Raw genomic sequence first — 57,671 nt, 5'->3', positions numbered from 1 at the left:
TTTTTAATAGACCAAAGTGGCTGATATAAACAAAAAAGATTACTCTGCAGATAATATTCAGGTATTAGAAGGTTTGGAGGCTGTTAGAAAGCGTCCTGCTATGTACATTGGAGACATTGGCGTCAAAGGCCTTCATCATTTGGTATGGGAAGTTGTAGATAACTCCATTGATGAAGCGTTAGCAGGTTATTGCTCTGAAATAACTGTAGAGATCAACAAAGACAACTCTATTACAGTAAGTGACAACGGTAGGGGTATTCCTACAGGTATTCATACCAAAGAAAACCGCTCAGCATTAGAAGTAGTTATGACTGTACTTCATGCCGGTGGTAAATTTGATAAAGATACCTATAAAGTTTCTGGTGGACTTCATGGTGTGGGGGTGTCTTGTGTAAACGCACTTTCTACCCACTTGAAAGTTAATGTATACCGGGAAGGGAAAATATTTCAACAGGAATACGCTAAAGGTGTGCCTCAATATCCGGTAAAAGTAATAGGAGAAGCCAGTACCACTGGTACAGTTGTTACTTTTTATCCTGATACCTCCATATTTGTTGTTTCTGAATATAAGTATGAAACAATTGCAACACGTCTTAGGGAATTAGCCTTTTTGAACAAAGGGATCAGGATCAAACTTAAAGACCACAGGGACTTGAATGAGGCGGGAGAGCCTAAGTCTGAAAGTTTTTATTCTGAAGGTGGCCTTAAGGAATTTGTTACTTACCTAGACTCTACACGTGAACAGCTTATCCCTGAGCCTTTACATATGGAAGGTGAGAAAGCAGGCGTTCCTGTAGAAGTATCTATGATATACAATACTTCTTATACAGAGAATGTATTCAGCTATGTAAATAATATCAACACCATTGAAGGTGGTACGCATGTCGCAGGTTTTAGGCGTTCCCTTACCCGTACTTTGAAAGCCTATGCTGAAAAGTCTGGCATGCTGGACAAACTGAAGATTGAAATCAGTGGAGATGACTTTAGGGAGGGGCTTACTGCTATCATTTCGGTTAAAGTTGCCGAGCCTCAGTTTGAAGGGCAAACTAAAACAAAGCTTGGAAACTCTGAAGTGTCCGGGGCTGTAGATGCTTGTGTGGGCGAAATGCTAAACCAGTATCTTGAAGAAAACCCTAAAGAAGCCAAAGCTATAGTTCAAAAAGTGGTTTTGGCAGCTCAAGCAAGGTATGCGGCAAGAAAAGCCCGTGAAATGGTACAGCGTAAGAACGTGCTTACGGGAACCGGTCTTCCGGGAAAACTGGCCGACTGCTCTGACTCCGATCCATCTGTTTGTGAATTGTACCTTGTAGAGGGTGATTCGGCAGGTGGTTCTGCCAAACAAGGGAGGAACAGAAGGTTTCAAGCGATACTGCCATTGAGGGGTAAAATACTTAATGTGGAGAAAGCCCAGGAACATAGGATATATGACAATGAAGAGATCAGGAACATGATCACAGCCTTGGGTGTCCAGTTTGGAACTCAAGATGATGAAAAGGGGCTGAACCTTGAAAAACTGCGTTACCACAAAATCATTATCATGACCGATGCCGATGTTGATGGTAGCCATATTAGAACATTAATCCTTACTTTGTTCTTTAGATATATGAGACCTTTGGTCGACCTTGGATATCTTTACATTGCATTGCCGCCACTTTACCTCGTCAAAAAAGGTAAGGAAGAGAGGTATTGTTGGGATGAAGAGCAAAGAGTTGCCGCAATTAAGGAGCTAGCTAAAGATGGCAAAGAAGAGAATGTAAATGTGCAGAGGTACAAAGGTCTAGGGGAAATGAACCCTGAGCAGCTTTGGACTACGACAATGAACCCTGAAACGCGTGGCTTGAAACAGGTAAGTGTTGAATCTGCCGCAGAAGCTGACCACCTATTTTCAATGTTAATGGGAGATGAAGTAGGGCCAAGAAGAGACTTTATTGAGAAAAATGCTAAATATGCAAAGGTGGATGTATAAGGGTGGATAACTTACCCTTATATCTTATTATCTGGTGATGATACTTTTACCATTTTACAAAAGGAGTTTCTTTTGGCAAACTTTTACATAAATAATTTAGGGTTCAGGATATTTGAGCCCTTTTTTAATTTTACCAGACGTATAAAAAATAAACTGTCTATGCTATTTCAGCCAAAGACAACCATAAATACCAGTAACTATATAAGCCGAGACCTGAGTTGGATTAAGTTTAACGAGCGGGTACTTGATCAGGTGCGGCTGCCTAATAGAACTGTTTTTGAGCGGTTAAAATTTCTTGCCATTACGGCTTCTAACCTAGATGAGTTTTTTGAAATTCGTGTAGGCAGTTTGTATAATTATATCGATTATGGAAAAGAAAGGTTTGACTATTCTGGTCTGAAAGAAGGACCTTTTAGAAAAAAACTACTTTCTGAAGTTCAAAACTTCTATAAAAGTCAACGGGAAATTTTTCTAAACAAACTGCTCCCTCAGTTTGAGGACAATGGTTTTGTTATTTCAAATATAGATTCTCTTTTTCCTGAGGAAAAGGACAAGGTCTTGGGGTATTTTAAAAATATTATTTTCCCCATGTTAACACCTATGGTTTATGATAGCTATCATTCATTTCCTATTTTGATGAATAAGCTATTGATCTTTGGGGTGGTAACCAAAAGCCCTGATGCAACCAAGGACTTTAAAAGGCTTTCGTTTGTACAGATACCTCAAAACCTGCCACGATTTTATGAGATTGAAAGGGATGGGGTTATAATTTTCGTTCCGATTGAAGATGTCATTCGTTGGAAAATCGATAGCCTGTATAAGAATGTAGAGATCATTTCTGTCAACCTTTTCCGTATTACAAGAAACGGGGATTTTTCTTTGGATGAAAGTGATGATATGGAAGCCCGTTTTATTGATGAAATAAAGCGGAAGCTCAAGTCAAGAAGGACTGGAAGGGTTGTGAAAATTGAAATTGAAGAGGGATATTCCCCTTGGATGATGAAAGTCCTTCGGGAGCGTTGGGATATAGACGACTACAATATCATCAATAGCTCTGGTATTATAGATTATACGGGACTATGGCAAATAGTGAAACATCCTGAATTTAGGGGAGAAATACCGTCGCCACCATCTCCTGTACCGCCTTTAAGTTATAAAAGCCCGGATTCTTCTGATATTTTTGAATACTTGAAACATCAGGATGTGTTGATGCACCATCCTTATAACAACATGCAGCCTTTGATAGAGCTGTTAGAGAAATCAGCAGAGGATCCGCATGTGTTGGCTATTAAAATTACCATTTATAGGCTTGCTAAAGATTCTCGGGTTTCTAATGCACTGCTCAAAGCTGCTGAAAACGGTAAGCACGTTTCTGTTTTATTTGAAGTAAAAGCACGTTTTGACGAAGAAAATAATATCAAAGAAGCCCAAAGGCTTCAAAAGGCAGGTTGTTTTGTTATTTACGGTATAGGTAATTTAAAAACTCATACCAAGCTTCTTTTGGTGGTACGTAAAGAAGACGATAAAGTGCGCAGGTATGTGCATATGTCCAGTGGTAATTACAATGAGGAAACTGCTAAACTTTACACAGACTTGGGGCTGCTCTCTACTAACGAGGTGTACGCCCATGATGTCAATGATTTCTTTAATGTAATTACCGGCCACTCATTGCCAAGCGTTTACCAAAACTTGATTACTGCACCAGGAGATATGCGTCAACAGTTGATAGAACTGATGGACAAAGAAGCTTCTAATGCTGCTAAAGGGCTCCCTTCTGGTATCGTAATTAAAATTAATTCTTTACAGGATACAGAAGTTATAGATGCTTTATATCGTGCTTCTAATGCAGGTGTTCCTATTAAGCTCATTGTAAGAGGTATGTGTTGCCTTAGGCCTGGAAGAGAAGGTGTGAGTGAGAATATCTTGGTTAAGTCTATTGTAGGGAACTATTTGGAGCATACAAGGCTGTTTTATTTTCACAATAATGGTGACCCGAAGGTGTACGGAGGTAGCGCAGATATGATGGTCAGAAGTTTCGAAAGAAGGATTGAAAGTTTGTTCTTAATAGTGGATACTTTGCTCAAAAAACAGGCTATTAATATTTTGGTGTATAACTTGAAAGATAATGTAAACTCATATTACCTTCAGGAGGATGGAAGTTACACCAAACCTGAACTAAAAGAAGGGGAAACGCCATTTAACATTCACGAAGAGTTTTACAATGTTACTATAGACATAGTGCAAAATGCCAAACTCTTCTGATTTGGGAGCAATATAGGGGTGGCTTTGGATATGACATCAGCAAACGATCCTAACTTATAGGTAAGACCTCGCCAATTTTCGGTATTTTCAAATCACCATTTATTTTGTTTTTGTTTTCATAAATAGTCCGTACAGGTTCTCCCATTGGTTCATCTGAAAGGTCATACGTTCCATAGTGCATAGGTATAAAAGTGTTTCCGCGTAAGTCATTGAAAGCGCTAATAGCTTCTGTCGGGGATAAATGGGATGGTTGCATTAATGAACTGGGCTTGTAGGCACCTATAGGCATGAGGCAGTAATCTATTGGACCAAATATTTCCGCAATGGTTTTGAAGTGCTTGCTTGTAGAGGTGTCTCCTGCAAAATAGATAGTTTTGTCGCCAGATTTTAACAAAAAGCTTCCCCACAGCATGTTGTTAAGGTCTAATAAGCCTCTTTTGCTCCAATGGTTTGCAGGCAGAAATATCACTTCTACTTCTTTGCATATGCTAAATTTTTGATACCACCCTGCTTCTTGATAATGAATCCTATCTTTTAACAAACTAGCAGCTTTTAAAGGTATAAGTGCTTTTAGGTTGGGGTTTGACTTAACTATTTCTTCATAAGATTTTCGGTCAAAATGGTCTCTGTGGGCGTGGGATAGCAGCAAATAGTCTACATTGTCAATGTCTTTGGCAGGGCATGGCAAGTGTTGGTTTCTCTTAATAAGCGGAAGGTCATAGAAACAAGGGTCTGTTATAAAAACTTTGCCGTTAAACCTGATGTAAAAAGAGGCATGGCCAAGCCATGCGATGTGGTCTCTTGTTTCACTAACAAAATCAGTTCCAGTAATGATGTCTGGTTTAAAAGTATCCCGTTCCTTTTCTGCTTGCTGGGGATTTTTGCTCAACTTCCATTTTAGAACTTGAAAAAGGGAAGGAGGAAAAGTCCCCGAGTCGTTAACAAATCTACCTTTCTTATAAGTGTTTCCTTTATAGCCTTTCAAAACAAAAGGAAGTTCTGGGTTAGATAGGTACATAGTAATTACTTTTCTGGAAGGGTAATTGTAAATGTTGTTCCTTGGCCATCTTCTGACTGTAGGTCAATGGCCCCTCCTTTACTTTCAATGATTTTTTTTACAATTGCCAAACCTATTCCGGTACTGTCTGCAGCCTGTCTTCCGGGTACTGTTTGAAATATATCGAAAATTCTTTTCTGGAATTTTTGGGGAATACCTGGACCATTGTCGCTAATTTGAAAGATGTGTTTTTTATCAGGCTTCTCTGATTTAATTTTTATGAATCCATCTGTTTCTTTGTCGTGATACTTTACTGCATTGCTTATTAAGTTCTGAAGCACTTGTTGCAGTAGTATTTTTTCAATAGATATGGTTTCTGTATAAATTTCTTTTACAATTTCTATGTGTTGAGGTGGTTTTATCGCTTCTAAAATTTCTTCTACCAGTTGGTTGATATTTAGTCGCTCAATGGGCAAGTCTTTTGATGATTGGGCATAGGTAAGTATGCCGCTGATCATTTCATTCATTCTGCTAATTGACTTTTTTATCATTTCGGTCTGCAACAGAATATTGCTTCCACCTTTGCTTTTTAGATCATCTTCAATAAGGGAGAATACACCTTCCATGGTTCTCAATGGCGCTTTTAGATCGTGAGAAACAATAGATGCAAATCTATCTAAGTCATCATTTTTCTCTTCTAGTTTTTTTGCGTACTCCTTGACCGGGGTAATGTCCAAACCGATACCAATTACTTTTTCCAGTTGCTTTTTTAAATTTACTACTGGGGTAAAGTGGAAGTTGTAATACACTTCCTTAGATGTTTTATAGAGTACAACTTCTTTAGAAAATGATTTCGTACCAGTCTTTTTTGTTTCGATTAACTTGGAAAGTTCTTGGAACTCAGGAATAGAAGGGAATAGCTCATATAGTTTTTTGCCAATAACTTTGGTGAATGGGAATTTGGTGAAATGTGCAAACGCTGGATTGGCGTAGTCAACTGTGCAATTGCTGTTGACAGTGAACACCGGACTTGCTGTTTTTCGCGCAATGATGGATAACTGATAGTTTTCTTTTTCAGAAATGATCGATTCTTGCAGCTTTTCTTTATTAAATAAAAATGCAGCAGCCATTCCTGTGAAGAGCCTTAGTATTTCTCGGTGTTTTCTGGGAATAGCTCTTTGATCAGAACTGCTACAAGAAACTAAACCCCATAGTTTATTTTCAGAAAGAAGAGGGATGCAAAAGAATGAAGCGGTCTGTGTCGCTTTTAACTGACTAATGTTTTCCTCTGAAAAGCCTCTAAATGAAATGAGAGATTTGTCTGCATCTTTTGGCAGACGAATGGGCGTAGGCTTATAGTTTATATCAGGAATATAGTACCAAAGGTTTTTTTTTAGGAATTCAATAGCAGGTGCTGGAGTTGGTGTGTTAAATTCGGCACCTAAATAGGAGGGACTTTCTTTTTCGATATCTTCTGCTACTATGGCACTATGCTTTTCTGAATAAAACTTTAAAATTCTCACAGATCCATAACCGGACAATTCTTTGACTGTTTCCGCTATATATGTCAGCAGGTCTCCGACGGCTGTAATTTTTGTAAGACCGGACAATGCTTCGTTGGAGTGCAAAAAGCTGCTTTCGTAAGGGGCTGTTTCTGTTTCAAGTTCTAGATATATGTATTTTCCTTGTAACAGGAACTTTCCCAAATAAGGCTCTTTTGCACCCTCAATGAAAATGACAGTCTCTTTGGGAATACCTTCTTTTAAAGACTTAAAAAAAAGATTTGTGTCTGTAATACCTAGCAGTGAAATAGCTTCGGGCAAAATCACTGTATGTTGAGGTATTAGAGGTGATGAAGACTTTACAATGGTGAGCGAATCAGCATCTGCTAAAATAAAAATACCGTAAGGTTGTAAGTGATCAGCCGGTGTGGGGTTTATTCTGACACAGTTCTCCGACGCCGACTCTTTGTTTCCATTCATAAAGTTATCCAGTCTCTGAATTTGTTAAATGTTTCGTTTGCACTATTAACTATTTCATCTTCATTACCTCCATTATCGCAATAAGAAGTTAATGCTTCTCTAAAGGCTTTCCACTTGCTTCCTGTTTGTGAACCGTAACCGTGGAAAAAAGAACATCCACGTTCATTGGTCAACCCTAGGGTTTTGTTGATGTTTTTAGAAATTACCGTTCCCCCCAACGTAGAGCCTTCCATAACATATAAACAACCGAATGCTTGATTTAGATTTTCTACAGGAGGAAGTTTTTCGCAAAGTATTGGGTTTTCAGGTGTAGATAAGGTTTCTAGATCTTTTAAAATGAGGTCGGTTTTTCTTCTTTGAGAAAGGTCTGGTAGGTATTTGTCCAGAATGGCGTGGTGGCTTTCAACCTGTTTTTCGAGTGGGTTAAAGTAACCGTAAAACTTTTTTAGAATATGAACATATTGTTCCTGTGTAAAATCATCACTTGTTACTGGCGACATTAAACCGCTTTCTTCTACCAATCGGTGGTTTTCGGCTGTTTCTTTTTTTAGTCTTTCTAAGATCATTTCTGGTATTTATTTACAGTAACGAAATTGGTGTCCTCTACTTTATCTTTGTGCTTTTCATAAAGCATAAGCATAAGTCCATCTTTTAAACCTACTTCAGGAACAAACATTTTCGTTGCTTTTGCCCACTTCATCACTTTCATGTAAATATCAGAGGCTGGCAATATGACATCTGCCCTGTCAGGGTTTAACATGAGAACATGTATACGCTCTTCGTAGTCGTAGGAAGAGATGAAATCTTTGACTTTCCCAATTCTTTCGAGAGATATAAAGTGCTTTTTGTCTTTGGGCTGGTTCAATTTGGCCACGTCATAGATCTTACCGATATTTCCGCCGGTACCTATGGCCACCACAGGTCTCGGCAGGTTTTTGATATTTTGTTCTACCCAGTTTTTCATGTGGTCCCATTCTTCAGGATTTACAGTGCCGTTTAGAAGCCGAACAGAACCTATTTTAAATGAGCGGGAAGCCATTTTCTTTTTGTTTTCATAGATGTTGAGCTCAGTACTCCCCCCGCCCACATCTATGTGTATATAGCTTTTGTTTTCATCAAGCTCATTGTAAAGTACTTTGTTGATCAGCTCCGCTTCCAGGTCGCCTTCTATAATTTCAATGGAGACACCTAAAAGTTCTCTAACCTTATAAGCTATATCGGATCCATTTTTGGCTTCGCGCATAGCCGAGGTAGCACATATCACAAAATCATCTACTTCGTACAGCTCCAGGAAATTTTTAAATGTCTGGATCAGCTTTATAAACTTCGCCTCTTTCTCTGCACTTATCTCTCCATACTTGAACACGTCATGGCCTAAACGGAGGGGGAAACGAACATACTCAAGTTTTTTAAATGAGAGCACTTCGTTATACCTTAATACTTTGGTTATTTGGATTCTTATCGCATTTGAACCAATATCTACTGCGCCTAATTTCAAAGTTCCTAATTTTTAAAAGGGAAAATTTCTTATGTACCAAGGCATAAAAATAAAGTATTTTCTGGAATTTTTAAGCATAAATTATTTATCTAAAATAAATTTAGGAGTCCTAATACACGTTTCTTTTTAATAAAGATCTTGGTTAAGAAGTTAAATTAACCTTATTTTGCAACATCTTATCAGGAAAGATGGAGGGACTGGGCCCTGTGAAATCTTAGCAACCTCATATAAGGTGCTAATTCCCACTTCGGATAATGCCGAAGAAAGATAACGAATGTCTAACCTTTCTGACCTTCCCCTGTTTTCTTTACCTGAACACATCAATATTTTTTGATGATTAATAACTTGTACTTGATTTAACCTAAAATTCAGTTAATGAAATTTGATATAGAAGAAATTCTTAAGAAAAGAATATTGGTATTGGATGGAGCTATGGGTACCATGATCCAAGACTATAAGTTGGGGGAAGAAGATTTTCGAAGCAATAGGTTTAAGGATCATCCAGGCGACCTAAAGGGAAATAACGACCTTTTGTCAATAACCAGACCTGATATTATTAGCACAATACATGCTAAGTATTTTGCTGCAGGTGCGGATATTGTTGAAACTAATACTTTTAGTTCTACTTCTATTGCCATGGCTGATTACCACATGGAGTCATTGGTATATGAACTGAATTATGAATCAGCAAGAATTGCTAGGGAAGTAGCTGATGAGTTTACTGAAAAAGAACCTCATAAGCCTAGGTTTGTGGCTGGTTCTATAGGGCCAACCAACCGAACGGCTTCGCTTTCGCCAGATGTTAACAACCCTGGATATAGGGCTGTAACTTTTGACCAACTAGTAGAGGCCTATTATGAGCAGGTTAAAGGATTAGCAGAAGGGGGCGTTCACCTATTGCTGGTAGAGACAGTTTTTGATACGCTAAACTGTAAAGCCGCGCTATATGCTATAGAAGATTATTTTGAGGATAGTGGCAAGCGTCTCCCTGTGATGGTTTCAGGAACTATAACAGATGCCAGTGGAAGAACACTGTCTGGACAAACTGTGGAAGCTTTTTTATATTCTATTTCCCACCTTCCCCTGTTAAGTATCGGGTTTAACTGTGCGCTTGGTGCAAAACAGTTGAGACCCCACTTAAAAAGCCTTTCTGCAGAATGTAATTTCAATGTAAGTGCACACCCTAATGCAGGGCTTCCCAATGAGTTTGGGGAATACGACGAAAGTCCGGAGGAGATGGCTTCTGTGGTAGAGGAGTTTTTGCAGGAGGGGCTTATAAATATAATCGGTGGTTGTTGTGGTACCAAGCCTGAACACATTAAAGCCATTGCAGATTTGGCTGAAAAGTATGAACCGAGGGTATTGCCTGAAAAGCAAGCTGCACTAAGGTTAAGTGGACTGGAGCCTTTGAAAGTTTTTCCAGGATCTAATTTTGTCAATATTGGCGAACGTACCAATGTTACTGGTTCCCGGATGTTTGCCAGGCTTATCAAAGCTGGAGATTATGAAGAAGCGTTGGCCGTTGCCAGACATCAGGTAGAGGGTGGTGCCCAGGTGATCGATGTTAATATGGATGAGGGAATGCTTGAGTCAGAAGCTGTAATGACAGAGTTTCTTAACCTTATTGCTTCTGAGCCTGATATCTCCAAACTGCCTATTATGGTGGACTCTTCTAAATGGTCGGTCATAGAAGCGGGTTTGAAATGTATACAGGGTAAAGGTATTGTTAACTCCATAAGCCTTAAAGAAGGGGAGGAGAAGTTTAGGGAGTATGCCAAAAAGGTGAGGAAATATGGTGCCGCTGTGGTGGTAATGGCTTTTGATGAGACTGGGCAGGCTGATAATTACCAAAGAAGAATTGAGATTTGTAAAAGAGCATACGATATCTTGACCCAGGAAATTGGCTTTCCTGCTGAAGACATTATTTTTGACCCTAATATTTTGACGGTTGCCACCGGTATTGATGAGCATAATAATTATGCTGTAGACTTTATCAATGCTGTTAAATGGATCAAAGAAAACTTACCTGGCGCAAAGGTGAGTGGAGGGGTAAGTAATATATCTTTTTCTTTCCGTGGTAACGATGTGGTCAGAGAAGCCATGCACTCTGCTTTTCTATACCATGCCATAAAAGCTGGCCTGGATATGGGTATCGTAAATGCCGGAATGATTGAGATCTATGAGAACATTCCTAAAGACCTATTGGAACATGTAGAGGATGTTTTGCTGAACAGACGCCCTGATGCTACTGAGCGGATGCTGGAAATGGCTGAAAAGGTAAAGAATAAAGGTAAAACCGCTGTTAAAGATGAAACCTGGCGTAAACAGCCGGTAGAAGACCGTCTGTCTCATGCCCTTATTAAGGGGGTTATAGATTATATAGATGAAGATATTGAAGAAGCTCGCCAGAACTATGATAAACCGCTTGAGGTAATTGAAGGGCCTTTGATGGCTGGGATGAACATCGTCGGTGATTTGTTTGGTGAAGGTAAAATGTTTCTCCCTCAGGTAGTAAAAAGTGCAAGGGTAATGAAAAAAGCCGTTGCTTACTTGCTCCCTTTTATCGAAGCGGAAAAACTCAAGTCGGGTGATACAGGAGAAAATGCCGGTAAAATATTACTAGCAACTGTAAAAGGTGATGTGCACGATATTGGGAAAAATATTGTAGGTGTGGTGCTTGGGTGCAATAATTATGAGATTATTGATTTGGGTGTAATGGTTCCTACTGAGAAAATCCTTGAAGCGGCCAAAGAACATCAGGTGGACATTATAGGCCTGAGCGGACTTATTACTCCATCTTTGGATGAAATGGTGAATGTGGCGAAAGAAATGGAGCGTGAAGGTTTTAAGATGCCTCTGCTCATTGGGGGAGCTACTACCTCCAGGATTCATACGGCAGTTAAAATTGACCCGCATTATTCGGGTGCTGTTGTTCACGTATTGGATGCTTCCAGAAGTGTGCCAGTGGCCGGTAATCTATTACAAAAAGAAACAGGCCAAGATTACTTGAAGCAGGTTAAAGAGGAATATGCAAAAGCGCGTGAGGATCATGCAGGTAGAAAAAAGGATAAAAACTACCTCAGTATCGCTGATGCACGTGCTAATAAGGCAAAACTGCATTGGGATGAGAAAACAGTTACCAAACCTACTTTTTTAGGAAATAAATATTTTGAAGACTACCCTCTGGAGGAGTTGAAAAAATATATAGACTGGACTCCTTTCTTCCAGACCTGGGAGCTAAGGGGGAAGTTCCCAAAAATATTTGATGACCCTTATGTAGGAACAGAGGCGCAGAAGCTTTATGAAGATGCCGTTAAAATGCTAGACGAAATCATTGATAAAAAACTGCTTAGTGCCAATGGTGTTATCGGTTTTTATCCTGCCTCTCGTTTAGGAGATGATGATATAGCACTGCATGGCTTTAGCACCGAAACCATAAGCCAAGAAGGAAAAACTGTGGAGGTTTATAAAGAAGATAGGAGTACGACCATCGAGGTATTGCACACCCTTAGACAGCAAGGGCAAAAGGGCAAAGGTATTCCCAATATAGCCTTGTCAGACTTTATAGCACCGGCAGAAGCCAATGTCGATGACTATATCGGTTTTTTTGCGGTAACTGCGGGCTTAGGCATTGAGCCTTTGGTAGAAAAATATGAAAAAGATCATGACGATTATAATTCGATTATGGTAAAAGCTTTGGCTGATCGTTTGGCGGAAGCTTTTGCTGAATGTATGCATGAGAAAGTTCGTAGAATGTACTGGGGTTATGCTCCAGATGAGCAGTTGGACAACGAGTCATTAATTAAAGAAGCTTATAAAGGTATAAGGCCAGCACCAGGTTATCCAGCTTGCCCTGACCATACAGAGAAGACTATGCTGTTTAGGCTGTTGGATTGTGAAGGACGTACAGGGATTAAGCTTACGGAAAGTCTGGCTATGTATCCTGCATCTTCGGTAAGCGGAATGTATTTTGCACACCCTAGTTCAAAATACTTTGGCTTGGGCAAAATAGAAAAAGATCAAGTAGAAGATTATGCCGTAAGAAAAAATATGACGGTAGAGGAAGTTGAAAAGTGGCTAGCGCCGAATTTAAGTTATGATATATAAAACAAATGTCCGGTTTGTATCAATCAAACCGGACATTTTTCTTTTTAGCACAAAGGTTCCGCAAATAACCAATAATTCTCTAATGCACAATCCAGGTTTAAGTTTAGGCCTTATTGGTTAGGTTGGGACTCTGATACCATCTGGGAGGACTTTGCCTCTTTATATTCCTGCATAAAAGCATTGACTTTATCTAATAAGGTGTTTACCTGTTTAGAGAAATGCTGGATTTCAGGTCCTATGTCTTGCGCAGATTGGTTAAACTTGTCTTTTAAAACTTTTCTGGTATTCTCTCCTTTATCTGGAGCTAATAACAATCCAGCTACGGCACCAGCCGCCATTCCTATTAATAAGTATTTTCCAGAACTAGCCATTGGTTCTAATAATTAAAAGTTACACAAAAATTCTATATAGTCTTTAAGCTTAAAAATGCCTAAATGTTTAGCAAAGCTATATTAATTTGCTTGCCCTTTTACTTCATTGCCATATTTATTGACCAAGGTAAAAGCAGACTCTCTAACAGCAGATATTTTGTCTAGGCTTTTTTGTACAGTGTTATTGACATCATCTTTAAACTGATTGGTCTTACTGGAAATATTTGTTCTGGTGCTTTTTCCATTGTCAGGAGCTAAAAGAATTCCAGCTATTGTTCCCGCAGCTACACCTATAAGAAATCCTGTGAAAAATTTTCCTGATTTTGTCATAACTAATTCTTTTAAAATTTTGATCCTTTTAATAATGTTCCAAAAGATACTAAAGTTTCTTGTATCTTTTTAGTAGTATTTCTTTCAAAATGATTTTGTTAAGCTTGTTTTTTACTGTTTGGATGTTTTGTCGTATATGCGTTTGCTTAACTATCAATCAGGTTTGGATGCTCATTATTCATAACATTAGCATAACCAGATGGTTTTACTAAGTTAACTCCGTTAGAAAAAAGATTGTTTAAAAAAAAGAACCACCTTGCGGGTGGCTCTTTTGATGAACTTAAACTAGCAGTTCAGATTAGTTATTGTTGTTATTGTTGTTATCGTCTTCTTCCTCAAGACCAGCATCTTCTTGGCTGTATTTGATTTTAAGGTCACCATCTTCATTTTCCATTACAGTGACATTCTCATCTTCGCTCTCAAATACAGTGTCAAACTCTTCCTCTTCAGCTCTGGCTTCGTCTTCTTCAGCATCTCTGGCTTCGCCTCTAGCTTCACCTTCTTCAAGGCCATAACCTTCAGTTCTGCCTTCAGCTTCTTGCTTATCAAAACCTTCCTGCTTGTACTGGATTACAACCTCGCCATCTTCAGTTTCGTTGATCTTTAGGTTTTCATCCTCACTCATATATATAGTGGAAGGATCTTCGAATTCAGCGCCATATGCTCTATGTTCACCTCTGAGTTCATCTTCTTGCTGACCTCTTTGCTGATCCATGTCGCGCTCATCTTCCATGCCGAAGTCTTCCTGCTGACCTCTTTGCTCGTATGTGCCGTTTCCGTTTCTTTGATCTTGATCTTGATCCTGAGGAGTTGTTTGTGCTCCTGCTGCTGTTACGGAAAATGCGAAAATTAATGCAATTAGGTATCTCATATCTATCTCTCTCGTTTAATTTAACAACCTCTATTTTTACATCCTTCTACATTCACAACTGTTGGTATTTCTATTTGGTTCATTGGTGTTTTTTATTACATGGAAAATTCTATGTTTTTAATTGGTTTGTGTTTTTAATTAATTGAAATTGAGTTTGTTGTTGTTTTGTTTTTGTTGATAAATACAATTTTTATGTAACGTTGTTTGTGGTGGTCTGTAATTGTTTTGAAAAAGTAGCAACGGCATGGTCATGATAGGGGAGAAACAAGTAGGAATTTTAGCCTCCCGACCTATGGGTAAAGCATCTGGTTTGAAGTTAATTTACTAGTTGACAAAAGCGCCAATGTATATTCCGGGTTTACTTTAATATTACTATAAAATCAACTATTTTTGCACACTTGCTTATTGACCTAACTGAGAGGAATGAAAATAACCGAACATTTAAAAAATGCACAAAAGACATTGTTTTCTTTTGAGATTTTGCCTCCTCTAAAAGGAGAAGATATTAAATCCCTTTTTGATGCAATAGATCCTTTAATGGAGTTTAAGCCTCCTTTTATAGATGTTACTTATCACAGAGAGGAGTTCGTTTACAAAACTAGAGAAAACGGTCTACTGGAGAAGCGGACTATTAGGAAAAGGCCTGGTACTGTTGGTATATGCGCCGCTATTATGAATAAATATCACGTAGATGCTGTTCCTCATATTATTTGTGGCGGATTTTCTAGGGAAGAAACAGAAAATGCATTGATAGACCTCAACTTTTTAGGGATAGACAATGTGCTTGCATTAAGGGGCGATAATATAAAAACCGAGTCGACTTTTATTCCAGATCCTAATGGTCACCGTTATGCCACAGAACTTATTCAGCAGGTTACTAACATGAATAATGGCAAGTATCTTGATGAAGATCTTTTGGCTCCTAAGCCTTCTGATTTCTGCATTGGTGTGGCGGGTTATCCGGAAAAGCATTATGAAGCCCCTAATCTTACTATGGACTTGAACTACCTGAAAATGAAGCAGGACTTGGGTGCAGACTATGTGGTTACACAAATGTTTTTTGATAATAGTAAGTTTTTTGACTTTGTAAAGAAGTGTAGAGAAAACGGCATAACCATGCCTATAATTCCAGGGCTTAAACCGCTTACCACTGCACGTCAACTTACTGTTTTACCTGCTATTTTTCATATAGACATCCCAGAGGAGCTTTCAGAAGCTGTGCTGAAGTGCAAGTCTCCTGACCAGGTGAAACAGATCGGTGTGGAGTGGTCTATTCAACAATCCAAAGAGCTAATAGAGTTTGGTGTGCCTTGCTTGCATTATTACTCTATGGGTAAGTCGCAATCGGTTAAGAAAATAGCTGCAGAATTATTTTAAAAGTAAAGGAAAAACGTAAATGGCATTACCAGAAAAAAAATATAACCCTAAAGAAGCTGAGAAGAAATGGTATGGATACTGGAATGAAAAAGGCTTTTTCCGCTCCAAACCTAACCCTGATAAAGAACCTTATACCATAGTTATCCCTCCGCCCAATGTAACTGGTGTGTTGCATATGGGACACATGCTTAACAACACCATTCAAGATGTTTTGATCAGAAAAGCAAGAATGGAAGGCAAAGAAGCCTGTTGGGTGCCTGGAACAGATCATGCCTCTATTGCTACAGAAGCAAAAGTTGTTGCTATGCTCCGTGAGAAGGGTATCAAGAAAAGTGACCTTTCCAGGGATGACTTCCTTAAACACGCTTGGGAATGGAAAGAGAAGTATGGAGGAATTATCCTTGATCAATTAAAAAAGCTTGGAGCTTCTTGTGATTGGGAAAGAACACGCTTTACCATGGAACCCGCTATGTCGGACTCTGTCATTAAAGTCTTTATAGATCTTTATAAAAAAGGATTTATTTATAAGGGGGTGAGAATGGTTAACTGGGACCCTCAGGGAAAGACAGCCCTTTCTGACGAAGAGGTGATCCATAAAGAAGTGAACTCTAAGCTCTATTACCTAAAATATAAGGTAGAAGGGGAGGATGATTTTATTACAATTGCCACTACGAGGCCAGAAACTATACTTGGAGATACCGCTGTTTGTGTTAACCCTAATGATGACAGATATAAGAAGCTGCAGGGCAAAAAGGTCATAGTGCCTTTGATTAACCGTTCTATCCCTGTCATTTTTGATGAATATGTAGATGTGGAGTTTGGCACCGGGTGTTTAAAGGTTACTCCATGCCATGATGTAAATGACTATAATCTTGGCCAGAAGCATAACCTTGAATTTGTCGATATCCTTAATGAAGATGGTACGCTTAGTGAAAAAGCACGGCTTTATGTAGGAATGGATAGGTTTGTTGTCAGGAAGCAAATTAGCAAGGACTTACAAGAGGCTGGTATTCTTGATAAGGTTGAAGATATACGCAATAATGTAGGGTATTCAGAAAGAACGGACGCTGTAATAGAACCACGTCTGTCTGCTCAGTGGTTTGTGAACATGAAAAAATTCATGGAGGCTAACCCTGAAGTGCTTGATGCAGTAATGAGCGATGAAATTACCCTTTATCCTTCAAAGTTTAAAAATACTTATAGGCATTGGATTGAAAATATCAAAGATTGGTGTATTTCTCGTCAGTTATGGTGGGGGCACCGAATTCCTGCATGGTATATGTCTGACGGTAGCTATGTGGTGGCTGAAACCGTAGAAGAAGCAGTTGCTTTGTTTAAAAGTGAGGGTAAAGCGGTAAAACCAGAGGAGTTGAGGCAGGATGAAGATGTGTTAGATACCTGGTTTAGTTCTTGGTTGTGGCCTATTACAGTGTTTGATGGCTTAAATAAGCCTGATAATGAAGATATAAAATATTACTACCCAACAGATACCTTGGTTACTGCTCCTGAAATATTGTTTTTCTGGGTGGCAAGAATGATTATGGCTGGGTATGAGTACAAAAAAGCAAAGCCTTTCAAAAACGTCTATTTAACTGGCATAGTCCGTGATGCTCAGGGAAGAAAAATGTCAAAATCTCTGGGTAACTCTCCAGATCCGCTTGACTTAATTGACCAATATGGAGCAGACGGTGTCAGGGTAGGTATGTTGTTGAGTTCGCCAGCGGGAAATGATTTGCTTTTTGATATCAAACTATGTGAGCAGGGATGGAATTTTAGCAATAAAATCTGGAATGCCTACCGGTTGATCAGTGGTTGGGAGGTAGATGAAAGTCTTGACGGTGCTAACCAGCACGCCATTGAATGGATCAATGCAAGGGTAGACCAAGTTATCCTTGAAATAGAAGAGCATTACGGCAAGTTCCGCCTGTCTGATGCCTTAATGAGTACTTATAAGCTCGTATGGGACGATTTCTGCTCTTGGTATCTGGAGATGGTCAAACCTGATTTTGAAAAGCCTATCGATGGACATACTTATAGGGCGACCTTGCAAACTTTCGAAAAGCTGTTGAAGCTTCTTCATCCGTTTATGCCATTCATTACCGAAGAGTTGTGGCATGAAATTAAAGAAAGAGAGGCAAATGAGTGTATTGTAGTGGCAGAGTGGCCTAAAGCGCAAGAGATTAACACTGTATTTCTTCAGGAAATGGACAAGGTTCTGGAAGTGGTAGCCAATATCCGTAATATCAGAAACTCCAGACAGATTGCACGTAACTTTGAACTTGAATTGCATTACAAGTCTCCTAATGGAAATTGGCTAGATAAGTATGGGAAGATAATTTCAAAATTAGCGGTTGTTTCAGAAGTCAATGCTGTTGATGCAGGTCCAGAGGGTGCCGCAGGTTTTGTAATTAAATCTGATGAGTTCTTTGTGCCAATAGCGGGAGGGGTAGATCCTGAAAAAGAGCGGGAGCGAATAACCAAAGACCTGGAATATACCAAAGGTTTTTTAGCTAGTGTGTCCAAGAAACTTAGCAATGAAAAGTTTGTAAATGGCGCTCCTAAACAAGTTGTGGAGAACGAAATGAAGAAAAAAGCAGATGCTGAGGCAAAAATAAAAGCCTTGGAAGAAAGCCTTTCTCAGCTAGCAGGTTAACTTATCAAAGAAACTTTAATAATGAGCATCATTAACGGCCAGAGGGAACCCCTCTGGCCGTTTTGCGTATAAGAAATCATTGTTTGCCCCACTTAAATGTAAGGGTATAAGATTTCTTCAATTACCAAATTTATTGCTGATGCTGCACTACTACAGATGTATTTCTTTTTTATTTATTTTTCTTTTAGTTGTATCTGCCAACGATGTTTTGGGCCAGAACCGAAAGCAAACTAAAAAACTTGCGAAAAAACAACGAAAGTATAAAAAGGCTAAAAAGGAAGCATATACCATCAGATGGACAGACAAGGACAGCGATGGCGACGGTGTTCCCGACAAAAGGGATAAATGCCCCAATTCACCCAAAGGGGTTCCTGTTACGCCTTTTGGATGTCCTGTAGATACGGACTTTGACGGTGTCTATGACTATGAAGATGATTGTATAGATGAGCCAGGACCAAAAGAAAATAAAGGATGTCCATGGGGAGACCGTGATGGTGATGGCATTCCTGATAATAAAGACCGTTGCCCGGATGTAGCGGGTTTGAAGAAGTTCCATGGGTGTCCAGATACAGATGGCGATGGTATTCCTGACTCTGAAGATGAGTGTCCAGATGAACCTGGGATAGCGCGCTATAATGGTTGCCCGCCACCTTTTATTGATAGCGATGGAGATGGGGTAAGTGATTATGATGACCTGTGTCCAAATACTCCTGGAACAGCAGAAAACCGTGGATGCCCAGAGATTAAACCTGAAGAAAAAGAAGCATTGAAGAAAGCCTTCGAAAACCTTCTTTTTGAATCCGGGAAAGATATTATCGTAGCATCTTCTTTCAGCTCCCTAGATGAGCTAGCCAAGGTGTTGGTCAACAATCCTCACTATAAATTGCACTTAGAAGGGCATACTGACAATGTGGGTGATGATGAGGCAAACTTAATCCTTTCTCAAAATAGGGCTAAGTCGGTAAAGAGATACCTTGCTCAAAAAGGTGTGAAAGAACACCGTATATCTACCGATGGTTTTGGAGAATCTAAACCCAAAGCTACCAATGATACAGCAGAGGGGCGTAAGTTAAATAGAAGGGTAGAAATGAATATTATTTACGAATAAAATCTAAAGTAGAAGTTTTTTTAGGAAGAGAACTGCTTTATATAGCAGTTCTCTTTTTTTTAACCCAAATTAATTTTTAGGAGAATCTTTATACTTGAAGGTATTTATTCAAAATACCTGATATTTTATCTTCAGTTAGCGGTTTATTGATAAAATCAGAGGCAATAGAGTGTTTAACTCGGTCCATATCTCCTGGGTTGGTAGAGGTCGTGAGCATTATTATTACCACTTTTTCCTTCTTTTCAAGATCCAATTTTTTAAATGCTTCCATAAACTCAAAACCATCCATAACAGGCATGTTTATGTCCAGAAGGATTAAGTCAGGGGTATAGGAGTTATCTTGGGCAATCTCTTGTTCTATATGTTTTATAGCCTCTTCTCCATTCAATAGTACTTTAATGTTTTCGCATATGTTCATTTTTTTCAATAAGCGTTCATTGATATAGTTATTGATACTATCATCATCAACCAACAGAACATTCTTGAGAATTTTATTCGACATCCTATCTTTAAAATTTTTTATTTCTATACCAATATTATATAATTTTTATCAGAAAATTAATATTTAATCAAGAAAATACATAACTTTCATTGTTACTAAAAGTTCAGTAGATATGAACAATACACGAGCCATTGGTTTTTTTGATAGCGGTATAGGTGGGCTTACTGTGGCACATGCCGTTCGCAAAATATTGCCTGGCGAAAGTTTCGTATATTTTGGCGATACAGCCCACCATCCGTATGGCGATAAATCAACAGCCGCAATTCAGGCTTATGCAGTTAAAATTTGTGATATTTTACTAAGGCATAATTGTAAAGTTATTTTAATAGCGTGTAACTCCGCCTCTTCTGCTGCCTACCGTTTGGTCAAAGAGTATGTCGGAAGCAAGGCTGAGGTAATTAATGTCATAGACCCTGTAATAGACTATTGTAGTAAGCATTATGCAGGTAAAGCAGTAGGACTGATAGGTACTAAAAAAACAGTAGGAAGTAACGCATATCAGAAAAAAATTGATAAACTTGGCAATGACATTAACTTCAAAGCACTTGCTACCCCTCTGTTGGCCCCAATGATAGAAGAGGGCTTTTGCAATAACCGCATCAGTGAAGAAATTATCCAAACCTATCTTCAAGACCGGCGTTTAGAAGGCATAGAAGCTTTGATTCTGGGATGTACCCATTACCCCTTAATTAAAACGCAGATCGAGCGTTATTATCAAAAGAAAGTAGAAGTACTGGATTCGTCTGATATTGTGGCAGAGACGCTTCTTTCGTTCCTCAAGGATAACGATTTGCTTAACAATTCAGGATTGCCTCCAGAAAGTAAATTTTATGTGTCAGACTATACGCACTCATTTGCAGAGTCTGCACGTATGTTCTTTATGGAGGACCTGAATCTGGAACATTACCCCTTATGGGAGTAACAACCGCCTTTTACATGGAAAAAAACTTCTCCGGTTTAATTTTTGGCGGTACCTCAGGATCATGAGTCATCTGCCTAATATTTATTTCAATATTCCTTGCAATGGTTGTCATATTCGTGTCTGTAGGTAAGTTCTCGAAAGGGTCTTGAAGTACAATGGCTGTCTTCTCAATAAGGAAAAATGAAGCAGCTATTAGCACTACAATAGGAACTGTCCAAAGACCATAATGATCAACAAGCCCTATTGGTAGGAGCATAATAAATAAATAGATAAAGAAGTGTATAAACATGCTATAGGTTTCTGGGAAAATGGTATTTTTAATCCTTTCGCACATACCCATGCTATCGCAAAGCCTAGAAATTGTAGCTTCAATTTGTACTTGCTGAAAAGGGTTAATGTGTCCTTTGTTCAATAGTTCTTTCAGGTCATAAGCGTGAAACTGCAACAGGGCATTTGGGGTATTGTCTTGAAGGTTGGCTGATTGAGCTTCGTGATCCGAAAGGTACTTTTGCAAAACGTCTTTCTGGTCAGTGCCCCTAAGTGCATTGCCCAATGAGTAACACCAAGCGATTTGCCTTATGGCTATACTTCTTAATAGCGCCCTGCTTTCAGGATCATTTTCATTAGTAAAAGTTATCAGTTGACGGATTAGGTTCCTAGAGTCGTTTACAATAGCCCCCCATATTTTTCTAGCTTCCCACCAACGGTCATAAGCGTGGTCTGTTCTAAAACCCAGCAGAAGGGAGATTGCAGTACCTAAAATGACCGGAATAGTCAAGGGTAAGTCTATGTCAAAATATATGGTAATGTATGGTTTTACTGTATAGATTAATAGTCCGTAGGTTAAGAAAAAAATTACTTCTTTTCGTATTTTACGAAAGATGTATTTAAAAGGAATTCCTCTTTTTAAAAGCATTATAAAAAACTAGTAAAAACTTCGTGAAAAATATTGTTCAAATCACCCTCTCTAAAAGCTAATATTAAAAAGGGCTTTAAGTAAAATTAACCCCCAAAAGTAAAATTTTTTTTGTCAATTAAGTATTTGAAGTTAAAATATTAACAATATTAAATCTTTTGATAGTTTCTTCAGTGCTTGTAATCTCTGCATAACGGTTGCGCAAAGTGGTTAAGGAAGCATTGTGCAGTTCAGGTGTAACAGTAGTGCAAGCATCATCAACTAGACTAACTAAATAACCAAGGTCGCAGGCATCACGAACGGTAGTTTCCACACATTCATTGGTATAAACGCCACAAACTACAAGCTCTGTAATACCCATATTGGTTAACACATAATGTAAGTTAGTGGAAGAAAAAACACCGCTTGCCGTTTTGTTAATTACTATCTCATCTTCAATAGGGGCTATTTCAGGCAAGAACTCAGCTTCTTTAGACCCTGGCGCCGCAAGCAAGCCCAGCCTTTTGTGGCCATTGCTTCTATCTCTTCCGTCTTTGGTTAGGCTTTGGATACGGGTATGTATAACCTCACATTCATTATCCCTGAAAAGCTTTTGGAGCTTCTGGATATTAGGAATTACATAGTCGTTTAGTGTATTGAAATAGTATTCTTGTTGTTCCCAAGGAATACCAGAAGAAGTAATGTCTTTAAAGACACCATAGCCTTTTGCTGCGTCTAAATATTGCATGTCAATCACTAAAAGGGCTACATTTTTTCCGATCAGGTTTTGCTTTCGCTCTTTGCTGTCTGCTACCATGTCATGGTAGTACTCTCTCAGTGGATCAAGGTGTTTCCCTTTTTCGTATTTGTCAATATCTTTCATGTTCTAAAAAATTATTCTGTAAGTTTTAACAATGTTTGCAGCATTAAGTTTGCTCCAGCTTCAATATCCCGCCAGTCGGTCCATTCGTGCATGGAGTGGCTGATACCTGCTTTACTAGGTACAAAAATCATGGCTGCCGGTGCTATTTTGGCAACCATTTGAGCATCGTGAGCTGCTCCACTAGGCATTATGTGATAGTTCAGTCCAAGGTTTTCGGCTTGTTCTTTAATGCACGCTTTCAATACAGGCTCGCAACTGACCGGAGAAATCCAGTTGATTTCTTCAAAGTCGAACATTAGCTTTTTTCGGCGTGCTATGGCTGATAGTACTTTTCTGGAAGCATTTTTTAGCTCATGCATTACCTCTTCAGATACATCTCTTACATCCATGGAAAACCTTACCTTTTCAGGTATGGTATTGGCAGATCCTGGATAAAGTTGCACCATACCAATAGTCATTCTTGAATGTTCGCTCCCGTTTTCTTCTATTATCCTAGGAATTTCATGAGCAAAGTCTGCCAAGCCCATAAAAGCATCATTACGCATGTCCATAGGTGTGGTGCCCGCATGGTTTGCTGATCCTGAAAGCGTTACTTGCCACTTAAACAATCCTGTTATGTCTGATACTACGCCAACTTCTTTATTAGTCGAATCGAGAACTGGTCCTTGCTCAATATGGAGTTCAAGGTAGTATTTAATAGTTTTAGGGTCTCTGGCAGCCTCTAATGCCTTGTTTGGGTCATAGCCTAAATTAGTCAGTACATCAATTAGTTTGTTGTTTTTTAGGTCTGTACTTTCTAAAAGATTTCCAGGAGTCATGTCGCCAATAAAGCTTTTAGAGCCGAACATGGGGCCAAAGCGGCCTTCCTCATCACTAAAAGCGACCAGTTCGAGTGGGTATTTATGGGCAACATTATTTTCCTTGATGACCTGCAAGCATTCCAAAGCGACAATAACGCCAAGAGCCCCATCAAGAGCTCCTGCGTTTGGTACTGTGTCTATATGTGACCCTGTAATAACAGAAGGGATGGAACTGTCTTGGACAGGGAGTTTGCCATAAACATTTAACGCCCCATCCTGAAAGTTCTCCAAGCCTGCTTTTTTTATTTTCTGACATAGCCAATCTCTTGCTTCCATATCAGCAGGTGAAAAAGCCATGCGGTAAATACCCCCATCTTTTTGTTTCCCAATTTCTGAAAGCTCATAGAGATTGTCCCATAATCTTTTAGAATTTATCCTCAATTTTTCCCGCATAGTTTATCTATTTTTATGCTAATGAAGCCAAAGATTCTTTTCTTCCTGCTATAAAGTGGCTGTGCAAGACATGCACACCGATCAAATGGTTTAGAAGCGCATCTTTACGAATCAAAGATACAGGATCTTTGTCTTCATTATAGTCTTTTAAGAACTTTGTTACTCTTTGTGCATCCAACAAACCAGCTTCCCTTACAATGTCCTCATTCAAGAATTGGTCAACTAGGTTTTGCAGTGCATTTTGCTTTTTCTTTTCGGTATGTCCCGGAGGGGCCATAAAAGCAAATTTCTCTCTTTTATACAATACCTCAGGAAGAATGTTTTTCATTGCTTCTCTCAGAACGTATTTTTCAATGTTGCCTTTCACCCTGTAATGTGGAGGGATGTTTCGTGCAGCTTCTGCTACGTGGTGGTCAAGGAAAGCAGGGCGAGATTCCATGGAGTTTGCCATATCTACTCTATCGCCACCCCAGTTCAGGATTTGACCTTCCAGCATGGTTTTTATCCAAGTGTATTGTACTTTGTCCAGCACATGGCGTCCTTTCAATTGCTTGCTATCAAAAGTTTCGGCAATAGCTGCAATAGGATCGTACCCTTCAGTTTCGTGCAGTACATCATCCGAAAGGAGTGGAGAGGCTAGTTCTAAAGTATGCATCCACGGCTGAATCCATGAAGGGGTAAAACCTACAATGTCTTCCATTGCTTGGTGGCGTCTTGGGTTTTCTGCCAAAATAGCACCTTTGAACAAGCTGTTGCTGGCTTCCATTTGTTTGCGCAGCGCCTCTACTTCGTGTTCAGGGTAAACATGCAGGAACATGTCCTTTTTGAAGAAAGGATATCCTCCAAAAAGCTCATCCGAACCTTCTCCCGTTACAACAACCCTATATCCACACTCATTTACACGCTTACTCATACAGTATTTCGCCACACCTAAGGTGTTGTAGAAAGTTCTTTCTGCGTGCCATAGGGTTTTGACATAGTTGTCGCCATAAAGCTCACTGGCTGTCAAATTGATCTGTTCTTGGTCAGCTTTGGTTCTATCTGCCATCTCTTTGGCAATAGCAGCCTCGTCATAGTCCTTGTTGTCAAAGCTAATGGTGAAAGCTTTAACAGGAGACTGTTGAATAGAAGATGCCAGTCCTAACATAGAGCAGCTATCTATACCACCAGAAAGGTAGCATCCTACCGGCACGTCTGCTTCTAGCCTAAAAGAAACGGCTTCCATTAGCTTCTCCTGCACCTGTTTGACGTAAAACGCCTCGCCTTTGTCTTCTCTTTGGCTGTCTTCTGGGAAGTCCATATCCCAATATTTTCTTTCTTTTACGTCAAAGCTATCTCCTTTTTTGCTGATGATAATCATGTGCCCTGGCTTTATGGCATGGATACCTTTGTAGGCACTGGTTCCAGGTACCATCGTGTGCATCAGTTGGTGTATCAAAGCTTTAGCATCAAATGCTCCAGGAACTTCAGGGTTAGCAAATAAAGACTTTACTTCAGAGCCATAATATACGCCTTTGTCTGAAATATGGTAGAAAAGAGGCTTGATCCCAAACCTGTCTCTTGCCAGTACAAGCTGTTGCCTTTCTTTATCATAAAGCGCAACGGCAAATTCTCCACGAAGTTGGTTTATAAAGTCCAACCCATGTTTTTTGTATAGGGGAAGGGCTATTTCACTATCTGATTTGGTTGTGAAACTAAAACCTTCTAGGCGTAAGTTTGTTCTTATCCTTTTATAGTCGTAAAACTCTCCGTTTACAGTCAAAACCTGGTTTTTGCTTTGACCGTAAAGTGGCTGTCTTCCCGTTTCCATATCAATAATAGAAAGTCTGGCATGCCCCATGGCAAGCCCTTCTTCCTTATCTATATGAAATCCATATCCATCGGGTCCTCTGTGATAGAGGGTTTCAGTCATGTTTTTAAGAGTATCCTTTGCATTGTCTGCAAGAGAAGTGGCCTTCCAGTATCCGGCTATTCCGCACATATCTTTTTATTTTTATTTAGAATTTTTTGAATTACATACAGGTATTTGGTCTTTCGGTAGCTTGTCAAAGCGGTTCAAGATAGAAATGAACAACGCTTGCCTGATAAATACCGCACCATGTGCCTGCGTAAAATAAAGGTTGTGTGTAGTGCTGTCCAAGTTAGGATCAAGTTCATCCAAACGGGCCAACGGGTGTAGCACCACAGCATTTTCTTTAAGTTTTGTTTCTTGATTTAGCTTAAAGCGGCTGTCAAGAGATTTATAGCTATCGCCGAGGAACGCAATAGAATTCATGTAAATCACATCGAGGTCAGACACAACATCATTGATATCATTGGTGATGTAGTATTCTATGCCAGACTTTTCTAGCTGCTCTTGCAGTTCTTCTCCTAGCGGGTCTGCCATTTCAGAAATGATAGAAATCTTTTTAATGCCATCATTGAACAGTAGGGACATTCTTAAGAAGCTGTTTACTGCCCTCATAGAACCTGGCGTTCCTAATATCCCTAAGTGGATTTTGTCTTCCTCTTTTAGTTTCTCAGCTAATTGAGGCTTCCATTTTAAAATGGCAAACCAGTCGGCCAATGCTTGGGTTGGGTGTTCACCACTACCGTTTCCTGCGTTAATCAAAGGCAGTCTTAGGTTTTGGAGGATTTCGTTTACGGCTTCAGTTTCTGTATGGCGCATGACAACAATGTCGCCGTAGGCATTGAACATTTCACCAATATCGCTAAGGGATTCACCTTTGGCCGCTCCGGTGGTCTTGCCTTCGTGGATACTGATGATTTTTCCGTCAAGCCTTAGTACCGCACTTTCAAAAGAAAGCCTGGTCCTGGTGCTTGGTTCAAAAAAAGCAGTGATCACTATCTTTCCATCTAATGGGTGGCTGCTGGCTATTTCAGTAGTTTCAAGAAGTGCTGCAAATTTGCATATTTCTAGAACAAGCTCCTTGTCAAACTGATGAACAGAAAGAACAGATTGTCCTGTCAGTTTTTTAAGAATGTCTAGGTTGATTGGTTTTTTGTTGATTAATTTTTCTGGATCCGGGTAAAATCCGTCACAGTTTTCAATCGGGCTGTCTTCCAGATTAATCCTGTCTGATTTTTCAAATTTTCCTATTACCATAATTCTTTGTTTTTAATATCCTTTACTACTAAAAATATCAAGGTTACTACGGTGATCGTAATCAATCCTAAGGAACCTTGTATAAGTATTTCAAGAAAGGATTCTGAAAATTTCAACATTTATATTATTGGTCAATATTAGTTTTTTACATGAGCTTCTTTGTGCACAACATGTGCTTGTTCTTTTAGAAGTTTCCATTGAAAATTACTAGGTTTTAGTAAAGAAAATATAATTGTGATAACCATGGAGACAAGTGCTCCAGTTAAAGAGGCGGCATACCAGCCAATTTCAAAATACACAATTAAACCAGAGATAGTTCCGGTCAGCATTCCCCAGAAGGCACCTTGCCAGTTAGCTTTTTTCCAATAAAGGCCTGTCAAAATCGGCCAAATTGTACTTCCGACCATAGGCCCGGCAAAGAAGAGTACCGTTGCCAATGTACCTATACGTGGAAGGCAAACCAGCCATGCAAGGACGCCAAGACCGGTAATGATACACGCAGAAACCCTTTTTAGGCGCTTTTCGCCAGCATTAGGGTTAATCATTTTTTTATAGATGTCTTCTGTTATCAGATCCGATGTTGCGGCTAATAAACTGTCTATACTTGATGCAAGCGAGCAGAAGAATACCGCAAAAACCAAAATCGCTCCTGTGCTTCCCAGTATGTGAGCTGAAACCAAGGGGCCGGTCATGTCTGGGCTAGTAATGTTAATGCCCAAGGCGCCGCTGGTAAGGGCTATAAAGCCTGCTGCAATTGGGACAGGTAGCCAGAAAAAACCAGCAAGGTTATATGCTTTTTGACCAATGCCTTTTCGCATGGCAAAAGCCCGGCTCCACCATACGTTGCTGTGGAATATTTCACCAATGCCGAAGAGCAGGTTGTTGAAAACGGACATTATTGCAGCCGGAAGGAGCATGTTTATCAATTCAGGTCGTTCTGTCTCCAAATTAGAGTATACTGTATTGAAGTCTACATTGACCAGTACTGCAGCACCTACTACAACGATACCTGCTAAAATGATCAAGCTTTGAATGAAGTCTGTACCTATTACAGCATAAAGTCCTCCGAATAAGGTGTACAGGACGCATACCAATAGGATGATGGACATCCCGGTGCGGTAGGGGATGCCTGCTAGTGCATTCATTAAAATGCCTCCGGCCATGCCCATGCTAACTAGCCAGGTGAAACCATAAAATATTGAAATGGTCAAAAACAGGATCCAAGTGCGTTTGCCATACCTTAGGCGTATAAAATCACCACTGGTGTATCCATTAGGCATTAACTTCCTTATGCGCCGAGCCAAAGGAGCGAAAAGAAAAAGTCCGGCAGAGGCTGTACAATAGGCGACCATACCCCAAACCCCAAGCTCAAGGGCAAATTGTGGCGCAAGCATGGTTGTATTGGACGTTACCCAGGTAGCCATGGCTGTGGCCGCACCGAAAGCAAGTCCGACATTCCTGCCTGCAAGCATAAAGCCATCCATGTTTTTGGCTTTCTTTCCCCAATACACTCCCAAGGCTACCCAAATGACACTTAGAATAGCAAGCAGGATCCATCCTGTTTGAGACGATATTATTGCAGTAGGATTGTTCAATGTTCTTGTTTTCTATTACCTGTAACTATTACTGCTACAGTAGCCAGAACGACGGTGGCACCCAAAGCAGCAAGCCATAAGGCTTTGTTTAGACTGTGGTGTTCTACAATCAGTTGCATAGGTTCTGACCATTGAGAGGTATTGTTATTATTGTTGGTTCGTATTCTAAAAAAGTAAGTGCCATTAGAAAGCCCTGAGGTAAATGTAGCGGTTTCAGGCCCTTTGTATATAATGGTTGCATCAGAAAAATCTTCTTTTTCTGAACGTTGAAGTTCAAATTGAAATTCACTGTTTTCTGCTTTCTGAGCCTCCCAGCTTATCCTGATATGACCATCATTGGAATATTGGGTCAGGTCCCCATCAAAAGAAGGAGTATTCGAGCTGGAAAATAAAGGCGTATTTGGGGTAATAACAAAAAAGGCAAGGCCTATTATGCAGCGAAGAATATGGTAATATTTTGTGTACTTAAAGGAGTCCAAAAATACGGTTTAGCCTTGGTGGTAAACTTTTTTTTGTACCTATAAAATTTAATTTTATTAGTCGGTCGAGTGATCTTTTATGAGTAAGATCTATTTTCTCCCGTGAATTATATTTTCTTAAAGGTAACACATAAACCTTTTAAAGTCCAGTTTTGTTCGCGGAAAAGGCAATTTTTGATAAAAAATGGGCGTAGGAGTAGTCTTTATAATGAAAAAGGTGGTTTTTTTACCTGAATTTATGCGTAAATTTCGTCATTTGGAGCAAAGTTTCAATAAATCAGCACTTTTAATAAAAAGGAATGCACCCGAAAATTTAGCCGGATGCATTGCCTTGCCTTACGTCTCGTTGAAAACCGTGTTAAGTTTTTGAGAACTAAAAATTAGGTTTGATCACTAGCTTATTGCTAACATCTTTTACCCCTTTGGTATGTGCGGCCACTTCTTCTGCCTTTTGTTTGGCCATGACCGTAGGAACTTGCCCTCTTAAAGTAACTATATTGTTAACTGTTTCTACTGTGATGTTGTCATTTTCTATAATCCTTTTTCGCTGCAAGGCCCTTCTGATGTCGTTGGCTATATCTTCATCTAAAACATCCAGGGTCGGTACTACTGTCATATGGTCAACAATACCTTTTACCCCTGCCATATTATGGGTATGGTTAACCGCAATGTTTTTTTCCCAATAAGCGCCCACAGATCCTGTTAACTTTACCACGCCGTCATTTACTTCTATATGTATATCAGCCGGGGTTAACCTAGCATCCCATTGGAAGATAGTTTGTAGTGCGGTTTTTATTTCATTGTCCGACAAAGACTCTACCTCTAATGGCGCTATTTCTATTTGATTGATTATTTCATTAACCCCTGGAACAGAATAAGCATCAAATTCAGCGGTTACTTTGTCATAAAGACTTGGAGCGGATCCTTTCAAGATGACCGTATGGTCATTGGCCATATCTACTTGTATATTGTCTGAGTTGATCCTATTGTCCCAAGCAATGTGGTCTTTAACATCATCTATCAATTCTTTCTGCAGTGTTTCCATATGTCAATGTTGATGGTCTTTTGATAGCCAACATATTTAATATCGTATTGTTTGATATTGCGCATGAGTAACTTCATAAGTACATTTATACAAGTATTGCCATCTTCCTTAGTATATTTCTTTAATAAAATTTAACTTTGGCATAAACTTAGAATAATGCTCGCTTTTCTGGTTTTCTTGCCACTTATTTTATTGTTTGCATTGGCTGCTGTTTATGCAGAACGCAAGGTGTCGGCGTACATCCAAGACCGTTATGGGCCTATGGAAGTAGGTTATAGAGGGTTGTTGCAAACCGTAGCTGATATCCTGAAACTTTTTTTAAAAGAGGACGTTCGTCCTTCAGGAGCAGAAAGCAGGATGTTTCGCATGGCTCCAATGCTTATTTTTGCTTCGGTCTTTGCAGGGTTTGCTGTTATCCCCCTTACTACTGATATACTAGGTTCTGGAATAGAAACGGGTGTTTTTTACTTGTTGGCCATAGTATCTTTAGATATTATTGGACTGATTATGGCCGGTTGGGGATCCGGTAGTAAGTATGCAGTATTAGGGTCTCTAAGAGCAATTGCTCAAGTAATATCTTATGAAATTCCACTAGGTCTAAGCATCCTTTCGGCTGTCATGATCAGCCAAACGATGAACCTGCAGGAACTAAGTGTTCTGCAAGGTATTTGGAGTGAGGAAACTACTTGGCTGTTTGGTATTAGCGCCCTTGGTATTGACGTAAGCAATGTAGGAGGTTTTCTTTCTTGGAACATCTTTCGGGCGCCAATTTTGATTCCCGTTTATGTGATTTTCTTTATAGCCTCCTTGGCCGAATGCAACCGTGCTCCATTTGATTTGCCCGAAGCAGAATCCGAACTGGTGTCAGGATACCATACAGAGTATTCAGGGTTTAGATTTGCCTTGTTGTTTTTGGCTGAATATGCTTTAATGTTGTTGGTAGCCATGCTTGGCGTAGTGTTGTTTTTGGGAGGGTGGAATACCGTTCTTCCTAATATTGGTCCTCTTAAACTTGCAGAATGGACCAGTGGGGCGCCAGGTACTTTGGCAGGCAATCTTTGGGGAGCATTTTGGTTAATAATTAAAAGTTTGGGAATAATATTTTTGCAAATGATGTCCCGTTGGACTTACCCGAGGCTTCGTGTAGACCAATTGATGTACTTGTGCTGGAAAGTGCTTACACCGGCAGCACTGATTTTATTGTTCATTTCGGGTGTGTGGAGGTTGTGGATGGTGTAGTTCGACATGGTAAAAGCTGACAATCTTTTCTATGGTTAATCAGTTGATAAACTATGTTGTGTGTTAAATGCAACGTGAATAAATGAGTAAAGGAGCTAATAATACATATTTTGGAGATATTTTGGAAGGGATTACTTCCTTATGGGGAGGATTGAAAATTACCTTTCGACATCTATGGAATGCTAGGCATAAGCGCCGTCAGATAGGCCTGCAAGAAAAAGAGTACTTTTCGCAGGGAGAAGGCGTGTTTACCCTTCAATACCCTTTTGAATCATTCCCTATTCCAGACAATGGCCGTTATCGGCTGCACAATGAAATTGACGATTGCATTGTCTGTGACCTTTGTGCAAAAATTTGCCCTGTAGATTGCATAGATATTGATCCAATCAAATCTACAGAGGAAATCGGAAAAACTTCTGATGGAACGACTAAGAGGTTATATGCGGCCAAGTTTGATATAGACATGGCAAAATGTTGTTACTGTGGTTTATGTACAACAGTATGTCCTACGGAGTGCCTTACTATGACCAAAACCTATGATTATAGTGAGTTTGATGTGCGGAATATGGTGTATCACTATAGCAACTTGTCGCCTGAAGAGTCAGAAGAAAAGAAAAAGGCATACGAGGTGCAAATGGCTGAGAAAAAAGCTGCCAAAGCTGCTGCCAGTAAGCCCGCTGCTCCGCCTAAACCTGTTGCTAAACCATCCATTCCAGGAGCCAAGAAAGAAACGGGGGCTAAGCCTGTTATTAAACCTGCTCAGGGAGAGAAAAAACCGTCAGCTACCAAGCCGGTTATAAAACCAGTAGTAAAACCTTCAACAAAACAGGGTGATGAGAAAAAGGCCGATAAACCTTCTGCCAAACCGGTCATAAAGCCCGTGATGAAACCGAAATCATCAGAAGGGGAGTCCAAACCGGCACCGAAACCTGTGATGAAACCGGTCATGAAGCCGAAGAAAGCGGATGGTGAAAATAAAACCGAAGGTTCAGGAAAGTCTTTGCCGAAGCCGGTCATGAAACCTGTGATGAAACCAAAATCATCAGAAGGGGAGTCCAAACCTGCGCCAAAGCCTGTGATGAAACCGGTCATGAAGCCGAAGAAAGCGGATGGTGAAAATAAAACCGAAGGTTCAGGAAAGTCTTTGCCGAAGCCGGTCATGAAACCTGTGATGAAACCAAAATCATCAGAAGGGGAGTCCAAACCTGCGCCAAAGCCTGTGATGAAACCGGTCATGAAGCCGAAGAAAGCGGATGGTGAAAATAAAACCGAAGGTTCAGGAAAGTCTTTGCCGAAGCCGGTCATGAAACCTGTGATGAAACCAAAATCATCAGAAGGGGAATCCAAGCCGGCGCCAAAGCCTGTGATGAAACCGGTCATGAAGCCGAAGAAAGAGGAAGGTGAAAATAAAGCGGAAGGTTCAGGAAAGTCTTTGCCAAAGCCGGTCATGAAAAGACCTGAGGCAAAGAACGATGATGTTTCTGATGGGCAGAAAAAGGACACGGATGAAGCAAGTGAGGCCAAGAAGAAAAGTGCAAAGCCGATCATGAAGCCTATTATCCCTAAAAAAAGAAAAGACGACGATCAATGATTCCTGCAGATATATTACTTTATGTATTTGTCTTTGTGACAGTAGGTTTTTCAATCTATATAGTATTTAGCAATAATGTGTTGAATGCAGCATTTGCCCTTTTAGGGACACTTCTAGGGGTGGCTGCCTTATACGTTTTTGCCGGTGCAGATTTTATCGCATTGACTCAAATAGTCATTTATGTAGGTGGGACACTGGTGCTTATTATGTTTGGTATTATGATATCAAGACGGGTTTATGGAAATGAAGCCTTGAAAATTCCTTTGCGATATCCTTATATAAGTGCTGGGGCTGTTATACTTGTCTTCATAATATTGGTTTTGGGTATTATTAGAACTAATTTTGCGGCTCTTGATTGGGTGGTGCAGGCAAGGGAAACAGATCAGGTAGTTGTAGACAGCACCGTTCAGACCATTGGTAAAAATCTTATGACCACCTACTTGCTGCCTTTTGAGGTGGCGGCAGTTTTACTACTGATAGCATTAATTGGCGCTGCCTATATTGCAGCGGGAAAAGTGCGACAGGAGTAGTGGCTTAAGTAGATGATATATAGTTAAAAATGGGTGATATCCAGGTTTTTCTTTTAGTAAGCGCTGTGCTTTTCTGCTCAGGGCTTATCGTTGTGCTAACGCGAAGGCATGCTGTTATGATGCTGATCGGGGTCGAATTGATGCTTAATGCTGCCAATATTAACCTGATTGCCTTTAGCAGGTATGATCCAGTATTACTTCAGGGACAGTTCCTGACGCTTTTTGTCATGGTCATTGCTGCTGCGGAAGCTGCCGTTGGCCTGGCCATTATTCTTAAAGTTTTTGAACACCTGAAATCACCTGACCCTAATGTGGCAGATAGGATGAAAAACTGATGATCAAGTGAAAGAGGATTTGTTACATAATTTTGTTTACCCTGATACAGTTACAGCCTTGGCGGTAGTTGTTTTGTTCCTCCCATTTTTGTCTTTCCTAGTGCTTTTTTTCTTTGCTAAAAAACTGCCTGGAAAAGGGGATTGGCTGGGAGCTTCTATACTAGGGTTTAGTTTTCTTCTTTCTCTTTACTTGGTATACTTAACAGTTGATGGTTCTTCCCATACAATGCGTTTGCCTTGGTTTTCTTTTGTCTTCGAAGGTAAATCGTGGTGGTTCTCTGTCAGTATTCTTGTAGACCGTTTTGTAGCCTTGTTAATGGCTATGGTTACTCTTATTTCCACATTAGTGCATGTATATAGTATGGAGTATATGCATGGAAAGAGAAACTATGGCAGATATTACCCTTATTTGGGGATCTTTACTTTTTCCATGCTTGGCATTCTCCTTTCCGATAACTTACTTATTACATTCATTTTTTGGGAGCTTGTCGGGTTCTCTTCTTATTTGCTCATCGGGTTTTGGTTTGACAAAGAGTCTGCTATAAAAGCAAGCAAAAAAGCCTTTCTATTTAACAGAATAGGTGACACAGGTTTCATGCTTGGCATTCTGGCATTGTTCAGTGTGTTTGGTACTTTTGAAATAAGCCATATAAATGCTCTTGTCCTTCAAGAAGGAAGCGGCTTTGACCGAGAAACTTTGTTCATGACCTTGGCCGGACTTGGGATTTTTATGGGCTGCGTAGGCAAGTCTGCTCAGTTTCCTTTACAAATCTGGCTTCCGCATGCTATGGAAGGACCTACTCCTGTATCAGCGTTAATTCACGCTGCCACAATGGTTGCTGCGGGAATATACCTGCTGGCAAAGACCTTTGTTTTTCTTAATATAGATGCATTGACAGTAATAGCGTATACAGGCGCAATCACCGCTTTTGTTGGAGCTGTTCCAGCTTTGATGCAGAATGATATCAAAAAAGTGCTTGCATACTCTACAATATCTCAACTAGGCTACATGGTCATGGGTATGGGGGTGCAGGCTTATGAAGCTTCTTTATTTCACTTATTTACCCATGCTTTTTTTAAGGCTTGTCTTTTTTTGTCTGCTGGGGCGGTTATACATGCTATGCATGAAGTAAAACATCATCTTTTTGCCAAAGGTGATTATACAGACTTTGACAGCCAAGACATGCGTTTGATGGGCGGATTATACAAAAAGCTGCCGCTGGTGTTTTATACTTATTTGATTTCTGCTTTATCACTCATTGGTATCCCTTTCTTTTCTGGTTTTTTGTCAAAAGATGCCATTTTAGAGGCTAGCTGGAACTGGGCTGTTATCTATGGACAGGAAAGTGGCATAAATTACATTGTGCCGGTTTTGGGCTTTCTTACGGTATTTATTACAGCCTTTTATATGGTAAGGCAACTGTTGATTGTATTTGGAGGGAAGTTTAAGTTAGGCATTAAAATTCCAGAAGCGGAAAAAGCTTTTTCTACTGCTGTCCATATGAGCAGTAAAATAAAAGTACCATTGATAGTTCTTGCTGTGCTATCTACAGCCTTTGCTTTTACTGTAAACCCCTTTAGCAACACAGATGTCTGGCTGCTTGGGTGGTTAGAAGCTCCTGTTCAGACCATTCACCATATACAAGATGCTGGCATACACGATGTCGTACCTCTATGGGTGATGGTAATTGCACTTGTTTCAGCAGCATTAGGTATTGTATTGGCCTGGTATCGGTATAAACCTTTGGAAGTACACGCCAAAAGAAAAGTAAGGGTTACATTTCTTTCTGAACGGTCATTTGCTGGTAAATTGCTTTATAATAATTGGCATATGGATGCCTTTTATTATCATACGATGGTCAAAGGGGGAATGGCTGTTGCACGCATATCGGCTTTTACTGATAAAAAGATTATTGACGGGATTATAAACGGTTGGGGATTTCTTATGGTAGCCTTGGCATATATTATTGCTTTTATAGATAAACATGTAGTTGATGGGGTGGTAAACCTCTCAGGAAAAGCTTCTATGGCTTTAGGAAGGTTTTTCCGATCGACTCAAACAGGAAGCATTCAAGGGTATTTACTCTTTACAATATTACTTGTGTCATTATTTATATTATTACTGATAATTTAATTTTAGCACATAAAATTATACTTTTGCGCAACATATTCAACAGCCTAATATATTAAATGTTACCGGGCCTTCTTTCTATACTTATTCTTATTCCTGTTCTGGGATTACTGCTGGTTTTACTGATTCCTTCTGGAAAAGGGCATTTGTACAAGTATATCAATGCTTTTTCAGCATTTGCTCAGCTTGTTGTGTGCCTTTTTGTTTGGAGAAACTACCAAACAGGAGAGGATGCAAAGGCGGGAATAGTGGCTGATTTTCAGTTTACCGAAAAGCTTGACTGGATTAACATGTCTTTAGGAAGTTTAGGCCATATTAAGATTGACTACTTTCTAGGCTTGGACGGGTTGAGTATGCCCATGGTACTGCTTTCGGCTTTGGTAATGCTTGTTGGTGCGATTGCTTCATGGAAAATTACCAGTAACCAGAAAGGGTATTATGCACTGTACCTTATTTTGAGCGCATCCATCATGGGATGTTTCATGGCCTTGGACTTTTTTCTTTTCTACTTGTTTTTTGAGCTCATGTTGCTCCCTATGTATTTCTTGATAGGTTTATGGGGTGGCCCAGGTAGAGAGTATGCGTCTATAAAATTCTTTTTATATACCCTGTTTGGCTCCATATTTATTCTGGTAGTTATTATTGCATTAGTGTTCTCTGTAGTAGACCCATCTGCTACGGCTGTTATGGCAGGGTTAGCCGAAACAGAAGCGGCTGTAACCCCTAGCATTTTATCAGAAGTGCATAGAATGCTTGCGGTAAATGAAATAGCCTCTGCAAATATTGTACACTCCTTTAATATGCTTCATATGATGGATCAGCGGAACTTTATTCCTGGTTCTGTGCTGTCTCTTATGAACAGCTATGACTTATTTGGGATGGCACCTAGGTTGGTTGCGTTTTTGGCACTTTTTATCGGTTTCGCAATTAAACTGCCAGCCGTGCCGGTGCATACCTGGCTTCCAGATGCACACGTAGAGGCGCCAACACCTGTTTCTGTAATTTTGGCGGGAGTGCTTCTGAAAATAGGGTCTTATGGCATTTTGAGGACGGCTTATAGCATGTTCCCTGAAGGAGCTATTCATTTCGCTTGGTTTATAGGTTTACTTGGTGTTATTTCCATAATATATGGCGCATTCAATGCCTTAGCGATGCAGGACTTGAAGAAAATGATAGCCTATTCCTCAGTCTCTCACATGGGCTTTGTTTTACTAGGCATGGCGTCTGTAACTGTAGAAGGAATTAATGGAAGTATTTTCCAGATGTTTAGCCATGGTATTATTTCATCGTTGCTGTTCCTTATCGTTGGTGTAATTTATGATAGGACATCGGATAGAATGATTGGGAGCTACCGTGGGCTTGCCTCTAAAATGCCGGTGTATACGACTGTGGTAACCGTGGGCTTTTTTGCTTCATTGGGTTTGCCTGGTTTCTCTGGCTTCATTGGCGAATTGTTTATTTTACTAGGAGCATTTAGGTCTCCCTCTTACAACTTGCTTTTGCCTTATTGGATGGTAATTGTGGCTTCTCTAGGCATTGTTATTGGCGCTACCTATTACTTATGGGCTTTACAGAGGATGTTTTTCGGTAAGTTCTGGACTAAAGGCGGGGATTTATGGTATAACAACCTTAAAGATTTAGGTGCTAGAGAACTGACAATGACTATACCTTTGGTGCTCTTGGCTATATTCTTCGGACTCTTTCCTGGCGTTTTGTTTGACCTGATGTCTGCATCATCTGCCAAACTGGTAGATTGGATAAATGTCAATGGTACACAAAACCTAGAAGTAATACAGGACATAACCAGATAGATACTTTGGACTTTCCGGCAGACATATTATATCATAGACTTCAAGATGTGCTTCGTAGCACAGCGTTGTTTTTGCCAGAGGTGCTTCTTTCTGCTTTATTTATTGTATTGGTATTGGTGGGATTGATTTTCAAGTCGAAGAACAACCTTAGCACCTACATTACTCTTGCGGGGCTTGCTGCGACAATACCTTTCTTAGTTGAGCAGTGGAAATACGGGTTAGAAACAGAAACCTTTCTTTTCAATGGTATGCTGAGGTTTTCAGCTATGGCTGTTTATTTTAAGTTTCTGTTTCTAGGTGCTGCTTTTATCATTGTTTTGTTTACATCCCTTTCCTCTTTTTATAAAAAAGCGTCGGAAGTCCGTTATGAGTATTTTTTAGTTCTTATAGCTTCCGTAATAGGGCTTAACCTAGTGGTAATGTCCTCCAATTTGCTGATGTTGTATCTGTCATTAGAGTTGGTTTCTATTGCTTCTTATATTCTTGTAGCAATAATTGCAGACCGTAAGGGAGCAGAATCAGGTATTAAATATTTTATATATGGTATCGTCTCGTCAGCATTAATGCTGTATGGGATATCGTTTTTATATGGCATGACAGGTACCCTGAATCTCTATCACGAAAACTTCATTGAGCGCTTAATTTTGGTAGATGGTTGGTTACTTTTATTAGCTACCATGTTATTTTTAAGTGGCCTTTTATTTAAAGTTGCAGCTTTTCCTTTTCATATTTGGGTTCCTGATGTATATGAAGGAGCACCTATTCCGGTTATCGCTTGGCTTTCTTCAGCACCTAAAGCAGCAGGTTTTGCGGTACTTTTTATCCTTATCCCTTTACTTAATGCCGTTTTTGGGGCCAGTGAAGTTGTTGTGCAAAATTGGAACTACTATGTTGCCATACTTGCTATTTTTACTATAGCCATTGGAAACTTTGCAGCATTGAAGCAAACGGATGTGAAGCGCTTATTGGCGTATTCCTCTATAGCTCATGCCGGATTTTTACTGGCAGGATTATCTGTTGGTAGCGAACTGGCTTTCAATAGTATAGTGTTCTATCTTTCTGTTTATGTATTTATGAACTCAGCAGCATTTTTCATGGTTGAGTTTTTATCAGGTATTACAGGTTCTACTGATGTAAGGAATTACCGTGGATTAGGATATAAAATCCCATTTGCAGGCGTTATTTTTGTCATTGTACTTATTGCATTGACAGGGCTACCACCGACAGCAGGATTTACGGCTAAATTGCTTTTGTTTTCCTCTGTGTGGGAGGGAGTCGGTACTGATACTTCAGGTATAATGTTGTTTTTGCTAATCTTTGGATTATTAAATACAGTCATATCTCTTTATTATTACTTGAAAATTCCGTACCTTATGTACTTTAGAAAAGGTGATAATAATAACAATGAGACTATACCAGGTGTAGGAAATTATGCCTTTCTTGTAATTGTGGCATTGCCTGTTCTGATCTTATTCTTCAAGCCAGATTGGCTGATGAACTTTATTGAGTTACTAAATTTCCATCTTTAATATACAACCCTTTATATGTGTGGCATAGCCTTAATCAGATTAAGAAAACCATATTCATATTATATCGAAAAATATGGAACCCCTTTGTACGGAATTAACAAACTGTACATCCTGATGGAAAAACAGCACAACCGCGGCCAAGACGGGGCGGGGGTAGCTACTATTAAAATTGGAGTGCCTGAAGGTAAAAAGTATATTAGCAGGTACAGGTCTATTGACCCCCAGCCTATATCTGTTATTTTCAATAAGATTAATAAAAAATTCAAAAAGGTAATCAGGGAAAATAAGGATAAGTACCTTGATGCAGATTGGTTGATGGAGAATGTTCCCTTTACTGGCGAGATTATGGTGGGGCATCTTAGGTATGGTACGCATGGCGGTAATGACATCGAGACTTGTCATCCGTTTCTGAGACAAAATAACTGGCGTAGCAGAAACATGGTCTTAGCAGGTAATTTTAATATGACCAATGTCGATGAGCTTTTTAATAGGCTTGTTGAGCTAGGACAACATCCAAAGGAAAAGACAGACACAGTTACGGTACTTGAAAAAATAGGTCATTTCCTAGACGAGGAAAACCAGTTGATTTTTGACAAGTACAACAATAAATATTCTAATAAAGAAATTTCCGACATAATAGAAGACGAGCTTGACTTACAGAGGGTATTGATGCGCTCTTGTAAAGATTTTGATGGTGGCTATTCTATGATGGGACTTACCGGTCACGGAGCAGCTTTCATTGCCAGAGATCCTGCTGGTGTGCGTCCTGCCTACTATTATGCAGACGATGAAGTAGTGGTGGTAGCTTCTGAAAAACCAGCCATAAAAACTGCTTTTAATATAGACTACGAGCAGATAAAAGAAATAGAGCCTGCTCATGCGCTTATTATTGATAAGCACGGCAACTATAGCCAAAAGCAATTTATTGATAAACTCGAGAAGAAAGCTTGTAGCTTTGAAAGGATATATTTCTCAAGAGGTTCTGACCCAAACATATATGCAGAACGCCAAAACCTAGGTAAATTACTATGTCCTCAGGTGCTTGAGTCTATAGATTATGACCTCGAAAATGCAGTTTTTAGCTATATCCCTAATACGGCTGAAACTTCTTTTCTCGGTATGATGTCCGGGATGGAGAACTATCTAGTACAATATCGTAAAAAAATAATACAGGAAGGTAAGCTTCAGGGAGATGATCTTGAAAAAGTACTTTCTTATACCCCACGGGTTGAAAAGCTGGTTATCAAAGACACCAAAATCAGGTCTTTTATTACTTCGGATGCTCAGAGAGATGAGTTTGTTGCCCACCTTTACGATACCACTTACGAGGTAATCAAAAAAAATACAGACACTATAGTCGTAATGGACGACTCTATTGTGAGGGGAACTACCCTTGAAAAGAGTATCATTAAGATGCTTGACAAACTTCATCCTAAGAAGATTGTTGTGGTTTCCTCAGCACCGCAAATCCGTTTTCCAGACTGCTATGGAATAGATATGTCTAAAATGAAAGATTTTGTAGCTTTCCGTGCTGTGATAGAGCTAATAAAAGATAATAATATGGACTATCTTCTTGAAGAGGTCTATGAAAAGTGTAAGGAAAGCATACAAATACTTGGTGGAAATATGGTAAACCATGTAAAAGATTTGTATAAGCCATTTACCTATGAGCAGGTTTCGGACAAAATAGCCGAAATTGTAACCCCTGAAGGTTGTAACGCTGAGGTAAAAGTGGTTTTCCAGACCATTGATAATTTGCACAAAGCGTGTCCAAGCCATCTAGGTGATTGGTATTTTACCGGCGATTACCCAACACATGGCGGTAACAGAGTTGTGAATAAGTCGTTTATGTTTTTTATGGAAGGGAAAGGAGTCAGGGCTTATTAGCCTTGACTTTTTTGCTCCTAGGGTTCATTTGTCTACTTTTTTTGGTTGTCTTAACATAAAGCAAATGTTCAAACTTCCCTGAGTAGAAATCCTTAGGATAGGAAAAGTAAAAAATACTTTCCCTAAGTGTGCCTGTGGCTATTTTGTTTAGATATTTAAACTCTATAGAGACTTCTCCTCCTTTATTTTTAATAACTCTCCACTTACCGCTTACCTTTTCAAACTTTTCATAATCTCTTAACTCAAATGTCATATTAGGTTTTAGTACCAACAAAGGAAATACCTTTATGCTGACATTTTTATCTCTGACAACAAACTTATCAATCTCGTAGGTGCCTATGATTTTGTTGATAGGATTACCCGTTTAAGACTCTAGGAAGTAATAAGTTTTTTGTATGTCAATTGCTTTAAACGGGGTCTTCATTAAATGGCTGTGTGTGCCATTCTTAGATAATAAGGGGTCACCGTATTTTTCTGGGGATTTAAGCAAAAAGCTTAGAGAGCCTGAACAAGAAAAACCTGGTATCTACAACGCCTCTTAAGTTTGCCCTGAAGAGCTTTATTTTTGAATTAAAAGATTCCGCATTTGCATTGGTAGATCTATTGTCAAAGAAGTTTAGAATATTGCTCATATGGTTGCTTACTGTATTTGCTACCGTTAAAAATTCTTTAATTTCCATCTCATGAGTTTTATTGATCCATTCATTAAACTTTTTTTCAGCGGAAATTTTTGTGTTGCTTTCATATATTAGCCTAAACTCAAGAACATGGTCATAAGCTTTTTTGAGGTCTGGATAATTTTCAAAAGCTATGTTGGCTCTCTGCTCTTGGCTTTGAGTCCAATCAGCTTTCTTTTTGGCAAAGACATACCTGCAGCGGGCCAAAAGTTGCTTTGGGGTGTCCCCATTGGGCAATAAGGGTGCTTTATACCTAACGCCATTCTTTTTGGCAGCTTCGATAGCCTTGTTTTCCATATCCAGTTCAACCCATCTTTGATTGACCCTTATATGTTGTAGAGCCTCCAGGGCCAGCCTTACTACATGAAAGCGGTCTGTAACCAAATTTGCCATGGGGAAACATGTTCTTGCGGATGACTCCATGTTTTTTGCCATGTCAAGGGTTACTTCCTTTACTTTATTCCTTTGTTCCAGAGGGATTTTCTCCAGAACTTGTATGATATTTGCCGACAATGTGCCTTTTACAGAAGCTACCAAAGAGCCTCTTTTGCCTCTCCCGTTTTTATTGGTAATAAAAGTGTACAACTCTCCTTTTGACAGTGCAACTTCGTCTATACTGAGATGCTCTCCGATATTGTCCGGAAAGACCAAATAGTCTTCTGCATGCTCTTTTTGTTCCCACTGCTTAAACCCACTGCTTTTCTTCTTATAGTGCCTCCTCAACAAATCCCCTTTGACCTCATAATAGCTGCCAATGTTACCAATGGTATCTTCGCGGGTCTCGACCTGTACCTTTTAAAAAATCTGAAAGCTCTTGAGTGATTTTAGAGCCTTCAGCTACAAATGAATAGTCATTGTAAACTATTTTGTTCTTGCATGTTTTATGCCTCCACCTTCGTCGCTTAAATTCAAGATAAACGGCTTTTCCCCTTATAGGGAAATCTTGCACAATTTTAGGTTCATAAAAACCTTTAGACTCGTACTCTTCAGGATTATGTTTTCCTAATAGCCGGTTCTGCTCAATGAGGTTGATTTTATAAAAGGATCTTTTGCTGTTCAGGTCACATAGCTCTATTACAGCTTCTATTTCAAAAAAATCTAGTATGCCTTCCGGCAAAAAAGGGGCAATAATATTTTCTTTCATCTTGCCTTAAAATTAACAAATCAAACCAAAACTCCCCAACTTTTACGTGTGAGCCATAATAAGGTGGCCATTGATGAAATTGCGTTAAGAACTTTATAAGCATGAAGCGGCCAAAAAATTTGCTGTTTGAGCCCGACGCAAGGAGGGTGAGTTTCAAATTTTTTAGCGTAATGGTTATAAAGTTTAGCAAATTTCATCACAGGCCTTGACTTTTTTGCTTACTTTTTTTGTCTAAGAAAAAAAGTAAGGCCCTGCCGGCGAGGCAAAAAGTAACTAAACGAGCTTATGTAAGCTAATAAAACATAAGATACCTAAATGGGTAACCTTATTTATTTTTATCAATAGTACAAGTACTTAAGCATGATAAGCATAAAATCCAACAAACATATTTAAAGTAGCTATTCATATATGACGGGGTCAATGTGAGAAATATGGATTGCCTCTAGCTTCAGTCAATACCCGTTGAGCAAGTTAATTATAGTATCCTGTTTTTTTAAACAATTTATGCTTAAATGGATTATTTATAGGGAAAATTGACCAACCCTCTTTATAATTCATATGCGATTATCTACAGTAATATATCATCTTTTGTCAGAGCATCTTTCTGATGATGCAAGTGAATGGTTAAACGCTAAAATGGCATTATTGGAAAAAGGTAAAGAAAAAGACCTTTTTTTCTCTTTTAGCTCAGCGCCCAGAATGGTTGGGAAGAAAACATTGACAATATCGGCGGAGCAGACTAAAGTGCTTAAGATGTTAGGGACTGGTATTGAGTGGCAGCACCTAACTGTGGATACGATATCGAGGTGGCTGATGTTGGTTTCTTATCCTTCACACGACGAAAGCCATTACCATGCTGTGTTATCTAAACTTTTTTCAACTGCTGATATGGAGGAACAAATTGCTTTATATAAAGCCCTCCCTTTATTGCCTCACCCGCATAAGTTTAGATTCCAAGCTACAGAGGGGATTAGGAGCAATATTAAAGGGGTATTTGAAGCTGTAGCGCTAGACAATCCTTTCCCTCAGCAGCAGATGGATGAATCCGCTTGGAACCAGCTGGTGTTAAAGGCATTCTTTATAGGGTCGCCTTTATATAGGATTAAAGGGTTGGACGAACGTGCTAATTCAGCGCTTGCTCGTATGCTGGTCGATTTTGCACATGAGCGATGGGCGGCTGGCCGGTCTGTTAACCCTGAACTCTGGAGGCTGGTAGGGCCATTTTTAGACCTCAAGGTATTTGAAGACCTTTATAAACTATACCATTCACACAACTCTGACGACCGTATTGCCGCAGCACTTGCTTGTGCCCAGTCTACATTGCCTGAAGCCCGGCAACTGCTTGAGAAGGATATGAAGCTTTGTGATGCCATAGAACGTGGTAAGCTCAATTGGGATATTTTTTCTCGACAATTATATGCCGAAGAATTTGAAGAACTGCAACCTTAAAATACGAATCTTATGAACCCTCAAATGAAAATAATTGATCCGCACATCCACATGTCTTCCCGCACCACCGATGATTATGAGAATATGAGAAAGGCTGGTGTTGTAGCTGTTATTGAACCTGCTTTCTGGTTAGGGCAGCCGAGAACGGAGGTGGGAAGCTTTAAAGATTATTATAGTAGCCTGGTCGGTTGGGAAAGGTTTAGAGCCAGTCAATTTGGAATTAAGCATTACTGTACAATGGGGCTAAACTCCAAAGAGGCTAATAATGAACCTTTGGCAGAACAGGTGATGGAACTGTTGCCTTTGTATGCCTGCAAAGAAGGCGTAGTGGGCATAGGCGAAATTGGTTATGACGACCAAACAAAGGCTGAAGATAAGTTTTTTAGACTTCAGCTAGAGCTTGCTAAGGAGTTGGGCTTGCCTGTTCAGGTGCATACGCCTCATAGGGATAAGAAAGCGGGCACCATTAAAAGTATGGATGTTTGTGAAGAACATGGGATTCCTCCTCACCTTGTCATCATTGACCACAATAATGAAGAAACCGCTAAGTCGGTTCTTGACAGAGGGTTTTGGGCAGGGTTTACAATCTACCCCAAAACTAAAATGGGAAATGAGCGGATGGTTGAGGTCGTGAGGAAGTTTGGCGCAGAGCGGATTATGGTTAATAGCTCAGCAGACTGGGGTATGAGCGATCCGTTGGCAGTGCCTAAAACTGCAAAACTTATGTTGGATAGGGGCATACCCAAAGAGCATGTTGAGCTGGTTTGTTACCAAAATGCCTTGGACGCTTTTGGCCAAAGCGGGCAATTCAATGAAAACGATTGGCTAAAAGCCGAAACAGCAGACCAGACACAAAAATATAACGGAAACTCTGTCTTAAGAGGACAGGTACCTCAAAACTTAGAGCAGGATAATGAATCAGACATTATTATCAAATAAACTACATTTTACCGTATTTCTGGCCTATTTGCGACTAACTCGCCCGGCCAATGTAATAACAGCCATGGCTGATGTTACGGCAGGATATTCTATAGCCGCTACATTGGCCTCAGGGGGAATGCCTTTTTTTCCTCCTGTATGGTTGTTGTTAGCTACTGCATGTCTATATGCCGGTGGAGTAGTTTTTAATGATGTTTTTGATTATAAAATAGACCTTAAGGAACGGCCGGAAAGGCCAATTCCTTCCGGTAAGGTGCCTTTGTTGAATGCAGGTATTTTAGGAGCGGCACTGTTATTGCTCGGTGTTGTGTTTGCTTTGATGGTCAATATTTGGTGTGGTGTGCTGGCTTTGTGTATTGCTCTATTTGCTTTACTTTATGATGGCTGGGGCAAACACTATGCATTGATAGGGCCTATCAATATGGGCATGTGCCGTAGCTTAAACCTTATGTTAGGGGTAGTAGTGGTACCGGCTGTTGTTGCTGAGATCTACTATATTGCTTTGATTCCTTTGGTTTATATCTTTTCGGTAACCTTAGTAAGTAGAGAAGAAGTCAAGGGTGGGAATTATACGGCACTGTATGCAGCATTGGCATTGTTCTGTTCGGTTATTATATTTTTGGGATGGCTCTCTGTGCAATATGGAACCCTTTCTTTTTCATGGATATTTCTAGCACTCTTAGCTTTATTCGTTTTAGGACCTTTAGTAAAAGCCATAGCCAAACCAAGTCCTGGAAATGTGCAGCAGGCAGTAAAGTTTGGTGTAATTTCCTTGATTATCCTTAATGCCTGTTTGGCTTCCGTGTATTCTGGTTGGGAAATTTCGCTTGCTATCCTGAGTTTACTTCCTCTTTCTTTTCTGATAAGCAAGCTTTTTGCCGTCACTTGAAAAAAATTGGTAAACAATTTATCCATAAATGGATTATTTATAGAAATTTCTCACAACTATGAATTGTATACAGCAACATTTTTCCGTATTCTATACACATAAAGTTCATTTTACTTATAACCTGTTTCACCCAGAAAACAGACTTTTTTTGGATGTTCTTTCGGGTTGTGGCGAAAAAGAAGAAAGTAAAATACTTTTTGTTATTGATAGAAGTGTTACCCAGAGCCATCCATTGCTGGAAGGTAACATAATGAAATATTTTAATATCCGTAAGCCTAAGGCCACACTGGTAGGCCAGCCCTTAATTGTAGAAGGGGGAGAAGTAGCCAAAAATAATAAAAACATTCTTGATAAGGTGTTAGACAGGATTGAGGCCAACGGACTTTGCCGTCATTCCTACCTTGCTGTAATAGGCGGGGGCGCGGTTTTGGATATGGCTGGTTTTGCCGCATCTATAGCGCATCGTGGAATCAAACTTATTAGGATACCTACTACTGTACTTTCTCAAAATGATTCTGGGGTTGGGGTAAAGAATGGTATCAACGCCTACGGCAAAAAGAATTTTTTAGGGACGTTTTGCCCGCCAACAGCTGTAGTAAACGACCTGATGTTTTTGGAAAGCCTAGAAGAGAGGGATTTCAGGGCAGGTATATCCGAAGCTATAAAAGTAGCATTGTTAAAAGATGTTGATTTTTATAGGTTTATAGAAGCCAATTGTGACAGGTTGATAAACAGGGATCCTGAAATCATTAAAATCCTGATTTATCGCTGTGCAGAACTCCACATGGACCATATAGCTAGCGGAGATCCATTTGAATTGGGTTCTTCCCGTCCATTGGACTTTGGGCACTGGGCTGCCCATAAACTTGAGCAGTTGAGCAATAACAATATCAAACATGGAGAAGCTGTTGCCGCTGGCCTTGCGCTTGACTGTACTTACTCTATGTTGGATAACATGCTTGACGAGGAAAGCTGGCAAAAGATCTTGTTGTTGCTAAAGCGTTTAGGATTTCAGCTTTTTTATTCTGAAATGGAGTGCGAAATCGGCCATAGTGAACTTATGGAAGGCCTGGAAGAATTTAGAGAGCACTTGGGCGGTCAACTAACAGTAATGCTGTTGGAAGAAATAGGAAAAGGTAAAGAAGTTCACCACATAGATAAAAGGAAGGTGATGAAAGCGATGGAAGTGCTGATGGACTTTGAAATGGTTTATTCAGGAAACTTAATCTGTCAGATATGAAAGTAGGTAGTTGCCACTTGTCATATTGTTCAAATGTTCATCCTGCAGATTCGTGGGATGAAACATTTGCCAAACTTAAACAACATACACTAGCGATTGCAGGAAAAATTGCGATTGCTAAACCTTTTGGTATAGGGCTAAGGCTGTCAGGCAGGGCTAGTGAAGAGCTATTGCTTCATAATAATTTAAAGGAGTTCCGTCAGTGGTTGTTAAACAATAATTTATATGTTTTTACTATCAATGGGTTCCCATATGGGGAGTTTCACCGGAAAGAAGTAAAAGACTTAGTTCATAAGCCAGACTGGACTTCTCAGAAGAGGGTAAACTATACCCTCCGCCTTGCAAGAATTCTGGCTGCTCTTTTGCCTGAAGATACTGAAGGTAGTATCTCAACCTCGCCCGTTTCTTACCGGCTTTGGTTTTTGCGTCCTGAACAAAACAAGGTGCTGGTACAAGGTGCTGAAAATATGGCTTTAGTCGCTTCCGAACTTTATAATATTTATTTAGATACTGGCAAAAAAGTTCATATAGCTATTGAGCCTGAACCTGATGGTTTAATAGAGAATTCTCATGAGCTGGTGCTATTTTTTGAAAAGTACTTGCTAAAACATGGTGTCAAGACTTTACAAAAAGAAGGTTGTAGCGGAAGAAAAGCCGAAGAAATAATTAAAGATCACATCCGGGTCTGTTTTGATGTGTGCCATTTTGCCTTGGCTTATGAAGAACCTAGGGATACATTTAGGAAATTGAAAAGTCATGGTATAAAAATAGGAAAAGTCCAGATCAGCTCTGCTTTACATATCAAGCTCCCTCAAATAAACGAGCGAAAGCAGTTGTTGGTAGACCTTAAAGCTTTTGCTGATCCGGTTTATCTTCATCAGGTAGTGGTAAAAAATAATAGAGGCAAGTTAGAAAAATACCCCGATCTCCCATTGGCAATGGAGGCTATTATGGATCCTGAAGCTGAAGAGTGGAGGGTACACTTTCATGTCCCTGTCTTTACAGAAAGCTACAAGAGGTTTGGTTCCACCCGAAAATACATTTTAGATACATTGTGCCTTTGTAAAAAATATAGAATTTGTGACCATTTAGAGGTAGAGACATATACCAGGGATGTGTTACCGGAAGATATCCGCCCTGATATTGATGAAATGATTCTGAAAGAGCTACAATGGGTAGAAAAACAGTTGACAGGAAAAAAAGAAAAGGTAAATGCGTAAACTTGCAGTTCTAAATATTGTAGGACTTAGTAATTCAATTATTGGAAAAAATACCCCTTTTATTAAATCAAGAATTGAGCAAGGGGCTCTTAGTTATATAAAACCTGCTTTTCCGGCAGTTACTTGCAGCGCTCAGACCACTTATCTTACAGGCAAGTCCCCTGACGAGCATGGTATAGTGGGGAATGGTTGGTATTTTAAAGATGAGTGTGAAATTAAGTTTTGGAAGCAATCTGATAAACTGGTAAAAACGCCAAGAATTTGGGATGTTGTGCGTAAAGAGCATCCTGAATTTACCTGTGCAAACCTTTTTTGGTGGTATAACATGTACTCCTCTGCGGATTTTTCAGCAACGCCACGGCCTCAATACCCCGCAGATGGTAGAAAAATCCCTGATATTTATACTCAGCCAGCAGGCCTTAGGGACAAGCTTCAAAAAGCTTTGGGTACTTTTCCTCTATTTAACTTTTGGGGACCCAAAGCCGGTATCAAGTCTAGTCGCTGGATAGCGGAGTCGGCTATTTATGTAGACCGGCTTTACAAATCCGACCTCTCTTTGGTGTATTTGCCGCATTTGGACTACTGTCTTCAAAAATTCGGGCCTGACGAAGAGAATATATCCAAAGAGTTAAAAGAAATAGATGATTTAGTACAGTATCTGACTACTTACTTCGAGCAGCATGGAACCGATGTGCTGATTCTATCAGAATATGGGATCAGCCCTGTAGATCGACCTGTTGCAATAAATAGGGTGCTTAGGGAAAAAGGGCTTATCACTGTGCGGGAGGAGCAAGGCAGGGAGCTTTTAGATGCTGGTGCCAGCAAAGCCTTTGCTGTGGCAGACCATCAGGTGGCTCATGTGTATGTCAATGATAATTCTGTGAAGGATGAGGTGAAGCAATTGTTGGCAAATATAGAAGGGGTTGGAGATGTATTGGCGGGGGATGAAAGAATGAAATACAACTGCATTCATGATAGGGCAGGTGACTTTATTGTTGTTGCTGATTCCCGCTCTTGGTTTACCTATTATTATTGGTTAGATGATGATCATGCACCTGATTTTGCTAGAACCGTAGACATTCACCGAAAGCCTGGTTATGATCCTGTAGAAATGTTCATAGATCCGGATTTGAAGTTTCCTACCTTGGAAGTGGCAAGCAAGCTTGCAAAAAAGAAAATGGGCTTCCGTTCTTTAATGGATGTCATCCCGTTAAAACCAGAATTGGTAAAAGGATCTCACGGTAGAATCCCAGAAGATCAAAAGTATTATCCTGTAGTGATTAGTTCGCAAAAAGAACATCTTTCTGAGAAAATGGTTTCTGCTGAAAGTATTTTTGATATAATCCTGAAACATCTGCAATAATATTCGTATAATCGGAATAAAATTTGCAGGTTCAAGCCTGTTTTTAGTTCAGGAATTTTTAAACGTATTAATTTTAGAGTATTTATGAGCAATGTAGCTGAAGGAGCAAAGTTTTATGGTGATGTTTTGTCTTACTTTGACAAAGCCGCCGCCTTTACTAATATAGATAAAGGTCTTTTACATCAAATAAAAGTTTGTAATAGTGTCTATAAGGTTCAGTTTCCTGTAGAAATTGATGGGGATTATGTGGTTGTAGAAGGTATTCGTGCTCAACATAGCCACCATAAAATGCCTACGAAAGGAGGTATCAGATACAGTATACATGTTGACGAGGATGAGGTGAAAGCCTTAGCCACCTTAATGACTTTTAAATGTGCAGTAGTAGATGTGCCATTTGGTGGTGCCAAAGGTGGGGTAAAGATCAGTCCGAGAAACCATACAGAACGTACGCTCGAAAAGGTAACTAGAAGGTTTGCCACAGAGCTTATCAAAAAGAACTTGATTGGACCAGGCATGGATGTTCCTGCCCCTGACTATGGAACTAGTAGCAGGGAAATGGCATGGATTGCCGATACCTATATGACTATAAAATATGGAGAAACAGATGCTTTGGGTTGTGTAACTGGTAAGCCAATTGGACAAGGCGGTATCAGGGGCAGGGCAGAAGCTACTGGTTTAGGAGTGTTTTATGGCATTAGAGAGGCCTTGGAACATACGGAAGATATGAAAAGGATAGGGCTGCCTACTGGCATGTCTGGTAAAAGAGTCATTATTCAAGGTCTGGGAAACGTGGGATACAATTCAGGCGTGTTCTGTCAGCAGGAAGGCGCAGTAATAGTAGGGATAGCAGAATATGAAGGAGGAATCTACAATCCTGACGGTATGGATATCGAAGCTGTTTTTAAGCATAGGAAAGATACAGGGTCAATCCTTAATTTTCCAGGAGCGAAAAACATCGAAAATAATTTAGAGGTCTTAGAGTTGGATTGTGATATTTTGATTCCTGCTGCTTTAGAGAACCAGATCCATAGCGGTAATGCAGGTAAAATCAAAGCCAAAGTAATTGCTGAAGCTGCTAATGGTCCGGTTACCAAAGAGGCTGAAGAAATTCTTTTGGCTGGTAATAGATTGATTATTCCTGATATCTATCTCAATGCCGGGGGTGTTACAGTGTCATATTTCGAATGGCTTAAGAACCTCTCAAATGTTAGGTTTGGCCGTATGGGAAAAAGGGCTGAAGAAGTCACCAACAAGAAAATTATAGAGACAGTAGAGCAGTTTACTGGTAAGTCTATCAGTGCAACAGAAAAAGCCTTTATTGTTAAAGGAGCCGATGAAATTGATTTGGTAAGGTCTGGACTGGAAGATACAATGATACTTGCTTATAATGAGATAAGAAATGTAAGTAACAGGGTTCCTAAAATTAACGATTTGCGTACAGCTGCATTTTATAGTGCAATTGAGAAAGTAGGCATTAGCTACCAGGTGTTGGGAATATTCCCATAAAGCTAAAAACTATACTTTAATAAATAAAAAGAGGCTGTCATTGCAGCCTCTTTTTATTTAGGGCGCGCTGAAAAACTCCCAAAATATTGATCTGTATATATTTGTATGAAAAATAGGAGGTATAGGTGCAAGGTTTTTTCGGTTATTTCTTATTTTTCCGTGCACAATAAATTGAGAAACTTTTAATCCAATACTTTTTTGGGATAGCCACAAGCGCACAATCTACTTTATGGCCTTACATTCGAAGTATTCCAATACGTCTTCATGTAAGGCCATGCGTATCTTGCACACTTGTGACTTTTTCAGCAGGCCCTATTTAATGATATCCTTCGTTGTTAGAAAAAGTACTTTCCATTATAAAAAAATCATCTTCTTCTTTCTTCAAGCTTACATATAGGGTTCTTTCGGGCAGTTTAATCTGGAAAGCTTTCATTTCATACCCTTCTTGTTTGGCCTTTTCTTTTATGAATTTTTCATAACTTTCTTTATAGGATTCTAGTTTCTGATTATAATCATTTAAGGCTTTGTAAAATGTATTGTCTCCGTCTAGGTATGACCTTTTGGTACGTACACCATAAAACTTTTCATTATAAAAAAGGTAAGTATGGGTATAGTAGATACCTTCGGAGCCATCTTCTACAAAGGTCAACCCTGTAAGGTTTCGGTCTAGTGACTCTTTGCCTAAGAAAACAAGGTCTTTTTCATTTTTTAGAACATCTTCGGGTGTGTCCCCCCAAGAGGAATTTTTAAAGTCTTGGGCAGATGTCTGGAAGAAAATGAAGGTTAATAGAAAAAGTAATGTTCTCATAGCTTTAACTTTGATACAAATCTACAAAAATATAATAAAAAATGTACTTGAAAATATTGGATTATTTTAAGGTGTAGAGAAAGTGTTCGTTATTTTTTTAATTTAAGTCATGATTGTAATCTATTAAATGTTTTAATTTATTTGCCAATTAGTTACATGAACAGTTAATAATTAAGCTTGTTTTGCGTTTTTTTGTAATACAACCGTATAGTTTCAAATGAATTTTATATATCCACAGGTTTTATGGGGTTTGGCAGCTGTAAGTATACCTGTCATCATACATTTGTTTAATTTCCAAAAGCCGAGAAAAGTACTTTTTAGCAACGTAGCTTTTCTACGGCATGTTAAAGATGTTAACAGTTCAAAGCTTAAATTAAAACACTGGCTCATTCTTTTCGCCAGGATATTTTTCATTGTTTTTATCGTGTTGGCTTTTGCTCAGCCTTATTTTCCTGCCGAAGAAGAAGGTTTAACAGATTCTATGGAAGATGTCTCTGTATACCTCGACAACAGCTTTAGTATGGAAAACGAGCTTAATGAAGAAAAAGCCTTGGATATTGCAGTTAAGTCTGTGCAACAATTGAGCCAAAACCTTGGGGCAGAAGTGAAGTATAAAGTGATTACCAATGACTTTGAGGGGAGAGACCAGTTTCATAGAAATAAGAATAAGCTTGCTGAAAGGTTGTCAGAAGTTACTTTTTCTCCTGTTTACCGAGATTTTGAAAGTGTAAGTAAAAGGCTGGATCCCCAGCCGGGAAGTTCTGTTTTTCTGTTTTCAGATTTTCAAAAAAGTACGGCAGGGGCTTTGGAAAATTTTGTGGCAGATACCGCTGTTAATTACTTCATGGTACCAATCCAGAACAAAGATGTTTCAAATATATTTGTAGACTCATTATGGATATCTACCCCTTTTATTAAAACAGGGGAAAATAATGAGATTACTTTAAAGCTATTCAATGATGGGAAAGGAGATGCCAAAAGTGTATTGGTTAAGCTGATGTTAGATGACTTGCAGGTGAGTTCTACCGAGGTTGACATTCCTGCGGCTTCTTCTGTTACCACCACCTTTACTTTTAATATTTCCGAAAACCAGCCTGTAAAGGGCAGGATTGTTTTCGAAGATCACCCTGTTTCTTTTGATAATGAATACCATTTTGTCTTGAACCCGACCCGGGGTATAAGGGTCATGCATGTTTATGAGGAGTCTCAGAAATATGTTCCCGCAGTATTTAGTAACCCTAAGCTTTTTGATTTTGTATCAGAGCAAGTGGGGCAAATTAATTATTCTGCCATTGAAGGTATGGATGTGGTTGTTCTAGACGGGTTGAAGGATTTGCCTAATTCTTTAATTTCTACGCTTCAGGAGTTTGTAGCAAAGGGTGGAAGTTTGACAATATTCCCCTCAGCCGGAGTCAATAAGGACAGTTATTCAAACCTGTTCGCACAGCTAAAACTTCCTGCTGTCTCTTATACAAAAGCTGATACTGCTGCTGATAACAGCATGTATGAACTGACTCCCCCTGATTACAAAGATCCTTTCTTTCGGAATGTTTTTGAAAAGGATGATGAGAAGATCACCATGCCCTATGCGAAACCGGTGGTTACATGGACTGGCCGGGGCAATACTTTGCTACGCACGCGCAACAATAAGTCCTATTTAGGGCAGTTCGAATCTTCGGAAGGTAGTGTTTACTTATTTGGAGCTCCTCTGCACCAAGCTTATACCAATATGGCACGTCATGCAGTTTTTGTTCCGGTAATGTATAAAATTGCAATGAACAGCCTGAATAAGTCTGAGCGTTTGGCTTACAGCTTTCAAGAACCAACATTTGTTTTGGACGTAGGTCAACAAGCTAAAAATCAAGTTTTTAAATTGAGGAATGAAGTTGCTGAGCTTATTCCTGCACAGCGGTTAAGCGGAAGTAACCTGTTTTTGGAGTTGCCTAGAGATGAAATGGACGCTGGTATATATACTTTAGAATCTTCCTCAGGTGAAAAAGCTGGGTATGTAGCATTAAATTACGGAAAGAAAGAATCTCTTATGGATTTTTATTCTGCCGAAGAACTTTCTAAGCTGTTTAGTAACAGTGAGAATGTGAAAATTTATGACATAAACAGTAGTGAAGAATTTTTAGAAACGTTTAAAAAAGCGTCTGTGGGTACTCCGCTATGGAAATATTTTATAATTTTATGCCTGATTTTCCTGCTTACGGAAATACTTCTTATTCGATTTTTATAATTTATGAAGATTCTTATTAGATCTGCTGAAATCATTGCCCCGGGCAACAGTTTAAACAAGACTATTAAAAACATTCTTATAGAGGATGGTATCATAAAGCAAATTACAGATGAGGGTAACATAGAAGCAGATAAAGTAGTAGAAGGAAACAACCTTAAAGTTTCCGCTGGATGGTTTGATATGCGTGTTTTTACCGGCGATCCTGGTAACGAACATAAAGAAGACCTTACTACAGTGACAAATGCAGCTGCTTCTGGTGGTTTTACTGGTATTGCTGCCATGCCTGACACCAACCCACCTATTCACACCAAAGATGTGCTGGCTTATGTGAAGACGAAAGCTGAAAAAGCGCTTGTTGATGTATACCCAGTGGCTGCGGTAACCTTAAACCTGAAGGGAGAGGAGTTGTCTGAAATGATTGACCTTCACCACGAAGGGGCAGTTGCTTTCTCCGACGGTACTAAGCCTGTGTGGCATTCTGATGTGTTGCTGAAAACATTACAGTACCTTCAAAAGTTTAATGGATTACTGATCAATCATGCCGAAGACAAATTGTTGTCTCATTCGGGGCAAATGAACGAGGGTAAAGTAAGTACCCGTCTTGGCTTGAAAGGGCTACCCAAACTTGCAGAAGAGTTGATGGTGGAAAGGGATTTAAGAATTTTGGAATATGCAGGTGGTAAAATTCACTTTGCGCATGTTTCCAGCCCTGTGTCTCTGGAGCTAATCAAGGCCGCCAAGAAGAAAGGGCTTCAGGTTACTTGTGACATTGCAGCCTATCAATTGGCTTTGTCAGATGCAGAACTTAGTTCTTTTGACACTAACCTTAAGGTTAACCCTCCACTTAGGACTGCTTCAGATATTAAGGCTTTTTGGAAAGCAATAGATAATAATACTATTGATGTTATTGTTTCTGACCATAGCCCACAGGATATTGAAAGCAAGTTTTTGGAGTTTGACTTGGCAGAGTTTGGAATGATCGGGTTAGAAACTGCTTTTGCTGTTGTTAATACTTGGAACAAAACTTTAAGTGTAGAAGATATTATTGACAAAATAGCCTTGGCACCAAGAAAAATTTTAGGTTTGCCTATTCCTGACATTGCAGAAGGGGCTCCTGCTAACCTAACTGTTTTCAATGCAGATGCTGAGTGGGAGTTTGGTAAGAAACATATTAAGTCTAAATCGGCAAACTCTCCCTTTGTGGGAAAGAAATTGAAAGGACATGCAGTAGCTGTTTTTAATAAAGGCAGATACTTTGTAAATGAGAATTTTTTGTAAAACAAACTTTTATGGCTGAGAAGCTGGATATTTCAGTAATTATACCTTTACTTGATGAAGAAGAATCACTCCCTGAATTAGCTGCCTGGATAGGCAATGTCATGGATGAACATGGCTTCAGCTATGAAATTATTTTTGTAGATGATGGGAGTAGGGACAATTCATGGTCAATTATTAAAGAGCTTAATAGAAGAAACCCTGACGTAAAAGGCATAAAGTTCAATAGGAACTACGGGAAATCTGCTGCATTGCATATGGGTTTTAGGATTTGCAAAGGCGATGTTATTATAACAATGGATGCAGACCTACAGGATTCTCCAGATGAAATTCCAGAGCTTTTTAAGATGATTAAGGAGGATAACTATGATCTGGTTTCTGGCTGGAAGAAAAAAAGGTATGATCCAATCTCTAAAACTATTCCTACTAAGGTTTTCAATTACGTTACCAGTAAAATAGCAGGAATTAAACTTCATGATTTTAACTGTGGTTTAAAGGCCTATAACCGGAAAGTGGTAAAAAGTATTGACCTGTATGGCGAAATGCACCGTTACATACCTGTTATAGCCAAATGGCATGGATTTAACCGTATAGGAGAAAAGGTAGTGCAGCACCAGGCCAGGAAGTATGGAGAAACCAAGTTTGGAATGGAAAGGTTTATTTATGGTTTTCTTGATTTGTTGTCCATAACCTTCGTGTCTAAGTTTAAGAAGCGCCCTATGCACTTTTTTGGCACCTTAGGTTTTATTTCTTTTTTGTTCGGTCTTATTACCAGCGTTTACCTGCTTGTAGAGAAACTGGTCAATGTATCTAGAGGTACATTGGGTAGGGATGTTGTGAACAATACCTGGTTCTATTTGGCTTTGGTAGCCATTATTATTGGGGTTCAACTGTTTCTGGCAGGATATATCGGTGAAATGATTACCATAAACAATCCAAGAAAAGATGATTACTTGGTATCAGACAAAGCCGGATTAAAAGAAATTTTCAGGGAAAGCTTAGGGGTCTAGCTTTTATTCTTTTACCAAGCTTTCCTTCTTCAAAAGGGCAAGGGCAATTCTGATTTTGTCATAATTTATTTCGCCATTGAAGTATTCAAATATCGGTTTGGCTTCTTTGTAATTACCTGTTGTGGCTTCAACAGCCTTTTTGATTTTCTCAATCTCTTCTTGGGTAATGTATTTTTTTAGGTTAATGGCATGACCTTTTTCATATAGATATACCAAATGTGAGGCAATGGTTATAATATTAAGGTTTCTTTCTTTTGCTATTTCTTCCATAGACAAACCTTCTTTGTAAAGATTAAAAGTTTCCACGTACGTAGAACCTTTTATTTTTTTGCCTTTTTCAGAATGCTCTTTGATAAAAGTCTGAATTTCATGTAGAAAATAATCGCCGTATAAGTTGAATTTTTGTTTTCCCACTCCTGTTATTTCCAACAAGTCGTCTGGTGTGGAGGGTTTTTGCTCAGCCATTTCTTTTAAGGTGACATCACTGAATACGATATAAGCAGGAACGTTTTGATTGTCTGCAAGCTCTTTTCGTAATTTTCTTAGCCTTTCAAAGAGTTCGTCATAAAGTAAAGCATTGGCAGATTTTACAGGCTCATGCTTGGTGGTTTTGGCAAACCCTTGGTCTGAAAGTTTTACGAGCTTTACTGGTAAGTT

Annotated in this window: 46 protein-coding genes and 1 riboswitch (1 of these 47 running past the window's edge); of the genes, 25 read left to right on the top strand and 21 right to left on the bottom strand. The window is 39.4% G+C overall.

Annotation, left to right across the window (positions count from 1 at the left end):
• The first annotated feature begins 16 nt into the window (after positions 1–16).
• Both gyrB and ppk1 read left to right on the top strand, forming a co-directional pair.
• Positions 17–1,966, top strand: a complete 1,950-nt coding sequence (gene gyrB / locus RCC89_15170) for a DNA topoisomerase (ATP-hydrolyzing) subunit B (protein WMJ74497.1) — start codon at positions 17–19, stop codon at positions 1,964–1,966.
• Between the two features lie 159 nt (positions 1,967–2,125).
• A complete protein-coding gene (ppk1, locus tag RCC89_15165; GenBank protein ID WMJ74496.1) occupies positions 2,126–4,228 on the top strand; it encodes a polyphosphate kinase 1 in 2,103 nt (700 codons plus the stop codon).
• Between the two features lie 49 nt (positions 4,229–4,277).
• Here ppk1 and RCC89_15160 read toward each other — a convergent pair whose 3' ends face one another.
• Genes RCC89_15160 through RCC89_15145 form a run of 4 tightly spaced genes read right to left on the bottom strand, consistent with a single transcriptional unit; the run spans position 4,278 to position 8,705 of the window.
• A complete protein-coding gene (locus tag RCC89_15160) occupies positions 4,278–5,246 on the bottom strand; it encodes an MBL fold metallo-hydrolase (protein WMJ74495.1) in 969 nt (322 codons plus the stop codon).
• A gap of 5 nt (positions 5,247–5,251) precedes the next feature.
• Positions 5,252–7,207 carry an ATP-binding protein gene (locus RCC89_15155; protein WMJ74494.1) on the bottom strand — a complete coding sequence of 652 codons (1,956 nt, stop codon included), beginning with the start codon at positions 7,205–7,207 and terminating at the stop codon, positions 5,252–5,254.
• Positions 7,204–7,773 carry a biliverdin-producing heme oxygenase gene (locus tag RCC89_15150; GenBank protein ID WMJ74493.1) on the bottom strand — a complete coding sequence of 190 codons (570 nt, stop codon included), beginning with the start codon at positions 7,771–7,773 and terminating at the stop codon, positions 7,204–7,206. Before RCC89_15150 ends, RCC89_15155 begins: the two co-directional genes overlap by 4 nt.
• Positions 7,770–8,705, bottom strand: coding sequence for a phosphatase (locus RCC89_15145; GenBank protein ID WMJ74492.1), 936 nt, complete (start codon positions 8,703–8,705; stop codon positions 7,770–7,772). Before RCC89_15145 ends, RCC89_15150 begins: the two co-directional genes overlap by 4 nt.
• Before the next feature lie 173 nt (positions 8,706–8,878).
• A riboswitch (SAM riboswitch) is annotated at positions 8,879–8,979 on the top strand.
• 101 nt (positions 8,980–9,080) lie between these two features.
• Between RCC89_15145 and metH the strand changes: the two genes are divergently transcribed.
• Positions 9,081–12,812, top strand: a complete 3,732-nt coding sequence (gene metH, locus RCC89_15140) for a methionine synthase (protein ID WMJ74491.1) — start codon at positions 9,081–9,083, stop codon at positions 12,810–12,812.
• A gap of 110 nt (positions 12,813–12,922) precedes the next feature.
• Here metH and RCC89_15135 read toward each other — a convergent pair whose 3' ends face one another.
• The 3 genes from RCC89_15135 to RCC89_15125 all read right to left on the bottom strand — a co-directional run bounded on the left by RCC89_15135 (position 12,923) and on the right by RCC89_15125 (position 14,384).
• Positions 12,923–13,183, bottom strand: a complete 261-nt coding sequence (locus tag RCC89_15135) for a YtxH domain-containing protein (protein ID WMJ74490.1) — start codon at positions 13,181–13,183, stop codon at positions 12,923–12,925.
• A gap of 81 nt (positions 13,184–13,264) precedes the next feature.
• Positions 13,265–13,513 (bottom strand): YtxH domain-containing protein, encoded by a 249-nt coding sequence (locus RCC89_15130; GenBank protein ID WMJ74489.1) that lies wholly within the window; start codon positions 13,511–13,513, stop codon positions 13,265–13,267.
• Positions 13,514–13,811: 298 nt separating this feature from the next.
• Positions 13,812–14,384 (bottom strand): hypothetical protein, encoded by a 573-nt coding sequence (locus tag RCC89_15125; protein WMJ74488.1) that lies wholly within the window; start codon positions 14,382–14,384, stop codon positions 13,812–13,814.
• A gap of 423 nt (positions 14,385–14,807) precedes the next feature.
• On the opposite strand from RCC89_15125, the gene metF reads away from it, so the two are divergent.
• The 3 genes from metF to RCC89_15110 all read left to right on the top strand — a co-directional run bounded on the left by metF (position 14,808) and on the right by RCC89_15110 (position 19,522).
• Complete coding sequence (gene metF, locus RCC89_15120; GenBank protein WMJ74487.1) at positions 14,808–15,761, top strand: methylenetetrahydrofolate reductase [NAD(P)H]; 954 nt, start codon at positions 14,808–14,810, stop codon at positions 15,759–15,761.
• Positions 15,762–15,780: 19 nt separating this feature from the next.
• The gene (locus RCC89_15115; GenBank protein WMJ74486.1) at positions 15,781–18,414 is read left to right on the top strand and encodes a valine--tRNA ligase; all 2,634 of its coding nucleotides are present in this window, start codon (positions 15,781–15,783) and stop codon (positions 18,412–18,414) included.
• Positions 18,415–18,553: 139 nt separating this feature from the next.
• The gene (locus tag RCC89_15110) at positions 18,554–19,522 is read left to right on the top strand and encodes an OmpA family protein (protein WMJ74485.1); all 969 of its coding nucleotides are present in this window, start codon (positions 18,554–18,556) and stop codon (positions 19,520–19,522) included.
• A gap of 88 nt (positions 19,523–19,610) precedes the next feature.
• On the opposite strand, the gene RCC89_15105 is transcribed toward RCC89_15110, so the two are convergent.
• Positions 19,611–20,024 carry a response regulator gene (locus tag RCC89_15105; protein ID WMJ74484.1) on the bottom strand — a complete coding sequence of 138 codons (414 nt, stop codon included), beginning with the start codon at positions 20,022–20,024 and terminating at the stop codon, positions 19,611–19,613.
• Positions 20,025–20,136: 112 nt separating this feature from the next.
• On the opposite strand from RCC89_15105, the gene murI reads away from it, so the two are divergent.
• Positions 20,137–20,946 (top strand): glutamate racemase, encoded by an 810-nt coding sequence (murI, locus tag RCC89_15100; GenBank protein WMJ74483.1) that lies wholly within the window; start codon positions 20,137–20,139, stop codon positions 20,944–20,946.
• A gap of 10 nt (positions 20,947–20,956) precedes the next feature.
• Here murI and RCC89_15095 read toward each other — a convergent pair whose 3' ends face one another.
• The 8 genes from RCC89_15095 to RCC89_15060 form a co-directional block, all read right to left on the bottom strand.
• Positions 20,957–21,862 carry a bestrophin family ion channel gene (locus RCC89_15095; protein ID WMJ74482.1) on the bottom strand — a complete coding sequence of 302 codons (906 nt, stop codon included), beginning with the start codon at positions 21,860–21,862 and terminating at the stop codon, positions 20,957–20,959.
• A 118-nt stretch (positions 21,863–21,980) separates the two neighbouring features.
• On the bottom strand, positions 21,981–22,724 hold the full coding sequence (locus RCC89_15090) for an isochorismatase family cysteine hydrolase (protein WMJ74481.1): 744 nt from the start codon (positions 22,722–22,724) through the stop codon (positions 21,981–21,983).
• Between the two features lie 11 nt (positions 22,725–22,735).
• The gene (locus tag RCC89_15085; protein ID WMJ74480.1) at positions 22,736–23,977 is read right to left on the bottom strand and encodes a Zn-dependent hydrolase; all 1,242 of its coding nucleotides are present in this window, start codon (positions 23,975–23,977) and stop codon (positions 22,736–22,738) included.
• 13 nt (positions 23,978–23,990) lie between these two features.
• Positions 23,991–25,958, bottom strand: coding sequence for an asparagine synthase (glutamine-hydrolyzing) (gene asnB, locus RCC89_15080; GenBank protein WMJ74479.1), 1,968 nt, complete (start codon positions 25,956–25,958; stop codon positions 23,991–23,993).
• 12 nt (positions 25,959–25,970) lie between these two features.
• Complete coding sequence (locus tag RCC89_15075; protein ID WMJ74478.1) at positions 25,971–27,083, bottom strand: aspartate carbamoyltransferase; 1,113 nt, start codon at positions 27,081–27,083, stop codon at positions 25,971–25,973.
• Positions 27,084–27,220: 137 nt separating this feature from the next.
• On the bottom strand, positions 27,221–28,678 hold the full coding sequence (locus RCC89_15070) for a sodium:solute symporter family protein (protein WMJ74477.1): 1,458 nt from the start codon (positions 28,676–28,678) through the stop codon (positions 27,221–27,223).
• Positions 28,675–29,157 carry a fibronectin type III domain-containing protein gene (locus RCC89_15065; protein WMJ74476.1) on the bottom strand — a complete coding sequence of 161 codons (483 nt, stop codon included), beginning with the start codon at positions 29,155–29,157 and terminating at the stop codon, positions 28,675–28,677. The genes RCC89_15070 and RCC89_15065 overlap by 4 nt, the downstream gene beginning before the upstream one ends.
• A 373-nt stretch (positions 29,158–29,530) precedes the next feature.
• Positions 29,531–30,202, bottom strand: a complete 672-nt coding sequence (locus tag RCC89_15060; protein WMJ74475.1) for a BON domain-containing protein — start codon at positions 30,200–30,202, stop codon at positions 29,531–29,533.
• 156 nt (positions 30,203–30,358) lie between these two features.
• Between RCC89_15060 and RCC89_15055 the strand changes: the two genes are divergently transcribed.
• The 8 genes from RCC89_15055 (at position 30,359) to RCC89_15020 (ending at position 41,255) form a co-directional block, all read left to right on the top strand.
• A complete protein-coding gene (locus RCC89_15055) occupies positions 30,359–31,441 on the top strand; it encodes a complex I subunit 1 family protein (GenBank protein WMJ74474.1) in 1,083 nt (360 codons plus the stop codon).
• An 82-nt stretch (positions 31,442–31,523) separates the two neighbouring features.
• Entirely contained in the window at positions 31,524–33,032 is a 1,509-nt protein-coding gene (locus RCC89_15050) for a 4Fe-4S dicluster domain-containing protein (GenBank protein WMJ74473.1), read from the top strand.
• Positions 33,029–33,562 carry an NADH-quinone oxidoreductase subunit J gene (locus RCC89_15045; GenBank protein WMJ74472.1) on the top strand — a complete coding sequence of 178 codons (534 nt, stop codon included), beginning with the start codon at positions 33,029–33,031 and terminating at the stop codon, positions 33,560–33,562. Before RCC89_15050 ends, RCC89_15045 begins: the two co-directional genes overlap by 4 nt.
• A gap of 29 nt (positions 33,563–33,591) precedes the next feature.
• A complete protein-coding gene (gene nuoK, locus RCC89_15040) occupies positions 33,592–33,897 on the top strand; it encodes an NADH-quinone oxidoreductase subunit NuoK (protein ID WMJ74471.1) in 306 nt (101 codons plus the stop codon).
• 7 nt (positions 33,898–33,904) lie between these two features.
• Entirely contained in the window at positions 33,905–36,031 is a 2,127-nt protein-coding gene (locus RCC89_15035) for an NADH-quinone oxidoreductase subunit L (GenBank protein ID WMJ74470.1), read from the top strand.
• 56 nt (positions 36,032–36,087) lie between these two features.
• Complete coding sequence (locus tag RCC89_15030) at positions 36,088–37,839, top strand: NADH-quinone oxidoreductase subunit M (GenBank protein ID WMJ74469.1); 1,752 nt, start codon at positions 36,088–36,090, stop codon at positions 37,837–37,839.
• Positions 37,782–39,368 carry an NADH-quinone oxidoreductase subunit N gene (locus RCC89_15025; GenBank protein ID WMJ74468.1) on the top strand — a complete coding sequence of 529 codons (1,587 nt, stop codon included), beginning with the start codon at positions 37,782–37,784 and terminating at the stop codon, positions 39,366–39,368. The genes RCC89_15030 and RCC89_15025 overlap by 58 nt, the downstream gene beginning before the upstream one ends.
• Positions 39,369–39,383: 15 nt before the next feature.
• Positions 39,384–41,255 (top strand): amidophosphoribosyltransferase, encoded by a 1,872-nt coding sequence (locus RCC89_15020; protein ID WMJ74467.1) that lies wholly within the window; start codon positions 39,384–39,386, stop codon positions 41,253–41,255.
• On the opposite strand, the gene RCC89_15015 is transcribed toward RCC89_15020, so the two are convergent.
• The 3 genes from RCC89_15015 to RCC89_15005 form a co-directional block, all read right to left on the bottom strand.
• Complete coding sequence (locus RCC89_15015) at positions 41,242–41,508, bottom strand: hypothetical protein (protein WMJ74466.1); 267 nt, start codon at positions 41,506–41,508, stop codon at positions 41,242–41,244. The genes RCC89_15020 and RCC89_15015 overlap by 14 nt on opposite strands.
• A 229-nt stretch (positions 41,509–41,737) precedes the next feature.
• Positions 41,738–42,658, bottom strand: a complete 921-nt coding sequence (locus RCC89_15010) for a transposase (GenBank protein WMJ74465.1) — start codon at positions 42,656–42,658, stop codon at positions 41,738–41,740.
• Positions 42,659–42,689: 31 nt separating this feature from the next.
• A complete protein-coding gene (locus RCC89_15005; GenBank protein ID WMJ74464.1) occupies positions 42,690–43,076 on the bottom strand; it encodes a hypothetical protein in 387 nt (128 codons plus the stop codon).
• Between the two features lie 558 nt (positions 43,077–43,634).
• Here RCC89_15005 and RCC89_15000 point away from each other — a divergent pair.
• The 7 genes from RCC89_15000 (at position 43,635) to RCC89_14970 (ending at position 51,682) form a co-directional block, all read left to right on the top strand.
• Complete coding sequence (locus RCC89_15000; protein ID WMJ74463.1) at positions 43,635–44,525, top strand: EboA domain-containing protein; 891 nt, start codon at positions 43,635–43,637, stop codon at positions 44,523–44,525.
• A 24-nt stretch (positions 44,526–44,549) separates the two neighbouring features.
• A complete protein-coding gene (locus RCC89_14995) occupies positions 44,550–45,464 on the top strand; it encodes a TatD family hydrolase (GenBank protein ID WMJ74462.1) in 915 nt (304 codons plus the stop codon).
• On the top strand, positions 45,439–46,353 hold the full coding sequence (gene eboC, locus RCC89_14990) for a UbiA-like protein EboC (protein ID WMJ74461.1): 915 nt from the start codon (positions 45,439–45,441) through the stop codon (positions 46,351–46,353). The genes RCC89_14995 and eboC overlap by 26 nt, the downstream gene beginning before the upstream one ends.
• Positions 46,354–46,411: 58 nt before the next feature.
• Positions 46,412–47,593 (top strand): 3-dehydroquinate synthase, encoded by a 1,182-nt coding sequence (locus tag RCC89_14985; GenBank protein ID WMJ74460.1) that lies wholly within the window; start codon positions 46,412–46,414, stop codon positions 47,591–47,593.
• Positions 47,590–48,813 (top strand): metabolite traffic protein EboE, encoded by a 1,224-nt coding sequence (eboE, locus tag RCC89_14980; GenBank protein WMJ74459.1) that lies wholly within the window; start codon positions 47,590–47,592, stop codon positions 48,811–48,813. Before RCC89_14985 ends, eboE begins: the two co-directional genes overlap by 4 nt.
• Positions 48,806–50,176, top strand: a complete 1,371-nt coding sequence (locus RCC89_14975; protein ID WMJ74458.1) for an alkaline phosphatase family protein — start codon at positions 48,806–48,808, stop codon at positions 50,174–50,176. Before eboE ends, RCC89_14975 begins: the two co-directional genes overlap by 8 nt.
• Positions 50,177–50,260: 84 nt before the next feature.
• The gene (locus RCC89_14970; GenBank protein WMJ74457.1) at positions 50,261–51,682 is read left to right on the top strand and encodes a Glu/Leu/Phe/Val dehydrogenase; all 1,422 of its coding nucleotides are present in this window, start codon (positions 50,261–50,263) and stop codon (positions 51,680–51,682) included.
• Positions 51,683–51,998: 316 nt separating this feature from the next.
• Here RCC89_14970 and RCC89_14965 read toward each other — a convergent pair whose 3' ends face one another.
• Positions 51,999–52,490: a hypothetical protein gene (locus RCC89_14965; GenBank protein WMJ74456.1), complete on the bottom strand. Its 492-nt coding sequence runs from the start codon at positions 52,488–52,490 to the stop codon at positions 51,999–52,001.
• A gap of 217 nt (positions 52,491–52,707) precedes the next feature.
• Here RCC89_14965 and RCC89_14960 point away from each other — a divergent pair, with 217 nt between their 5' ends.
• The 3 genes from RCC89_14960 to RCC89_14950 are packed head-to-tail and all read left to right on the top strand — an operon-like array spanning position 52,708 to position 57,014.
• Positions 52,708–54,729, top strand: a complete 2,022-nt coding sequence (locus tag RCC89_14960; protein ID WMJ74455.1) for a BatA domain-containing protein — start codon at positions 52,708–52,710, stop codon at positions 54,727–54,729.
• Positions 54,730–54,732: 3 nt separating this feature from the next.
• Entirely contained in the window at positions 54,733–56,007 is a 1,275-nt protein-coding gene (locus RCC89_14955) for a dihydroorotase (GenBank protein ID WMJ74454.1), read from the top strand.
• An 11-nt stretch (positions 56,008–56,018) separates the two neighbouring features.
• The gene (locus RCC89_14950) at positions 56,019–57,014 is read left to right on the top strand and encodes a glycosyltransferase family 2 protein (GenBank protein ID WMJ74453.1); all 996 of its coding nucleotides are present in this window, start codon (positions 56,019–56,021) and stop codon (positions 57,012–57,014) included.
• A 3-nt stretch (positions 57,015–57,017) separates the two neighbouring features.
• Here RCC89_14950 and recQ read toward each other — a convergent pair whose 3' ends face one another.
• Positions 57,018–57,671, bottom strand: partial view of a DNA helicase RecQ gene (gene recQ, locus RCC89_14945; GenBank protein ID WMJ74452.1) — the end only. Its footprint extends 1,482 nt past the window's final position; 654 of the gene's 2,136 nt are visible here — the last part of the coding sequence; the start codon falls outside the window, past its right edge — the gene reads right to left on this strand; its stop codon occupies positions 57,018–57,020.

This window comes from Cytophagaceae bacterium ABcell3 (assembly GCA_030913385.1).
Lineage (GTDB): Bacteria > Bacteroidota > Bacteroidia > Cytophagales > Cytophagaceae > ABcell3.
The sequence above is the reverse complement of the archived record's forward strand: the minus strand, read 5'-3'. Positions and strand labels throughout refer to the sequence as shown.

Coding starts and splice junctions, on each gene's coding strand:
- ppk1 (WMJ74496.1), top strand. CDS start 2,126: ATGCTATTTCAGCCAAAGACAACCATAAATACCAGTAACTATATAAGC.
- RCC89_15160 (WMJ74495.1), bottom strand. CDS start 5,246: ATGTACCTATCTAACCCAGAACTTCCTTTTGTTTTGAAAGGCTATAAA.
- RCC89_15155 (WMJ74494.1), bottom strand. CDS start 7,207: ATGAATGGAAACAAAGAGTCGGCGTCGGAGAACTGTGTCAGAATAAAC.
- RCC89_15150 (WMJ74493.1), bottom strand. CDS start 7,773: ATGATCTTAGAAAGACTAAAAAAAGAAACAGCCGAAAACCACCGATTG.
- metH (WMJ74491.1), top strand. CDS start 9,081: ATGAAATTTGATATAGAAGAAATTCTTAAGAAAAGAATATTGGTATTG.
- RCC89_15135 (WMJ74490.1), bottom strand. CDS start 13,183: ATGGCTAGTTCTGGAAAATACTTATTAATAGGAATGGCGGCTGGTGCC.
- RCC89_15130 (WMJ74489.1), bottom strand. CDS start 13,513: ATGACAAAATCAGGAAAATTTTTCACAGGATTTCTTATAGGTGTAGCT.
- RCC89_15125 (WMJ74488.1), bottom strand. CDS start 14,384: ATGAGATACCTAATTGCATTAATTTTCGCATTTTCCGTAACAGCAGCA.
- metF (WMJ74487.1), top strand. CDS start 14,808: ATGAAAATAACCGAACATTTAAAAAATGCACAAAAGACATTGTTTTCT.
- RCC89_15115 (WMJ74486.1), top strand. CDS start 15,781: ATGGCATTACCAGAAAAAAAATATAACCCTAAAGAAGCTGAGAAGAAA.
- RCC89_15110 (WMJ74485.1), top strand. CDS start 18,554: ATGCTGCACTACTACAGATGTATTTCTTTTTTATTTATTTTTCTTTTA.
- RCC89_15105 (WMJ74484.1), bottom strand. CDS start 20,024: ATGTCGAATAAAATTCTCAAGAATGTTCTGTTGGTTGATGATGATAGT.
- murI (WMJ74483.1), top strand. CDS start 20,137: ATGAACAATACACGAGCCATTGGTTTTTTTGATAGCGGTATAGGTGGG.
- RCC89_15095 (WMJ74482.1), bottom strand. CDS start 21,862: ATGCTTTTAAAAAGAGGAATTCCTTTTAAATACATCTTTCGTAAAATA.
- RCC89_15090 (WMJ74481.1), bottom strand. CDS start 22,724: ATGAAAGATATTGACAAATACGAAAAAGGGAAACACCTTGATCCACTG.
- RCC89_15085 (WMJ74480.1), bottom strand. CDS start 23,977: ATGCGGGAAAAATTGAGGATAAATTCTAAAAGATTATGGGACAATCTC.
- asnB (WMJ74479.1), bottom strand. CDS start 25,958: ATGTGCGGAATAGCCGGATACTGGAAGGCCACTTCTCTTGCAGACAAT.
- RCC89_15075 (WMJ74478.1), bottom strand. CDS start 27,083: ATGGTAATAGGAAAATTTGAAAAATCAGACAGGATTAATCTGGAAGAC.
- RCC89_15060 (WMJ74475.1), bottom strand. CDS start 30,202: ATGGAAACACTGCAGAAAGAATTGATAGATGATGTTAAAGACCACATT.
- RCC89_15055 (WMJ74474.1), top strand. CDS start 30,359: ATGCTCGCTTTTCTGGTTTTCTTGCCACTTATTTTATTGTTTGCATTG.
- RCC89_15050 (WMJ74473.1), top strand. CDS start 31,524: ATGAGTAAAGGAGCTAATAATACATATTTTGGAGATATTTTGGAAGGG.
- RCC89_15045 (WMJ74472.1), top strand. CDS start 33,029: ATGATTCCTGCAGATATATTACTTTATGTATTTGTCTTTGTGACAGTA.
- nuoK (WMJ74471.1), top strand. CDS start 33,592: ATGGGTGATATCCAGGTTTTTCTTTTAGTAAGCGCTGTGCTTTTCTGC.
- RCC89_15030 (WMJ74469.1), top strand. CDS start 36,088: ATGTTACCGGGCCTTCTTTCTATACTTATTCTTATTCCTGTTCTGGGA.
- RCC89_15020 (WMJ74467.1), top strand. CDS start 39,384: ATGTGTGGCATAGCCTTAATCAGATTAAGAAAACCATATTCATATTAT.
- RCC89_15015 (WMJ74466.1), bottom strand. CDS start 41,508: ATGACATTTGAGTTAAGAGATTATGAAAAGTTTGAAAAGGTAAGCGGT.
- RCC89_15005 (WMJ74464.1), bottom strand. CDS start 43,076: ATGAAAGAAAATATTATTGCCCCTTTTTTGCCGGAAGGCATACTAGAT.
- RCC89_15000 (WMJ74463.1), top strand. CDS start 43,635: ATGCGATTATCTACAGTAATATATCATCTTTTGTCAGAGCATCTTTCT.
- RCC89_14995 (WMJ74462.1), top strand. CDS start 44,550: ATGAAAATAATTGATCCGCACATCCACATGTCTTCCCGCACCACCGAT.
- eboC (WMJ74461.1), top strand. CDS start 45,439: ATGAATCAGACATTATTATCAAATAAACTACATTTTACCGTATTTCTG.
- RCC89_14985 (WMJ74460.1), top strand. CDS start 46,412: ATGAATTGTATACAGCAACATTTTTCCGTATTCTATACACATAAAGTT.
- eboE (WMJ74459.1), top strand. CDS start 47,590: ATGAAAGTAGGTAGTTGCCACTTGTCATATTGTTCAAATGTTCATCCT.
- RCC89_14975 (WMJ74458.1), top strand. CDS start 48,806: ATGCGTAAACTTGCAGTTCTAAATATTGTAGGACTTAGTAATTCAATT.
- RCC89_14970 (WMJ74457.1), top strand. CDS start 50,261: ATGAGCAATGTAGCTGAAGGAGCAAAGTTTTATGGTGATGTTTTGTCT.
- RCC89_14965 (WMJ74456.1), bottom strand. CDS start 52,490: ATGAGAACATTACTTTTTCTATTAACCTTCATTTTCTTCCAGACATCT.
- RCC89_14960 (WMJ74455.1), top strand. CDS start 52,708: ATGAATTTTATATATCCACAGGTTTTATGGGGTTTGGCAGCTGTAAGT.
- RCC89_14955 (WMJ74454.1), top strand. CDS start 54,733: ATGAAGATTCTTATTAGATCTGCTGAAATCATTGCCCCGGGCAACAGT.
- RCC89_14950 (WMJ74453.1), top strand. CDS start 56,019: ATGGCTGAGAAGCTGGATATTTCAGTAATTATACCTTTACTTGATGAA.